This window comes from Parabacteroides sp. AF18-52, from assembly GCF_003479145.1.
In the GTDB taxonomy this organism is placed as follows: Bacteria; Bacteroidota; Bacteroidia; order Bacteroidales; family Tannerellaceae; genus Parabacteroides; species Parabacteroides faecis.
The window spans coordinates 1-57,671 of sequence record NZ_QUGR01000016.1 but is presented as its reverse complement, the minus strand read 5'-3'; the positions used below and the strand labels follow the sequence as shown (position 1 = coordinate 57,671).

Below are 57,671 nucleotides of genomic sequence, written 5' to 3'. Positions count from 1 at the left end.
GGCAGCAGAAGTTCGCCCTGTAAAGGACTTCTTTATCTCCTGTGAAGGATACCATACGACGGCCAATCTCTATGTCGTTGGCACCTATAGCTAATAACTCACCGGCCAGTATTTCTTCTAACCCGTACAGGGTTTTGGCCACCATTTCAAATGTCTCGTTATTCATTTGTGTGCGTTGTAAGAAAAGATATTATTTAGTTACTTTATTTTGTGTTATAACATCGCCGGGAGGAATATCGCCGGTGATCCATACGTTACCGCAGACCGTAGCTCCCTTGCCGATCCGTATCCTGCCCAGCAAAGTGGCATTGGAATAGACGGTTACGTCGTCTTCCAGAATCGGATGACGGGCTACGCCGCGGATAGCATTCCCGTTTTCGTCGGGGGGCAGTTTCTCTCCGGCAAGGCTGACGCCCTGGAAAATACGTACGCGGTTCCCGATGATACTGGTTTCGCCTATCACGGTTCCTGTTCCGTGGTCGATAGAGAAATAGTGTCCGATCTCAGCTCCCGGATGGATGTCGATACCTGTCTCGGAATGAGCCATTTCGGTGATCATACGGGGGATGAAAGGGACACGTAGCTTATAGAGCTGGTGTGCGATGCGGTAGTTACAGATTGCCCGGAATCCGGGATAGCAGAATATGACTTCGCTGATGTTCTGTGCTGCAGGGTCGCCGTTGTAGGCGGCTTCGGCATCGGTCGCGAGCAGGCTTCGCATTTCCGGCAGGGTAGAGATAAATGCTTCGGTAAGTTCCTCCGCATGGGCTTGTATTTTCTCTTCCGGACAGGATGTACAACTTGTGTCGGCCAGGCAAAGTCCTGCATAGATCTGCTGGCAGAGTAGGGTGTGCAGGGTTTCTACGTTCACTCCGGTATGGAAACGGAGGGTTTGCTTGCTGATCCGTGCATTCCCGTAGTAACCCGGAAACAGGATTGCGCGGCACAGGTCTATGATGTCCTTCAGTACTTCTCCCGAAGGTAATGCCTCTTCGTCACGGTATGCATGAAACAGTTGTTTGTATGAGCTCTCGTCCGAAAGCTTCTCTACTGTTTCATTCAGTACCTTGCTATGCTTTTGCAATCCCATTATTTTGAAAGTCTTATTTTGGGCAAAAGTACATTAAATATCTGATATATGCGTACTTTTAATAGGTAATAACTGCTTTGAAATGTGTTTCCGGCGGCCGTTGATCAGTAAAGAAATCGGAGAATGTCACCTTAAAGATGATGAATCCGTCTTTTGTATATTCGGCAGCATAAGTTTCTGTCCAGATATTATTATCTTTATCTATTCGATTAACAGGATTAGGTAATGCGGTTTGTGCTTCTTTACTTGTATTATAATCCAGATACATATAGCAAGTAATCAGACCTTCGTCATAAGCATCCTGATACAGATCGAAATCTTCATCTGAAATCCTGTACTGGAACATATAAAAAGGTTCACCCCCATTATCAACTAATTCCCAGTCACCTGACTCGACAGGTATATCCTTGTCAAATATCCAATAGGTTTTGCTACCATCATCTCCGTCTTTTCCCGGAGGTCCCATTGGTCCTTCGCATGAAGCGAACAGGAGTGCCATTAAAAATATTGCTAACAAATTCTTCATAAATTCATTCTCTTAAATGTTTAGTATTTCTTGTGTGGTGCCCCGAACTCTTTGCATGTTACTTCATCGAGGTCTACCAGCCATATTTTTACATTCTTTACTGCCGGATCGGAATAACGAAATTCTTTGTCCGAATACTGCTTCATAATAATATTCAACGCCTCTGTTTTCTTGTCGAAATCCTCTTCAAACCGCACTTCTCCCCAGCCTATGACGCTTTTGGAACGCATGCGGTAACTACAAGCCACTTCGGGATGCTGGAATACCAGGTCGTGGTCGGTACTGAAGGTGACACACACCTTCGGGTTCCGTTCCAGGATAGAGATACTTCTGCCTTCCTGCGCTGAATGTAAATAAATAACACCATTCTGATAACCAAAGTTCATGGGAATGACGTAAGGTGTGTCATCTGTATCTGCCAGCCCGACAAAGCAGACGTCGCAGCTACGGATAATCTCCTCGATATGTTCTTTCTCTGTGTGTACCAGTGTTTTCATTACTTTTTTAATTATGCTTTTGCAAACATAGCTAAAAAAGTTCAATTCTCCTGAATTAGAGGGGCACTAAATAATTTTTAGAGGAAGGATAGGGGTATTATTCTATTGGAGGTGTTGCGGTGATTTGTCAAAAAGAAAGTCATGTTCAAAATGAAATGTCAGGATGTTGTGCTTCTATTTGGATGACAAAATGATAATTTATCTTTGTCTGGGTAGCTTCTGTAAGGAGAGTATAGGGACTTGTGTATTTTATGGGCTTGTGCAGGGATGGATGGTTGATGTTTTGCTATGTAAAAAGGAATTATTACGATATTGTGATTTTTATGTAGTCGTTTTTGGTGGCGTGGTCTTTTTAAATGACTGCGATGTGTGCTCTTTTTGATATTTCTTGTCTGGTCGTGTTATTAGCTATTCTGGCATGTCGAATATGCCGGATAACATGTTTTTGTTCTGTTATAGGAGCTTATCCGGATGGTTTATTAACAAAAATTCACCTGAAGAGAAGCCTCATTTCGTTTTAAATAAAATGTCAGTTCGTTTTAAACGAATTTTTAATCCGTTTAAAACGAGATGGGGAAGATGGTTTAGTATTCTTTGGTGTTAATATATGTTTATTTGGCTCTTCTGGAAGTGATAGATATGAATTTGCATGTGTTAGCAAATATGATCTTTTCTAATCATATAGAAAGTGAATATCCTATTTGCTGATCATTTGTTATTATTCTATATGACAGCTAGAGTAGGTTTCTCCAACAAATATTGTATTAAGCCGTTTCGCAATTAGGAAGATATGAACTATTCAGCAATAAACCATCAGTCATCAATAGGGCTGGTATAGTTACAGGTCCATTTGCCGTCGGTTTTAACCGACGGATAAGTAAATGCTCTATCTCTTTGGACTTTAGTCCCATTTAAAGAGTCTCTCTATGTAAAGAGAAATGTGGCTGAAGCCAATAAAGAGAAGCAACTTGTAAACCGTCAGTTAAAACTGACGGCAAATAAACCTGTAATGGCTAAGTCACTTTGATAAAGGGATAGCTCATTATTGATAAAATGTGAGTCTATATGAATTTGCTGAGAGGTTATTTTATATATTTGTACCTAGTAACTCGTTAACATACTGACTTATGAATAAAGCTGCCCTTCTTGTTGTGTTTTGTATGACCTTGTTCGTCCCTGTTTGTGCGCAGGGGATACACTTTGATTCTTATCCTTCTCATCCCCGTTTGCTGGTTAAGCAGGGAGAAGAACAGAAGATAAAATCCGGTCTGGCACATAATCCGGAGATACTCCGGTTGCATGAATATCTTCTTCGGCAATGCGATGCTTTCGCGATGAAGCCGATGCTGACCTATAAAAAAGAAGGGAAGCGCCTGCTTGCCGTATCACGGGAAGCTTTGCGGCGCATTTTCTATCTCTCTTATGCTTATCGCATGACAGGGGAGGAGAAATACCTCCTGCGTGCCGAGCAGGAAATGATTGCCGTTTGTTCGTTCAATGACTGGAATCCCTCGCATTTCCTGGATACAGGTGAAATGACCATGGCGGTTGCTCTCGGTTATGACTGGTTGTTCGATAAACTATCTCCGGATACGCGGAAACTGGTGAAAGAGGCTATTCTGAATAAAGGTTTTGCCCCGTCTCGCGATAAGCGGTATAACTGGTTCCTGAGTGCATCCAACAACTGGAACCAGGTCTGTAATGCCGGGTTGGTTTACGGTGCATTGGCTGTTCTGGAGGATCATCCGGAGGAGGCACGCGAGATCATTGAGCGGGCTTTGTCTACAGTCGGTTTGACATTGAAAGGGTATGCTCCCGATGGTGCCTATCCCGAAGGATATAATTATTGGGGATATGGAACTACCTTCCAGGTACTTATGAATGCGGCACTCGAATCGGCTCTGGGGTCTGATGGCGGACTTTCTGAGGCAGAAGGTTTTCTGGCTTCCGCGCGTTTTATGCAATTTATGACCGGGACGACCGGCAAATGTTTTAATTTCAGCGATTCGCGTGAGTCGGTCTTTGCCTTGCCCGCTATGTATTGGTTTGCCGATAAATTGCAGGACCCTTCTTTGTTATGGAATGAAAAGGATATTTTAAGCCGGGCCGAGTTGTCGTTCTCCGATGAGGAAAACCGCTTTTTGCCATTGATCCCTATCTATGGATCGCAATATAAAATGAAAGAACTGATGCCTCCTGCAACTAAGTTGTGGGTTGGAAACGGACAAACGCCTGTCGTATTGATTCGTACGGGATGGCAGGACGGTGAAGGTTTTTATCTGGGAATAAAAGGAGGAACAGCTTCGACCAGTCATGCCCATATGGATGCCGGATCGTTTGTTTTTGATGCTTTGGGTGTCCGCTGGGTGCAGGATTTGGGCATGCAGGAATACTATTCGCTGGAAAAAGAAAATGTAGATTTGTGGAACTCTTCACAGGAAGGGCAACGCTGGGATGTATTCCGTTATAATAACCTGGCTCATAGTACGCTGACTGTAAATGGCAAATATCACCGTGTAAAAGGCTTCGTGCCTGTGACAAATATATACTCGGATGATCATAAGCTCGGTGCTTCTCTGGAAATGACAGGATTGTTCGGGGGAGATTTGAAAAGTGCCGTCCGCGAAGTCGCGCTAATCAATGAAAAATATCTTTCGGTGACCGACCGGGTACAGGCAGACGGCCAGCCTGCTTCCGTCAGGTGGACAATCGTGACCGGAGCCGTTCCCCGTGTATTGGACAGCCATATGGTGGAACTGAAAAAAGATGGTAAATGCATGCAACTGATCGTGGATAGTCCGTCCGCCACAGCCGTATCTATCCTGGATAATGTATCGAAGAATAGTTATGATGCTCCCAATGAAGGAACGTACCGGGTCGTTCTCGATGTGAACCTGGAAAGCGGACAGAGCGAAGAAATCAAGGTACGGCTCGTCCCTGCTACCGACCGATAACTACCAGAACAGGGCCGTCACTGTGGCACCGATCGTAAAATAGTGCATCTTATGTTTGCTTAAATGGGATTCGCTGTAAGTCGGTTTATCGCTGCTGAGGCTGGTCAATAGCTGGTAAGGGGCTTTCAGAAAGGTATAATCGTAATCCACGAACATACGTATCCCCAAATTGCGATTGACTATTCCGGTTGCTGAAATACCTGTGCGCAGGATGTAATTACTGCTGCCTTCCCCTTTCATGAAAGCGATATTGTTCACGGTTGTGTAAGGCACTTGTTTTTCCTGCAGGTCCATTTCGACATCATTTTTAACCAGGTGGGAATATCCTGCCTGGAACTTTGTTCCCAGGAGCAGTTTACCGGCTACCGGCAAGGAGAAATAAGGCCCTGCCGTAAAGGTAAAAATACCGGTAGGATCTGCATGGACACGGGTAATGTTATATTTGGTCGAAGGGGTTGTCCCGGTGTATAGCGACATATCGAAAGCCATCGGACTGGCGAGCGCCGTCACTTCACCTCCGATACCGAAATAAGGGTTGAAGAAATAACCGCCTTTTACGCTTACGTTGGTTGCTCCCGGAGAACTGAGCCGTATGTTCTTGCCGATCTCGACGCTCCCGTTGATGATGCTGTATCCGACTGAAAATTCAAGGAAAGACGGCCTTCCGCCTTTAGGGGCAGATTCCCTGAGCTTATCAGGCAGATTCAGTCCTTTGTCTTTGAAAATAAGGTCGGCGAGGAAATAACCCAGTTCGGCGGATAAGATACCGATACCGGCACCTGCCAGTACGTCGCTCAGCCAGTGCCGGTTGTTTAGTTGGCGGCTGAAAGCGGTGGCGGTCGCTACCGTATATCCCCCTATGCTGTATAACGGGCTGCGTGTCAGGCCATACTCCCGGTGCATGATGGTGGCCGCCATAAAAGCAGTTGCCGTATGCCCCGAAGGAAACGAATTGTTTTTTGAACCGTCCGGCCGTTCCCGTTTGATGGTGTATTTCATGCTGTTGACGGCTGTCGCCATGATACCGGCGGCAAACAGGTCCGATACGAGCAGGCGGGGCCACGAACTGCGGCTTTCCACACCTCCCAGTTTCATTCCGATCACGGCTGCCAGCGGGGCATATTGCAGGAAATCGTCATACCTGTAATGGAAATCAGGTACGTGGGTATTGCGTAATGTCCGGAATTTATCTCCCTGCCCGTAGGTGATGGCCGATATGACAAAAAGAGGCACGGGAACGCGCAGCATCTGGTATACCTTATTCTCTGATATTTTATTGTAAGTGGTTTCAAACTCATTTCTTGAATTCCTGAATATCAAGCTGTCTTTCCGCTGGGCATCGACAGTTGATGTGATAAGCATTATAAATAAGATGCTTAGTGCTTTACGTTGTAACATGCAATCCTCTAATTATTTTGCGAAGATATGAAAAAGCAGGTGCGTGCCTGTTACATTTTAGTTAAATTCTGTCTTGATCAAATATTGCGTTTTACTGCTCCCGAAATGTATGGGTTTGATTGGCGAAATATTTCTTTAATCGTTTGCGTGATACGTGTATTTAGCATACCTTTGCCTGACAATTGGGTACATTGATATGAATCTTTAAAAACAATTAAATAACTTAAATTATTATCTTATGTGGTTACTTAATTCTTCTATCGGGAAAAAGCTCATTATGAGTATTACAGGGCTTTTTCTTGTTTTGTTCTTATTGTTCCACTTGTCAATGAATGTGGCGGCTGCTTTCTCGGGAGAAGCCTATAACATGATTTGTTCATTGCTGGGAGCTAATTGGTATGCCGTTGCAGCAACACTGGTGCTGGCTGCAGGCGTTGTGATTCACTTTGTGTATGCTTTGATGTTGACACTTCAGAACCGTAAGGCTCGCGGTAACGACCGTTATGCAATCAACGCTCGTCCGAAAGGGGTGGAATGGGCATCTCAGAACATGCTGGTACTGGGCATTATCATTGTCCTGTTCATGGTGTTGCACTTCAGCCAGTTCTGGTATAAGATGATGTTCGCCGAACTTCTGGGCAATCACACAGTAACTCTTTGCGACGGAACGACTACCGTATCTCCTCAGGACGGTGCAGCGTTTATCAACTACTATTTCCAGGGTAATATCCTGAACACAGTTCTTTACCTGGTATGGTACGTGGCTTTGTGGTTCCACCTGACTCACGGATTCTGGAGCGCTATCCAGACAATCGGTTGGAACAATACGATCTGGATGAACCGTTGGATCTGCATTTCAAAGATCGTAGCAACTGCTATCTGCGTGATCTTTGCTATTATTACTATCGTATTCTACCTGAATGGTGTAGGCGGTGATTATGTAGCTGTTTGTGCAGGACATTAATTTAAGGTGTAACAATTGAAAATAAATCATTATGACTCAGATAGATTCTAAAATCCCTCAGGGCCCGTTGGCTGAGAAGTGGACTAATTATAAAGATCATCAGAAACTGGTGAATCCCGCAAACAAACGTCGCCTGGACGTAATTGTAGTTGGTACTGGTCTGGCCGGTGCTTCTGCTGCTGCCTCTCTGGCTGAAATGGGATTCAATGTATTGAATTTCTGTATCCAGGATTCTCCCCGCCGTGCACACTCTATCGCTGCACAGGGTGGTATCAATGCTGCAAAGAATTATCAGAATGATGGTGACTCTGTTTACCGTCTGTTCTACGATACAATTAAAGGTGGTGACTACCGTGCCCGCGAAGCAAACGTTTATCGTCTGGCTGAAGTGTCAAACTCTATTATCGACCAGTGCGTGGCACAGGGTGTACCTTTCGCTCGCGAATACGGTGGTCTGCTGGATAACCGTTCATTCGGTGGTGCTCAGGTATCCCGTACGTTCTATGCCCGCGGTCAGACCGGACAGCAGTTGTTGCTGGGTGCTTACTCTGCTTTGAGCCGTATGATCGGTTTGAACAAAGTAAAGATGTACACTCGCCACGAAATGCTGGATGTTGTTAAGGTAGATGGCCGTGCTCGCGGTATCATTGCACGTAACCTGATCACCGGTAAGATCGAACGTTTCTCTGCTCACGCCGTAGTGGTTGCAACAGGTGGTTATGTAAATACATTCTTTCTGTCTACCAACGCAATGGCTTCCAACGGTTCTGCTGCATGGCAGTGCTACAAGAAAGGTGCTTACTTTGCTAACCCTTGTATGGTGCAGATCCACCCGACTTGTGTTCCTGTACACGGCGACTACCAGTCAAAACTGACGTTGATGTCTGAATCACTGCGTAACGACGGTCGTATCTGGGTTCCGAAGAAACTGGAAGATGCAAAAGCATTGCAGGCCGGAACTAAGAAAGGTAAAGATATTCCTGAAGCAGACCGCGACTACTATCTGGAACGCCGTTATCCGGCATTCGGTAACCTGGTTCCGCGTGACGTGGCTTCACGTGCTGCTAAAGAACGTTGCGACGCCGGTTTCGGTGTAAACAACACAGGTTTGGCCGTATTCCTTGATTTCTCCGACGCTATCAACCGTCTGGGTAAGGATGTTGTGAAAGCAAAATATGGTAACTTGTTCGACATGTACGAAGAAATTACCAACGACGATCCATATGAAACTCCGATGATGATCTATCCGGCACTGCACTACTCGATGGGTGGTCTGTGGGTAGACTATGAATTGCAGACTTCTATCCCGGGTCTGTTCGCTATCGGTGAAGCCAACTTCTCTGACCACGGTGCTAACCGTCTGGGTGCATCTGCTTTGATGCAAGGTTTGGCTGACGGTTACTTCGTATTGCCTTATACTATCCAGAACTATCTGTCCGACCAGATTCAGGTTCCGCGTTTCAGCACCGACCTGCCTGAGTTCGCAGAATCTGAAAAGGCTATCAAGGACCGTATCAAGAAATTGATGAGCATCAAGGGTAAAGAATCTGTTGATTCTATCCATAAGAAACTGGGTCACATCATGTGGGAATACATCGGTATGGCTCGTGATGCCGAAGGTTTGAAAGAAGCTATCCAGAAATTGAAAGACCTGAAGAAGGAATTCTGGACAAATGTACATATCCCGGGTGAAGCTGATGACCTGAACGTTGAGTTGGAAAAGGCTTTGCGTCTGGCAGACTTTATTGAGATCGGTGCGCTGATGGCTCATGATGCCCTGGATCGTGCTGAATCTTGTGGTGGACACTTCCGTACTGAACATCAGACTGAAGAAGGTGAAGCTCTTCGTCACGATGATAAATTTATGTATGTATCTTGCTGGGAATATCAGGGTGAAGACAAAGATCCTGTTATGCTGAAGGAAGATCTGAATTATGAATTCGTAGTACCTCAGACACGTAACTACAAGAAGTAACAATTTTCAAAAATTAGAATCATGGATAAAGATATAAATATCACACTCAAAGTCTGGCGTCAGAAAGGTCCTAACGTAAAAGGGCAGTTCGAAACTTACCAGCTGAAAAACATTAACCAGGGTACTTCTTTCCTGGAAATGCTTGATATCCTGAACGAACAGCTGATTAACGAAGGTAAAGATCCTATCGTTTTCGACCATGACTGTCGTGAAGGTATCTGCGGTATGTGTTCATTGTATGTAAACGGACATCCGCACGGACCGGCAACAGGTGCTACTACCTGCCAGCTGTACATGCGTCGTTTCAACGATGGTGAAACAATCACGATCGAACCGTGGCGTTCTGCCGGTTTCCCGGTAATCCGCGACTTGATGGTAGACCGTTATGCTTATGATAAGATCATCCAGGCTGGTGGTTTCACCTCTGTTAATACAGGAGGTGTGCCTGATGCAAACGCAATTCCTATCCCTCGTGCAGATGCTGAAATGGCTATGGATGCTGCTGCATGTATCGGTTGTGGTGCTTGTGCTGCTGCTTGTAAGAACGGTTCGGCTATGCTGTTCGTTTCTGCAAAGGTTAGCCAGCTGGCTCTGTTGCCTCAGGGTAAGGTTGAAGCGACTCGCCGTGCAAAAGCAATGGTTGCCAAGATGGACGAACTGGGCTTCGGTAACTGTACCAACACTCGCGCTTGCGAAATGGAATGTCCGAAGAATATCTCTGTCAGCAACATCGCTCGCCTGAACCGCGAATTCATCGTTGCTAAATTACAAGACTAATATACATTATAATATATGTATTGCTTGGGAGGCGTTGCTTTATGCAGCGCCTCTTTTTTTATGCCCAGCTTTTTTAATTATTTTATCGTATTGACCGATGCTAACTTTTCCCCTCTGGAGAGGGGGCAGGGGGTGTGTCATTTCACGAACGAACGCCTCATTTTAACATTTCGAAATCTAATAATAAATATCTTGAACCTTGTTAGCCTTTCTTATATGCTATACAACACTAATTAGCATTTTAACTATTGACAAGTTGGAGAATACCTGTATCTTTGTACTGTGGTTTTTTCATAATAGTATTAGATTTAAGGTTAACAAAGTTGGTTAGGGCTTGTCGTGAGACAGGCTTTAATTGTTTATAGGGGTTTGCATCCGGCATATCCCTTTTTTTAGCTCTCCCTGTATTCCTGAGGGGTCATTCCCACGTGTTGTCTGAAGTATTTATTGAAGAACGACAGGTTGTCGAAACCCAGAGCGAATGCAATCTTCTTAACCGGCATATCGGTCGATTTAAGCTGTGCTTTCGCATCCATGATAATGATATTGCTCAGGATATCCAGCGCGGTTCGTCCGCTGACTTTCTTTATTACGTAGCAGAAATGTTGCAAGGTGATATTAAGCCGCTTGGCATAATAGGAGACGCTATGCTCTTTCGTATAGTTCTCCATCGCCAGCTGTACGAACTCGCGGCATATCTCCATATTGCGTGTCATCGGAGCATTGCTATATGGCGTATGGTTTTTATACAGCTCGATCACTCCCTGCATGAAGATGGTGAAGATAGCCTTTATGATCTCTTTGTTCTCGATGGTCTTAGGCAAAGAATACGCCTTGATCAGCAAGGAAAAAGCCTCCTGGTATAACTGGGAGACCGGTACGGGCAGAGGCATCACCGGGCTGTCGAAGATAACGGGCAGATAGTTCGTGATAGTTTTGATATAGTTGATATGACTCACAAACGTAGAAGAGAATCCGGCAAAACACAGTTTGACATCGTCGGATACTTCGTGTATCTGGATAAAACATCCCGGAGGAAGCGTAATGAAATCATTGGGTTTGATAATAAATTTTGTCAGATTGACGGTGGCCTGTACACTGCCCTGTACACAAAGCACAAAAACACCGGCTTTGATCTTGCAGGGGAAGCGGCCGTATTGATTTAATATTTCACCTGTAATGCTGTCTCCGACGATAAAATCCAGAGGAATGTCGAATTTAGGAATGTTGTCTTCCATGTTGTTATCTCCACTATTTTAAATGTACAAATATAAGACTATTTAGATTTTCTGACCGATATTCTTAAATATAGAACATCGAATCCCACAAATGGAGATTGTTTTATGATATATAATAGGTGAAATTTGCGAATGTTTTCAAGTCTGGCTGATAGATTTATGGGTATGGTATATATTTGTCTGTCTGCTTAATAAGATATGGGAGCTAATACTAATAGAGAAATCTAATCATAATAACAATGGGTACAAAACGAACAAAGAGCTCTTTCAGAACAATGAGCACAAACAGAAAATTAGAATCTGTTTTCCTGTTTGTCACAGGGCGGTGTAATGCCAAATGTAAAATGTGTTTCTATGCGGAAGACATGGATAAAAAAGAAAAAGACCTGACTTTTGAAGAAATAAAGAAGATCTCCGAAACAGCCGGACAGTTCAATCGTTTGTGGGTATCCGGCGGTGAGCCGACACTGCGTGAGGAATTACCTGAAATTATAGAGATGTTCTATAAGAATAACGAGATAAAAGACGTGAACATTCCTACCAACGGATTGAAGCCCGACCGGATCATTGCCTGGGTAAAACAAATCCGTCGGAATTGTCCGGAACTGAATATCAACCTCAGTCTTTCATTGGACGGTTTCGGTGATACACACGATATACAGCGCGGTGTCCCCGGTAACTTCTACAAAGCGATGGGGACGTTGAAGATGATTGAAAAAAACTTTGCTGACGACGGCAGGGTGCTGAAAAACCTTGCCACCGTAATTACAAAATATAACCTGGAGGAGGTACAGGATTTGATGCTTTGGATTTTAGGCCGTTTCCATCTGTCCAACCATATTATCGAGGCTGCACGCGGAATGACGCGCGACGACGGGGTGAAGGTGCTTACCGAACCTACTTTACGTGCTTTGCAGGACGAGGTTGTGCCTATCTATAATGTCTATGGGGAACGTATGGCGGAAGAGACCGGTGGCTTCAGAAAACCGATTGCCCGTTTCTTCTATCTGGGCTTCATCCGTACATTATATAATGTACGTGCGACCAATATCGATCATCCGACTCCCTGGGGAATGGATTGTACGGCGGGAGAGACCACCTTGGTGATCGACTATGACGGCCGTTTCCGTGCCTGCGAGCTTCGCGAGCCGATCGGTAATGTAAAGGATTACGATTGTAATATCGCTAAGATCATGCAGAGTGATGCCATGAAGCAGGAGATCGCTGCTATCGGTCATGGGGATAAGGCGAATTGCTGGTGTACGCATGGATGCTGGATCACTTCATCGCTGGTCTTCAATCCGCGTAAGATGATCACCCATGTATATAAAGGATACCGCGAAATGAAGAAACTGAACCGTCCGCTGGATATCAGTGAAGACTTGTTGCAGAGCATCGAACGGAAGTATGCTTTGGACGAACAGAAACTGGTAGAACTGGGAATACGTAATTAAAAATAATTCGTTGTCAATAAGGCCGGTTAACGGGGAAATAAGCCTCTGTTAACCGGTTTTATTGTGTCTTAGGGAATAATTGTCAAGTTATCCGGCAGAATTGCCATTTCCCATAGGGTAAAAATGTCAGATCTTTGCATCATAAGTTAAACTGATAAACAAAGAAAGACATGACTACTAAACTAAAGGATTTATTTGACACATTTCTGAACATGGCAGCTTCCTCACAGAAACTGGGTATTAACCTGATCCGTGTTGCTATTCTGATCATATTCGTATGGATCGGCGGACTGAAATTCTGGAATTATGAAGCGGAAGGGATCGTTCCCTTTGTGGCAAACAGCCCGTTTATGAGCTTCTTCTATACCAAGAGCGCACCTGAATACAAAGAATATAAGTTGAAAGAGGGTGAATTCAATGAAGCCAAACATCAGTGGCATGTAGAAAACAATACATATGGTTTCTCACATGGGCTGGGTATCCTGATCATGGCGATCGGTATACTGACCTTTCTGGGGATCTTTTCTCCGAAGATTGGTCTGGTAGGCTCCCTACTGGCTATCATAATGACGATAGGCACCTTGTCGTTCCTCGTCACTACGCCGGAGGTATGGGTTCCGGATCTGGGTAGCGGAGAGCATGGCTTCCCGTTGCTTACGGGAGCAGGTCGTCTGGTGATAAAAGACACGGCGATTATTGCCGGGGCGATCGTTGTCCTGTCTGATTGCGCTCAGCGGATATTGAAGAAGAAATAGGAACAAAAAGTGTTTATTTTAACACTTCGGAAGCAAAAAATAAACATATTGAAACTTGTTAGCTTTTCTTATACGACACGAAACATGATTTAGCATAAAACCCCTTGACAAATTTGGATTAAGCCGTATATTTGTATCGTGGTTTTTTCATAATAGTATTAGATTTAAGGTTAACAAAGTTGGTTAGGGCTTGTCGTGAGACAGGCTTTAATTGTTTATAGGGGTTTGCATTCAGGACAGATGCAGGCCTTTTTGTTTTTCTGCACTGAATATTTCCTTTTTTTGTCGGTTATTTTCGGCGATTCACCGATCTTTGACTGTAATAGGACGTTTCTCTCTTGTCCGGGAGGTGGCTGATACCTACTTTTGTTTCAAACATTTAAACAATACAGATTATGAATCTTAGAAAAAACATCTTTTGGGCAATCCCGTTTATCGTAGTCGGGATTGTATGGTTGCTGAAGAACATGGGTATGATTGCTACCGATATCTTTGATATTATAGTATCCTGGCAGATGCTGGTGATGTATGTGGGAGTTTCTACCTTTTTTTCCCGCCAGTATGTCGGAGGATTGATCACCTTTTTATTCGGACTATACTTTCTGATGCCTGAGTTGGACTGGATGGATGGCAGTGGAATGACTATCTGGCCGCTGCTCCTGGTGTTGGCCGGTATCGTGATACTCTTTTCGCCACGGAAGAAAAACAATACTCATTGGAGAAATAGAGGGGGAACGACAGGTAACGAGGCAGACACTGGTACAAAAAGTGAATTTATCAATATAGACGGTTATGTGGAATCGGATAATACGTTTAGTTCCGTGGAGCAGATCATTCTGGATCCGGTTTTCAAAGGAGCACGGATCAAGGTTTTGTTCGGGGGAACCATTCTGGATTTGCGAAGAACAAAGCTGGAAGGTCCGCGGACCTATATTGACATCGATTGTACGTTTGCCGGGGTGGAAATATATGTACCCAATGACTGGCGGCTTCATTTTAATGTCCGTACCCTGATGGGGGGCTCTGAAGATAAACGTTTCAATGCTTCTGTAAACATGGATAATGAGCATGTATTAGTGGTACGCGGAAATGCGACTTTTGGCGGAATCGAATTCAAAAGTTGATTATGCAGACGCATCCGTTTATAAACTCTGTCTTTTATAGGATTGCCGGTATCATGCTGGCATCGATCGCTTGTTGCACAGGGGCCTTGTTGTTGTATTACTACGAACATACGGGGTGGCTGCTTGCATGGCTTGACAGTCTGGTTTCGGTAGGGTTATTCTCTGTTTCCGGTTTTCTGCTCTGGTATGTTACCGGAGTATTGCGTCCGATACAGGCCCAGATCGCATTAACCATCGGTGTCCTGGCGATTTCTACTATAGGAGGGTATATGGTGGGGACATTGATTTGTCCCGGTCGGATGGAATGGTTTGCTTCGACTGTCCCTTTCCGTTTTCTGTTTGGTCTGCTGGGATGGATTATTCTGGCTCAATGGTATTTTATTCGCTGGAAGGAGATTCGGAAAGAGGAACCGTCTGAGGATTCTCTTGTTTCTGTTGAGACTGAAACATCACAGCCACCTGAAGAAGCGTTACTGGATCGTATCTCTGTGAAAGACGGCACCCGTATCCATCTGATCCGGTTGGACGAACTGCTCTATATCCAGGCAAGCGGCGATTATGTGACGTTGTTCACCTCGACAGGCCAATATGTCAAGGAACAGACGATGAAATATTTTGAAACGCATCTGCCGGAGAATGCTTTTATCCGTATTCACCGGTCTTGTATCGTGAATAGCGGGGAGATCATCCGTGTGGAATTGTTCGGGAAAGACAGTTACCAGGTTCGTTTGAAAACAGGTGTCTGTTTGCGTGCCAGTCTGACCGGCTATCGGTTGCTTAAAGAACGCCTTTCCCTGTAAAATAGCTCACTTTAATTGTTAAAATTAGCAGTTTTTGTCTGTATTGTATAAAGTTTTGTCTTCAGAAACATTTTTTAGCCGGAATGCGTGAAGAGCTTAACATATATTGTCTGTAAAAGGCTTGACAAACACTTGTCGTGAGTGTATCTTTGCATTGTGGTTTTTTCATAATAGTATTAGATTTAAGGTTAACAAAGTTGGTTAGGGGTTGTCGTGAGACAGCCTTTAATGTTTTATAGAGGTTTGCATTTTCGGATGCGAGCCTTTTTTGTTTTTTGCCCTGTAACAAATGCGTCAAAAAATGACGTAAATGTTGCAATCCTGTTAATTCTCTATGAATTAAATGCATAAATACAAATTATTGGCGAATCCGTGCTTTCCGTACTTCTCTTTATTGGCTTAGTTTGCACCATCAACCTTGAATAAGTAAAATAAAACTGATAGACATGAAAGCACTATTGTTAACTGTAGCCCTTTTATTGGGGTGTATGAATGTTTCTTCCCAGGAGAAAGAAGCGGACATCATATCCGTCTCTACAAATGACTTGAGCATGATCTTTTCTATCTCTTCGGATAAAAAAGTAGTATATAACTATTTTGGAGATAAATTCCGTCATGTTTCCCCTTTCCTTAATAAGAAGTATAAAGAACAACCGGATAACGGTATCGGTTATGCTCCGGCAATCTATCCTGCTTACGGAGGACGCCTTTTCCTGAATCCGGCATTGAAGCTGACGCATAATGACGGTGTTCAGACTACAGAATTGATATATGCGGACCATACCGTAAAGAATATCGATAATAATAGAATAGAAACCGTAATACAGTTGAAAGATCCTTTGTACCCGGTTTTCGTCAATCTCAATTTTGTAGCTTACCAAAAGGAAAATGTGATCTGTCAGTCTGTTTCCATCTCTCATCAGGAAAAGACCCGGCTGGCTGTCGAAAATATATCTTCCGCTTATCTTCCCTTACATGCAGACTCTTACTATCTGACTCATTTTCATGGCGCATGGGCTTCTGAAATGCAATTGGTGGAAGAACAACTGACTCCCGGTGTCAAACGAGTGGAATCCAAGAAAGGCATACGGACCACGCAGTCTGAAAACTCTTCTTTCCTGTTGTCTCTGAACGGACCGGCTTATGAAGATATGGGTGAAGTCTATGCCGGTTCACTGGCTTGGTCGGGCAACTATCTGACCTCTTTTGAAGTGGATGAATGCGGCATGCTGCATGTGTTGACCGGTATGAATAATTTTGCCTCTACTTATAATCTGGAACCGGGTAAAATATTGCAAACCCCGGAAATGGTATGGACATATAGTTCTACCGGTAAAGGACAGGTTTCCAGAAATCTGCACGACTGGTCGCGTAACTATGCATTGGCTCATGGCGATCAGGAATTACCGATCGTCCTGAACAGTTGGGAAGGTGCTTATTTTAACTTTACCGAGAAGACAATCACGGATATGATCGATGATGCTGCTGCTTTCGGTGTTGAAATGTTCGTACTCGACGACGGATGGTTTGCCAACAAATATCCGCGTAACTCGGATAAGGTCGGTTTGGGTGACTGGCAGGTAAATAAGAAAAAATTACCGCGCGGGATCGATTATCTGGCGAAGTATGCAGTAAATAAAGGACTGAAATTCGGCATCTGGATCGAACCGGAAATGGTAAGTCCAAAGAGTGAACTGGCAGAAAAGCATCCGGAATGGATTGTAAAGAGCGGTAAGCGTGATATTATCCCGATGCGTAACCAATGGTTGCTCGATCTGAGCAATCCGGCTGTACAGGATTTTGTGGTGAAGACTTTTGACGATGTAATCGCTTTGTCTCCTCATATTTCCTATATTAAATGGGATGCGAACCGCCACGTTGACAATTTCGGTTCCGATTACCTTTCTAAAGAGGATCAGACCCATTTCTGGATCGAGTATATAAAAGGACTGTATAGTGCTTACGAACGGATCCGTGCAAAGCATCCGGATGTTATGATCCAGTTGTGTTCGGCCGGTGGCGGCCGCCTGGACTTCGGAGCCTTGAAATATCACGATGAGTTCTGGGCAAGCGATAACACCAACTCGCTCGACCGTATATTCATCCAGTACAGCACCAATCTTTTCTTCCCGGCAAAAGCCACTGCTTCCCATGTTTCGACCACTCCGAACCATCAAACGGGTATGATGGCACCGCTGAAATTCCGTTTCGATGTTGCCATGACGGGGCGTCTGGGTATGGAATTGCAACCGAAAGATTTGACAGGTGATGAACTGCCTTTTGCAGAACAGGCCATAAAGAACTATAAACGTATCCGCCCGATCGTACAGCTGGGCGATCTTTATCGTCTCAAATCGCCTTACGACGGAACCGGATGGGCTTCGCATATGTATATATCCAAAGATAAAAAGGAATCTGTATTTTTTGCTTACAGCCTGAAATATCACGGACGTACAACATTCTTTGAGACCAAACTGAAAGGACTGGATCCGGCTAAAATATATAAGATCACTGAATTGAATAAAGCCGGAAACAGTTCCTTCTACGGCGACGGGCAGGTATTCCCCGGTGATTATCTGATGAATGCCGGTATCAGCCTGACAATCGGGAATACGTATGAAAGTACGGTCCTGCTGATTACAGAACAGTAATATTTAATTATCAATACATGAAACTCATCAATTTAAATCTGCTGCTATTGCTCGCCCTTGTTGTATCCTGTAGCGAACCTTTCGTCTCTTCGGGGAAATGGACGGTCAGCTACGATCAGGAGCAGAAAGGCCACCGTATCGAAAAAGAGAGCCAGCTTCTTTCCGATGGGGTCTACGCTTCGTATAAGTTAGGCGACAAATTGGTCACAACCCGTGACTACAGGAGTAGTCGCTCGAAAGCAACCGCTATCAGCGATGCATTCGGCGAAGGATCGTTATTACAGGTTACCTATACCGATAGCAACCTGCCTACACTGGTGCAATCTTTCTACATCTATCCGGAGAAAGATTATTTGTTGACGGAATTTACCCTTCAGGGAGGGAATGCCGATGTCGAATCGAATTATATGGCTCCGGTCAACATCGATCGTATGCCTGCTTTACTCGCCGAAGGGGATAACCGTGCGTTGTTCCAGCCTTTCGATAACGATTGCTGGATTCGTTATCAGTCTCATCCGCTGACTTTCGATCAGTTGCGTAGTTATGAAGTGGCTACCGTATTCAATAATAAGGATCGTAAAGGTCTTGTCATCGGTTCGGTAGAGCATTCCGACTGGAAGACAGGTATCGATATGGTCAAAGGCGACCGCAGCAATATCGGTTCGCTGGTTTGTTTCGGGGGTGTTGCCGATACGCTGACACGTGATTCGAAAGCACATGGTAGCCTGAAAGGGAAAACAGTGAAGTCGCCGAAGGTCTTTGTCGGTTTCTTTAATGACTGGCGTGCCGGACTGGAAGAATACGGAAAAGCGAATGCTGTAGTAGCTCCCGTGAAGAAATGGCCGGGTGCCGTTACGTTCGGTTGGAACAGTTGGGGTGCACTTCAGTTCAAGCTGACTTACCAGAAGGCGCTGGAGGTGTCCGATTTCTTCAGGGATAATTTGCAGAACAACCATTTTGTGAATCCCGACGGCAATGTGACGATCGGCCTCGACTCCGGCTGGAATAGCTTTAAGGATGAAGAACTGAAAGATTTCGTAGATCATTGTACGGCTAACGGACAGATTGCTGGCGTATACTGGACGCCGTTTACCGATTGGGGCAGACGTCCGGATCGGACCATCAAGGATGCTCCTGATTATAAGTATAAAGATGTTTATCTGTATGCGAATGGCCAGCCGCAGGAACTGGACGGTGCCTATGCGATCGACCCGACTCATCCGGCTATTGAGGAAATGATGAAGAAAACGTCCGAACTGTTCCACCGTTGCGGTTTCAAATACGTGAAGATGGACTTTATGACACACGGGGCGATGGAAGCCGACAAATGGTACAATCCGGAGATCCGGACAGGTATCCAGGCCTACAACTACGGCATGCAGCTGTTGAACAAATACTTCGGCGACATGTACATCAATCTGTCTATCTCTCCTGTATTCCCGGCTCATTACGCTAATTCACGCCGTATTGCCTGTGATGCCTGGAATAAGATCAAAGATACCGAATACACGCTGAATGCCCTTTCTTACGGCTGGTGGCAGGATGAGGTGTACCAGTATAACGATGCCGACCACCTGGTGCTGCGCGAAGCGACCGAAGGCGAGAACCGGGCCCGTATGACTTCCGGTGCTATTACCGGCTTGTATATCGTTGGTGACGATTTCAGTAAGGGCGGCAAACAGATCGACAAAGACCGCGCTCTGAAATTCATGACCAACCAAAGAGTGAATGATGTCGCCAGAGGTATTTCATTCGCTCCGGTGGAAGGAAATGGAGAACGTTCTGAAAATCAATTTATTCGCCATGATGCAGACGGATCATCTTATTTCGCTATCTTTAATTATTCGGAAGATGAGATGAATGCCACAGTTTTGCTTGAACGCCTCGGATTGGAGCCGACGGTTACTTACAGGGCAAGAGAACTCTGGAGTGGATATGAACAGCCTGTCAAGGAAAAACTCACAGTGACGGTCCCCGCCAGGGATGCGTTGCTTTACAAGATAGAAAACAACTAAATGTTCTTAAATTTATCAATTATGAAACAGATCAAGGTTTTTAGTATTTTGATGATGCTTGTAGTATGCTGCGGTACCGTTTTCGCACAAGGCATAACAATTACAGGTACGATCACCGACGCAAAAACGTCGGAGTCGCTCCCGGGAGCGAGCGTTGTTCTCAAGGGAACAACGCAAGGGACTATATCGGATATGGATGGAAAATATTCTTTGACAGCCTCACCGGGCGCCACCCTGGTGATCAGCTATATCGGATATGACACCAAGGAAGTAAAAGTCGGTAACCAGAACGTGATCAACGTATCACTTTCAGAAGACTCACAATCTATCGACGAAGTAGTGATCGTAGGTGCTTCCATGAAGAAAAGCGACCTGACAGGTGCTATTGCGCATGTCGACGCGAAAGTGTTGGAAGAACGCCCGGTAACGACCGTCAATGAAGCCCTTCAGGGACGTGTAGCCGGTGTTTTGATCACTAAAGGAACTCGTCCGGGTGACGATTCAAGTATCAAGATTCGTGGTGTGAATACGATCAATTCCGGTTCAGATCCGATCTACGTTGTCGATGGTTTGGTTATGGGCAACGGTTACGGCGGTTTTAACGCCATCAATGTGAACGATGTGGCTTCCGTACAGGTGTTGAAAGATGCCTCGGCTACAGCCCTTTACGGATCACGTGGTGCCAACGGTGTCGTTCTTATCACGACCAAAAAAGGTAAAATAGGCGAAGGACGTGTTACTTACGACGGTTGGGTAGGTTTCTCAAAAATTACCCAGCGTCCGAAGACAATGGATGCTTCCCAGTTGTTCGACCTGCGTATAGATGCTTTTGCCAATGGGTACATGCAGGACAATCCTACGGCAAACCGTCAGGATTACATCAATAACACATTGATGAAAACGAATACCGCTTTCTCCGATGAGGAGTTCGCCACTCACAATGCAGGTCAGAGCTATAACTGGTTGGACGAGGTGGCAAGCACCGGTTTCCAGCAGAACCACTCCGTAAGCTTCTCCAACGCAACGGAAAAGAACAATATTTACATCAGCTTCGATTATGCCAATATCGACGGTCTGATCGGTGATTCGAAAGAAAAGAAATATTCCGGACGTATCAATGCGGAATCGATGATCAAACCGTGGTTGAAGGTCGGTACGAACTCTTCTTTCTCCCGTACGGAAAATAACCTGCCGACAGACGATGTGTATGACAAGGCGCTGAATGCGAACCCATTGCTGAACCCGGCACCTTACAAAGATCCGGCAACCCGTTACACCTGGGATTATCTGACATTGTACTACCGTGTGCACAACGAAGGAAACAATAATGATTACAACCCGTTCAACTCGCAGGAAGTAGCCCGCGAACGTGCCCGTAACCGTTTCCTTTCTTCCAATTATATCAACATCAATCCGATCGAAGGGCTGAATATCCGTTCTACGTTCGCATTGGATGTTTCTTCACAGACCTGGTTCGAATATACACCGAGCTATATCCAGGAAGCTATCCGTCACTATAACGGTGATGCGAGAGCAAAACACGAAAGATGGTCACAGTTGAACTGGCAGTGGGATAATACGATCACTTACGACAAGACGATCAACAAACACCGCATGAACTTCCTGTTCGGTACAAGTACGACCAAGAACTCGGAAAACTATACTAAAGCACAGGGCGACCGTTATGCCAGCGACGATTTGCTGTGGTACGACCTGAAAGGTGCTGCCGCTAACGATAAGAAAGAACTCGATTCAGATTTCAAAGGCAATACCCTCGTATCTGTCCTGGGTAGAGTGAACTACAACTATGATATGCGTTACTACTTGACGGCAACGGCCCGTTACGACGGTTCTTCCAAGTTTGCCAAAGGCCACCGTTGGGGTATCCTGCCTTCTTTCTCTGCCGCATGGGATATAACGAATGAAGCGTTCATGGAAGACCAGACTATTTTCGACCGGATGAAGTTCCGTGTAGGTTATGGTGTGGTTGGTAACCAGGATATCGAAAACTATGCATATCGTACATTGTATTTCTCTTCTGTCAGCAACGGCGAAGCTTCCTACGCAACCAGCGGTTTGAGAGGTACGCCTGCCATTACCTGGGAAAAACAGAAACAAACCAATATCGGTGTCGATATGGCATTCCTCAATGACCGTTTGAATGTTTCTCTGGACGGATTCTTTATCAAAAATGATAATCTGTTGATGAAACACTCTCTGCCGTTGACTTCCGGCTACAGTGAAACATGGGAAAATATCGGCTCTGTAAAGAATAAAGGTTTTGAAGCGACGATCAACGCTACTCCGATACAGACAAAAGACTTTACATGGAATGTGAATGCCAATATCTCTTTCGATAAGAATGAGGTGTCTAAGTTGTATGGCCAGGTGACGGAGATCCTGAACGGTTCAGATCGTGAAAAGAATATCTTCCTGGGCGAATCATTGAATAACATTTATACTTATAAGACTGGCGGTATCGCGAACGAATCGAATCGCAGCGAATGGGAAAATCTGGATTTCAATGGAAAACATGTAAGCCTGGGTGATTTGTTCCCGCAAGATATTTCCGGCCCTGACGGTGTGCCTGACGGCGTAATCGACCAGCTTGACCGCACAGTGGTAGGAAAGAAGGATCCGAAGTTCTACGGCGGGTTTGCCACCGATTTCAGCTATAAGGGAATTACCTTGAATGCTGTATTCAACTATTCTTACGGTGCAAAGAAAATCAGTTCATATTACGAAGGTTTGATCAACAGTACAGGTACGGGCATGTCATCTATCGACCTGCTGGACCGTTGGACTCCGGAAAATACCGGCGCTTCCGTTCCGCGTGTGATTGCCAATACGACCAGCGGTTATAACCGCTATAATCCGTCTGATATGGATTATACGATCCAGAATGCCTCTTATCTGCGTTTGTCTACACTGACATTGGCTTATTCATTTCCGAAACCTTTGTTGAGCCAGCTCAAAGTGGAAAACCTGCGTGTTTACTTCACGGCATCTAACCTGTTCTGCGCAACCAAATATAAAGGCTTCGATCCTGAAACAGGCGATTACGGATATCCTCCGACAAAAATGTATGTATTTGGTTTGAACTTTAGTTTTTAATGATTTAAAAGGATTACAATTATGAAAAAGAGATATAATTTGATCGGATTGCTGGCTTTGGCGCTTACTGCCGGAATCACCACATCTTGTTCCGATTTCCTGACACAGGAAAACAAGAAAGCATTGACAGAAGAGCAGATCTATTCAGATGTAGAGTTTATCGAACTGAATCTGAAGGGTATCTATAATACCTGGCGTGACAATACCCGCCAGGATGAACGTGCCTGGTTCCTGATGACCGGTACCGATGAAATACAGCGCGGTGCATTGCAGAATAAAGGGGGTGGCGAAGGAGCGGCTATGGACCGTTACGATGCCAATATGAACTCCCTGCATAGCAAGGTGAAAGATCAGTGGAACAAACGTTTCCCGATAGTTACCGCTGCTGCCAAGATCGTCCGTGCGTTGGATACGCCTGATCTGGCAGAAGGAACCAAACAAGCTGAACTGTTGGGTGAGGCCTGTTTCGTGCGTGGTTTCGTCGATTATGAACTGGCGTTATACTGGGGTGAAATACCTATCATCGACCTGGATAAGCTGGAAGAAACCGGCTACGGCCGTCAGTCTTTGACCGATGTCTGGCAGTTTATTATCAATGACCTGGAAAAAGCGGCTAAATATGCTCCTAAGACAAATACGGCTGGACGGGCAACTTCCGGTGCCGGTTATACGATGTTGGGTAAGGCTTATATGTCTGCTCCGGTAGAAACCGGTCTGCGCGACTTTAACAAGGCGAAAGAATGTTTCGAGAAAGTAATGGGGATGGGCTATTCATTGGTAAACTATGCCGACCTGTGGAATTACGAGAAACCGAATACGGCGGAATCTATTTATGAATTTCAGTTCAATAATAATCCGAACCGTAACCAGATCCAGTTCCAGATCGGTTCACGTGTGGCGCAGAACTGGTGGAAAGACGGTTGTTACTTTGCCGGTTACGACCATGTCGTTGTTACTGAATATGGATATGAAACGGTGGAAAACGGTGGTATCTGGGAAGACGGTGATGTCCGTAAAGAGGAAAGTATCCGTTACGACTTTACGTATCATGGTGAAGTTCCTAACTACGAATGTGTTGCCTGGGAAGATCTGGGTGAAGACCATGACGAATTGAAACCGCACGTAAAGAAATATGAAGATTATCGTACCGACCAGTATTCAGGCTTGGGTATCAACAATATGTGGAACTCAGGGAAGAATATCCCGGCTCTCCGTTATGCGGATGTCCTTCTTAGCTATGCCGAATGTCTGAATGAATTAGGACAAACCGGACAGGCGGTAGAAAAGGTGAATGAAGTGCGTAATCGTGCATGGGGCTTTAATATCCCGGCTGATAAGAAATGGGATGCAGGTATGTCTCAGGATAACTTCCGTGTGAAGATCATGGATGAACGTATGCGTGAGTTTCTGGGTGAGAACTGGCGTCGTGCCGATCTGATCCGTACAGGCAAATTCGTTGAGTATATCAAAGCACGCAACAAATGGGCGAAACGTTCAGGTACGATCCAGGATTATAACGTTCGCTATCCGATCCCTAACGAAGAGATCGAACAGAATCCGGACATGACTCAGGATGATCAGAACCCCGGATACAGATAACTATAAAGTTACTTCAGTTTCCTAGGGAAGAAACTCCGGTTTCCTCCTTAGGAAACTAGAGTTTCCCAGGCAGGAAATTACAGTTCCCTCCGCAGGGAACTACAGTTTCCAAATAGCGAAACTACGAGGAAACTGTAATTGATTGAAGTTTAATGAACTAAAGGCAAAAGGATTGTAAAAGGAGAAAGCACCGGGAAGGCATGTCTTTGCCCGGTGTTTTGTTTAATAAAAAACCGAATCAAACTAATATAATAATAGGTCATGAAAAATAATTTAACAGGAACATCCCTGCTTTTTGGTCTTGTATGTCTCTTGTTGGGGGCAAAGGCTTTTGCAGGTGAACAGCAAGTGATCGCTTCCGGTAGTTGGAAGATCGTTTATAATGAAGGAACAAAGACATGCAACTTTATCCATAAGGAAAAGACCATACTGGCGGGTGTTTTTGTTCAGGCGAAAGAGAAGGAAACATGGTTGCGAAGCACGGAGTACGGACAGCCTGCTTTTTCGGAAGAAACTGTCGATGATGTCTTCGGTGCCGGACATAAATACACATTTACCTATGCAGCACACGATGGAAAACCGGCTCTGCAACAGTCGTTCTATTTCTATCCGGATAAAAGTTACTTTCTGACAGAAGCCTATATCGTTTCGGAGACTGCAACCTCAAGTAATTATATTGCTCCGGTTGTCACAGAAACGACCAGCTCTTTCCTGAATGCAAATGCCTCCAACCGGGTTTTATCCGTACCGTTCGACAATGATGCCTGGATCGGTTATTCCTCATTGGCATTGTCGGTAGACTCTGTTTCTTTCGAGGTCACTTCCATCTATTCTGGTGATACACGTGAAGGACTGGTGCTCGGTTCCGTTGAACATGATACATGGAAGACCGGCGTACGCTATTCTACCTCCGGCAACCAGCAGTTGAACCGTCTGGAATGTTTTGGCGGGATCAGCCATCGCCTTACCCACGATATCGATGCCGAAGGTTCAAAACCTCACGGCAGCATCTCCGGTACGAAACTGAAATCTCCGAAACTCCTGGTCGGCATGTTCGATGACTGGCGCAAAGGGCTTGAAGCATATGGCGAAGCAAATGCGTTGGTTGCTCCTCCCCGTAAATGGGCGAAAGGAAATATCTTCGGATGGAACAGTTGGGGCGCAATGGCCGAGAAGCTGAATTTTACCGGTGCTCTCGATGTTTCCGATTATATCAGTACGAACCTGCAACCGAATCATTTCAATAATGACGGTACGGCTTATGTGATCCTCGATTCTTACTGGGATAACCTGAACGATTACCAGTTGAAGACATTTGCCAAGCAATGTGTCGATAACGGACAGGTTCCGGGCATCTATTGGTCTCCTTTCTCTGATTGGGGAGAAGACGGTAGCCGTTCTATGGAAGGTAGCAGCTACAGATACGGAGACGCTTACCTTTATGTGAACGGAAAACCGAAGAAGATCGCTTCTCGTGCGTTAGACCCGACCCATCCCGGTACCCGTGAACGGATGAGCTATTTCATCAACCGTTTTAAAGAGTTGGGATATAAATACATCAAATTCGACTTCCTGAACAATGCAATTCTAGAAGCGGACTCTTATTACGATAAGAACGTTACGACCGGTGTGCAGGCTTATAACAGTGGTATGAAGTATCTGACGGAATTGTGCGGGGATGACATGTTCATGGCTTTATCCATTGCTCCTGCTTTTCCTGCGCAATACGGGAACTCCCGCCGTATCAGTTGCGATGCCTGGGGAGCTAAGGAAGATACGGAATATGTAATGAACGGACTTTCTTTTGGCTGGTGGCTCGACAAGGTCTATAACTTCAATGATGCCGACCATCTGGTTCTTCATAAAGATGCTTATAATGAAGATGAAAACCGTATGCGTATTACATCGGGAGTGATCACGGGAACTTATATTCTCGGTGATAATTTCAGCCAGAAAGGAACTTGTATAGGGGATCTCGCTGCCCGCCAGAAAGCGGAAAAGTTTGCGACGAATGCCGACGTGAACGAAATTGCTCGCATCGGTAAATCTTTTTACCCGGTGGAAGGTGCCACGGCTTCAGGTAAAAACAGTTGGGGAAGGAACCGTGGCGAGAGTCTTTTTATGTTGGATACGGATGATTATATGTATGTCGCTGCATTTAATTATAAAGCAGAATCAGTCTCGGAAGATATCAAGTTGTCACGACTGGGAATCGCTTCTTCCGATGTGAAAGGTATTAAAGAGCTCTGGACTGGTCAGGACGTGTCGCTGAAAGGTGAAGAAATTCCTTTCTCTTTACCTGATTTTGGCGTGAAGTTATACAGAATAGATAAGAAAGGCACGGGAACGGGTGTGTCTGATCTTACTACGCCGGACAGAAAGATAACCGGCTGGGTAAAGGACGATCATTTGTTCATACAGACGGAAAAAGATCTGAAAGATATTCTTATCTACTCGACACAGGGAGCGTTACTGAAAAAGTTGCCAGCTTTATCTTCGCAAACTTACTATGACATCAATATTGCTGATCTGCCCAAAGGTATATTCCTGGTTCAGGCAGTCACTTCCCTACAGGATTCCGAATGTTTGAAGTTCATAAAATAAAATCCATGTCGATACAATCAAATCTACTGAAATTAGGGCTCTGAGCTGTTAATTTTAGTAGAATTTGATTGTAATCTATATAGTTTTGTGTTCGATAACAAAATTTGACTGGAATAAGTGTTTTGCTTAACTTTTATTAGTCAGAAAAGACTTGACAAAAGCCCTTTACACCTGTATCTTTGTACTGTGGTTTTTTCATAATAGTATTAGATTTAAGGTTAACAAAGTTTGGTTAGGGCTTGTCGTGAGACAGGCTTTAATTGTTTATAAGGGTTTGCTTTATGAGGCAGCCTTTTTTATATCAAACTTATAAATAATAAAAAGGGGGCATCAAATATTTGATGTCCCCTTTTCTATTCATTCTAAATTCGCTTTAGGATATTTTATAATCTTCTGTATCGCTGGTTCCTGCAACTTCAGAGGTTCTTTCTATTACCTCTATCTCAAAAATTAATGTAGAGTATGCAGGGATATTATCCTTTTCATTGGAACCATATCCTAGTTTCTGAGGAATCCAAACTTCCCATTTGTCGCCAACTACCATATTTTGCAAAGCAATGGTCCATCCTGTTATAGGAGAGGGAACTCCACCATAAGTATAACTATAATTAGAAGATGCGGAACTTACAGCGAATTTAGCTGGTGCTGCATAGGGAACACACTGATCGAAATACTCGCCTTCTTTGCTATCGATCAACCATCCTTTGTAATAAACAGTCACACGGCTGTTGTAATAGATTACAGGGCCGTCTCCTTGTTTTATCCTTTTAGCATAAACAAAATCATCTCCGGATCCTTGTATACTTACTTTAAAGAAATCGGGGTCATTAGCCTTTGCCGCGAAAGCCTGTTCATTTTTCAGTTTGTATGCTTCAACGGCTGCATCATCACTGTCATCGTCATCTTTACAGGAGGTAAAGACTACGGACATACAAAAAATCATCAACGCGAATTGCAGGTACTTCTTCATTTAATTTATTCAGTTATCTTTTTTAATAATGACTTCATACTAACCTTTTCAGAAATAATCTCGTGCAGCTTGTCGATGCTTACACGTTCCTGTTCCATGGTATCACGGAAACGGATTGTTACACAATTATCCTTCAAAGTATCGTGGTCAACTGTAATACAGTACGGAGTTCCAATGGCATCCTGACGGCGGTAACGTTTACCGATAGAGTCTTTTTCATCATACTGGCAACGGAAATCGAATTTCAGCATGTTGACAATCTCTTCCGCTTTTTCAGGAAGCCCGTCTTTCTTAACCAGCGGCAATACGGCTAACTTGATAGGAGCCAGAGCTGCAGGCAATTTCAATACTACGCGTGTTTCACCGTTTTCGAGGGTCTCTTCGCAATAAGATCCGGCCATAACGCTCAGGAATACACGGTCGACACCGATAGATGTTTCAATAACGTACGGAGTATAGCTTTTATTTAATTCAGGATCGAAATACTGTATCTTCTTACCTGAGAATTTCTCATGCTGGCTCAGGTCGAAGTCTGTACGGCTGTGGATACCTTCCACTTCTTTGAAACCGAACGGCATTTCATATTCGATGTCTGTAGCTGCATTGGCATAATGAGCCAATTTTTCGTGATCGTGGTAACGATATTTCTGATCACCCAGTCCCATTGCTTTGTGCCATTTCAGACGAGTCGATTTCCATTGTTTGAACCATTCCATTTCTTCTCCCGGACGAACGAAGAACTGCATTTCCATCTGTTCGAACTCACGCATACGGAAGATGAACTGACGGGCAACGATCTCGTTACGGAATGCTTTACCGATCTGAGCGATACCGAAAGGTACTTTCATACGGCCTGTCTTCTGCACGTTCAGGAAGTTTACGAAAATACCCTGTGCAGTTTCCGGACGCAGGTAGATTTTGGAAGCGCCGTCGGCAGTAGATCCCATTTCTGTGGAGAACATCAGGTTGAACTGGCGTACTTCCGTCCAGTTGCGTGTTCCGGAGATCGGACAAGCGATTTCGCAGTCGATAATGATCTGGCGGAGATCTTCAAAGTTGGAGTCGTTCAGTGCTTTCGCAAAACGGGTGTGTATCTCGTCGCGTTTAGCCTGATGTTCCAATACGCGGCCGTTGGTAGCACGGAATTGGGTTTCATCGAATGCTTCACCGAACTTTTTCGCAGCTTTGTCGACTTCTTTCTGTATCTTTTCGTCGATCTTAGCCAGATAATCTTCGATCAGTACGTCGGCACGATACCGTTTCTTGGAATCCTTATTGTCGATCAAAGGGTCATTGAATGCGTCCACATGGCCGGATGCCTTCCAGATAGTCGGGTGCATAAAAATGGCAGAGTCGAGGCCTACTACATTTTCGTGAAGCAGGGTCATGCTGTCCCACCAGTATTTCTTTATATTATTTTTCAGCTCTACGCCATACTGTCCGTAATCATACACTGCTCCTAAACCATCATATATTTCTGAAGAGGGAAATACAAATCCGTATTCTTTACAGTGTGAAACTAATTTCTTGAAAACATCTTCTTGTGCCATAAGTATATGTAATTATTATCAACCTGCAAAGTAAATGATTTTTTCTGTAAGTTACAGCATTTTCAGCGGCTTATTAGTTAATACATATAAAGAAAGGTGACCATCCCGGCCACCTTTCACCATCAAAAATTATATTGAAAATTTAGTTCTGGGTTTATTCTTTATCCCACCATATACGACCAAATTCGCTGTCCAGACGACCGAAGTTCGATTCTTTCTGCATGTCCTCGAGGCGTTTTACCTGATTTGCATAGTTGGCAGAACCATCGGCTGGCATGGTGAATTTTTTACGGCGCGGTACTTGCTGCAATTCACCGTATACATTGATCGGTTCCCAGGTAACCAATGTAGATGTAGTGCTCGGATAGTTGGTACGTTTGTACATAGCCCATGATTCACTGTTATTCTTGAAATGTTCTACCCAAGTCTGGCAGTAGATCTGTTCTTTAGCCATAGCGCTGTTCCATGCGATACCATCCTGTTTCAGGAATGCTTCGATTTCACTTTCTGTAACCGCTTCGTAGTCATTGATTTTGCAGTAGTCGGCAATTTTACTCCATTGTCTCAGAGAGGCTTTTACGCCTTCTTCATACCATTGCTGAGCTGTTTTGCTGTTGGCAACGCCTTCCAGCGTAAATTCGGAAGCCATGAAACAGAAGTCTGCATATGTTACCAAAGGAATCCAGCCACCGGCACTACCATTGTCTTGCGCACCTTTCCACAAACGAGTCTGAGGTCTGTTCATCGGACGCATGTCGATATCGTCCAGATAACGAGATGTGCGACAGGAGTCGGTTGCCCATTTGTCGTAACTTACGCTACCGCCGGTCCAGCGACCTAAATGAGTCGGAATAACCTGTGCAGGAGTTGTTGTTTCTTTGGCATTGAATGCGGCTATGTTTTCCGGAGTTAAATTGTTGATCTGGAAAAACAGACGTTTTCTCGGGTCGTTATACTTCAGTAAGTAAGCCATAAAAGCAGCAGAAGCGCGATCCATGTCGATGACGGAATGCCAGTCGCCTTGGGTTGTCCAGTAGTTATCGAAATAAAGGATAAAACTATCGTCGATACTGCTGAAAATGTTGCCGGAAGATAATACCTCTTGTGCAATGGCTTTAGCTTCTGCCGGTTTCTGTTTTAACAATCTCAAAGCGATCCGCATACGTACGGCATTGGCAGCCTTCACCCATTTACTCATGTCGCCACTGTAAGCCAGGTCATAATTCTTGAAAGTCACCTGGTTGCTGGATGTCGCCAGCTTATTGGCAGCTTCTTTCAGTTCCTGGTTCCAGGTCGTCAACAACTCTTCCTGAGTTTGGAAAGCGGGTTCAAGAATTTCCACGTTACCGTTGCGGGTTCCCCAACCGTCGGTGTACACCAAAGAACCGTATACGTCGGATGCTTGAATACCTTTTGTAATCAAGAGGATACGGGCTACTTCGGTTAAGTCGCTGTAAGCAGCTTCCTGTTCCGGCATATTGGTCTTGACATAATAGGGTATGTGACGGGCGTATTTACCGGCGTTTACATAGTTGCTGTATAATGATCCCGCAAAACCGGCGCATTCGGTGAAGTTGACTGTGCTATATCCCCAGATTCCGGCACAATACTGCATCCATCTCATGCGGCAGGCATATGAGTCTGACCATGTTTCTCCGGCATTACACATTACATTTTCAATCTGATAGAGGAACACTTCCGGATCAACTTCGTATACCGTATCAGGGTTCTTGTTGATTTTGGTGAAGTCGGCATCGCAGGAGCTTAATGCAGCCATGGAAGCTAACGCTCCGAGAATATAATATTTAATTTTTTTCATTTTACTTAATTATAAAGGTGATTAGAATGAAACGTTAACACTGAAGCCAATGTTGCGTGAGAATACGGCACCACCGCTTTCCATATATTCAGAGCTGTAAGATGTATTCAGGCCTTCCGGGTGAATATTGTCCGGCAGACTGTTATACAGGAATCCTAAGTTACGGGCCATTAAGCCGATACTTGCATTTTGAATGTAGGCTTTGTTCACCCATTTTTTAGGCAATTGCCAATGTACGGAAACTTCACGTAAGGCAACCCATGAACATTTGTGGATACCTTCTTCGCGGATACCACTGGACCAACTGTACACGTTGTCATAATATTTGTAAGCTGATAACGGGTCGACCAATCCTTGATCATAAGCATACTGATAGCTTCTACCGGAAACGTCTACTCCTTTGATTTCCGTACCCGGCATAAATACGCCTTCCGGAATTACACCGTCATTGACCACTCTTCCGTCGCTCAATGTACGAGGTAAACCGCCGTATTGTGTGTCACGACCGGTCAATGAAGATTTAACGTTCCCTGAATTCATACCATAATAATAACTTGCCGAGAAGACGTCTCCGCCGAAACGGGCATCGATTACAGCATTCAGCGTAATGCCTTTCCAGCTTACGGAAGTGGTGGCTCCCCACAAGAATTTAGGCTGTAAAGAACCGATTTTCTCACTTTTATTTGAACGAGGATAAGAACCGTCTGCGTTCAACAGTTTTTCGCCATTTTCGTTGCGTGTGTAAGCATAAGAAGTGTAGATATCACCATAAGCGCCGCCTACGGTAGCCCATGCCTGTGTATCCGTACCACCTCCTACTAACTGGTATTTCTCAACGCCTTCAAACAAAGAGACGATCTTGTTTCTGTTGCGCGTCAGGTTGAAAGACAAATCCCAGCGCCAGTCTTTCGTTTCGATCGGAGTACCGGTAATCAATAATTCGATACCTTTGTTCTGGATGTCTCCGGCATTGATCCAACGTTTTGAAACACCGGATTCGGATGCGATCGGCAATGCCAGGATCTGGTTCTTTGTATTGGTCTTATACCATGCAAAGTCGAAACCGAGACGGTTTTTGAAGAAACGCATATCCAAACCGATTTCGATGGAGTGTTGTTTCTCCGGTTTCAAATTCAAGTTCGGTAATTCGTCCTTGTCGAATTTGTAATAAGGATAAGTTCCGCCGTTAAGCTGGTTGTCGAATGTGTTGTCGAAAGCATAATAACCGGTACCGGTTGTCAGATAAGGAGCACAGTCGTTACCTACGATAGCATAAGAAGCTCTCAACTTACCGAAAGAGATAAATTCAGGTATCGCATCGCGCAAACCTTCGGCAAACAACCAGGAAGCACCAACCGACGGGTAGAAGTAAGAAGTGTGTCCTGTTCCGTTTTCATAGATCAATGCAGACGACCAGTCGTTACGTCCTGTTATATCCAGGAAATAAACGCCTTTATAATCCATATTGGCAAAAGCATAGATGGAGTTGATACGTTTTCTGTCAGTATTATATCTGACTTCGGTTGTCGCTTTATTAACGGAGTTTGTCATATCGAACAAACCAGGAACGCGCAAGCCATTCTCCGAGTTGGTTTTGTGGTATCCTCTTTTGGTATCCCACTGTTCTACTGCTACGCTACCGCTGATATTGAAATCATCGAAAGAATGGTTAGCAGTCAACATACCGGTAATTTTGTACTGGTCTTTCTTATTTTCATGGATTTTATAAGCCGCACCGTCGTACTTGCTGGCACCTGTAGCCATTACTTTTGATTCGTTAGTGGTATATAGCTTGTAAATATCACCTTTCACTTTCAATGACAACCAATCTAATATTTTAAGATCCAGATTCAAGAAAGCACGTACACTCATTTCGTCCTGTGTATAGATGTTTTCCAGGTAGTCGTAGATCGTTTTGGAATAACCATACGGATCCAATGAGTTGTAACCGTCACCGGCCGGACTGATATAGTTTTTGTTATTCAACCAGTAATCAGTATCATATTCACGAGCGATGCTGTACATGAAGTCATAGATCGGAGATCCCGAGCCTCCCTGTCTTGTCGGATTCTGGGCAGTCGATTCGATATATGAGAATCCGCCTTCAGCTTTCAAGCGTGAACTGATATCGTGGGATGCGTTTAAACTGAATGAATTACGCTTGAATTCATTGTTAAAAGTTAAACCCTCCGACTGCAGGTTTGAATAAGAGAAACGGAATGCACTTTTTTCAGAACCACCTTGTAAAGCAACGTTGGTGTTCATGTAGTGCCCGGTCTGATAAAGATTTTTCAAGTTGTTGTCTTTGGCGGAATAGATCATTTCCTGGCCATCCACATAGAACGGTTTACCGTCGAAACGAGGACCGAAGCTACGACCTGCAGATGTGTATCGGTTTTCGCTACCGTCGCTATTCAGAGCCCATGCCGGAGAAGAACCGGAACCGAATTCGTTTTGCAGATCCGGTGTCGCATAGATGTTTTCCCATTGCTGCGTATGTGAAACGGAAACACCTATACCTTCACCTTTACGGCCTTTTTTGGTTGTGATCAGGATCACACCGTTGGAAGCACGCGAACCGTACAAAGCGGTTGCGGCAGCACCTTTCAATACAGACATCGATTCGAAGTCATCGGCATTCAGGTTCTTCAGGTCATTACCCCAGTCTTGTCCTGCCCCTGTTTTTGTTACTTCATTGTCGATGATAATACCGTCGATAACGAAAATCGGCTGGTTGTTACCTCCCAAAGAAGTATTACCACGGATGATAATACGTTGTGAAGACTGCGGTCCGGAGTTACCCATGTTGATCTGTACACCGGCAACTTTACCTTGTAGTCCATTGATCGGGTTTGGAGAGTTTACTTTGGCGATTTCATCTCCCTTTAGTTCTGTCATGGCGTAACCGAGTGATTTCTTATCACGGGACATACCCAAAGCTGTTACAACAACTTCTTCCAGAGCTTGTGAATCTTCTTCCAGATAGATTTTCAGTGTTGCCTGGCCGTTGTAGACGACTTCTTTTGTTTTATAACCAACAAAAGAGACCTGTAAAGTTTGACCTTTTTTGACATCGTTTAGCGTGAATTTACCATCGAGGTCCGTCATAATCCCACTTGTGGTTCCCTTAATAATAACAGATGCTCCAATAACCGGACCCATTGAATCCTCTACAACTCCGGTGACTTGTCCACTCTGTTGTGAAATGTTTACACTTTGCTTGTCGGGTACTACATCTGCATAGGCTCCTAATGGAGAGACCAATGCACCGGCAAGCAAAATCAAGCTTGGAAATGTTAATTTTTTAGACATAAGCGTTTGATTTATAGGTAAAAAAATAGATGTGTGTATGTTTGTTTCAGCATATTTAAATTGTTATAGTTCTAGTAGAACTATGGAATGCTGTCAAAATGGAAGTATCATTATTTGGCTAAAATAGGCTAAATATGTTTTAAATTCGTCAACGGAGCGGTTTTGTATCTTAAAAGAGTTAATTTTGTAACAAATTAGTTGTAATTAGTTTACGATATCAGGAGATCGAGAATTAAGTGTTAACTGAAAATCTGATTTTAATAGAATTTATGAATAAGTTCTACTAGAACAATATCACTTGGAAAACTATCAAATAGTAACTATATATTTGTAAACCATATAATTAATTTAAATTTTAATCGGAACTGCATAGGAAATGGATAATGTTTTTATATGTTAAAATTAGACAGCTTTCATTTCTCCCTCGTTCCGGAATAACTCTTTTTTCAGATCGATTGTAATTCCGATGATCGTTCGATCATAATTTATTTTATTTGTTGTAATTTCATAGATTTCTTTATTTTTGTAAAAACATAATTAGAATGCGACTTTACATTATTAAAAAAGTAATATTATGAATGACGGTTCAAAAAAAGTAGTAATTCTTCTGGCTCATCCTAACCTGAAGGAATCACAGGCAAACAAAGCTCTAGCCGATGCGGTAAAGGATATTGACGGTGTCATGGTATATGATCTGTATGAATATCAGGATCAATCTTTCGATGTAAATCTGTGGAGTACGATCATCTCTGATGCTTCGATGATTATTTTTCAATTTCCTTTTTACTGGATGTCGGCTCCTTCGCTTTTAAAGCGATGGCTGGATGAAGTTTTTACTTCGCTGGCGAAAACACCTGCAGTAGCCGGTAAACCGTTGCAGATCGTTACGACGACCGGGTCGGAGTATGCTGCTTATCGCAGTGGAGGGCGGAATGGTTTTACTATGGATGAACTTCTACGTCCTTACCAGGGTTGTGCGATACATGCCGGAATGACCTGGCACACGCCATTGGTTGTCTATGGAATTGGTAGCGCGGATGCTTCCAGAAACATTGTGGCCGGGGCTGAAGCTTATAAACAGAGGGTAGAAGCTGCATTGACAGACCATACGATGCAGAATATTTGGTAATTACTATATGATGAGGATCGGATTAATTTGAGAACTTTCTTCCTCAAATTCTTTTAAATCAATAAAAAATATCTATTTTTGCGAAGTTGATGTTTTTAATGTTTGCGCAAACAATAATTAATTATCTAATAAAGAATACCATGAAATCAGAAGACATCTCACGTCGCTCGTTCCTGAAACGGGCATTGGCTTTATCGGCTGCAACTGCAATTCCTTCGTTTTGGATCCCTTCGAAAGCGGGTGCAATGCCGGGTGTACCGTTCGTTAGTGCGAACGAGAAAGTGAATATTGCATTTATTGGCATTGGAAACCGTGGTGGTGAAATAGCCAAAGAATTGTATAAGACCGGATTGTGTAATGTAGTGGCCCTGTGTGATGTGGATATGGGTGCAGCGCATACACAAGAGTTGATATCTATGTTCCCGAAAGTTCCCCGTTATCAGGATTTCCGTAAGATGTTCGATCAGATGGCCGGAAAGATCGATGCGGTGACGGTAGGTGTTCCCGACCATGCCCATTTCCCGATCACGATTGAAGCGATGGCACATGGAAAACATGTATATGTAGAGAAACCGATGGCCCGTACTTTCCAGGAGATAGAGCTGATGATGCGGGGCGAAAAGAAATATGGTGTTGTTACACAGATGGGTAACCAGGGTCACTCGGAAGCGAATTATTTCCAGTTCAAGGCATGGAAAGAAGCCGGATTGATCAAGGATGTGACAGCCATCACCGCACACATGAACTCTCCGCGCCGCTGGCACGGATGGAATCCGAATATCAAACATATGCCGATGGGAGAACCTGTTCCTGAAACAATGGATTGGGATACCTGGCTGGGTGTAGTGCAACATCACGATTATAACCATGATTATCATATGGGACAGTGGCGTTGCTGGTATGATTTCGGTATGGGCGCGCTGGGCGACTGGGGAGCACATATCCTTGATACGGCTCATGAATTTCTAGATATGGGATTACCTTCCGAAGTGAATCCGATCTATCTGAAAGATCATAACAATTTCTTCTTCCCGATGTCTTCTACGATCTTGTTTAAATTTCCGGAAAGAGGAAACATGCCGGCTGTTGATGTAACCTGGTATGATGGTTTGGATAATATTCCTCCTGTACCTGAAAACTTTGGTTCTTCAGATGTCGATCCGAACATACCGACTGTAGCCGGTGGAAAACTTCAGTTGATGAAACTGAATCCCGGAAAGGAAATATACTCAAAGACATTGACATTTAAGGGCGGTTCTCATGGTAGCACCTTGTCTGTTATCCCGGATAAAATCGCCAAAGAAATGAATCCGACTCTTCCTGAATACCAGAAAAGCCCGTCAAACCATTATGCAAACTTCCTGTTGGCTTGTCAGGGAAAAGAAAAGACACGTTCACCGTTCTCGATAGCAGGTCCGTTAAGCCAGGTATTCTGTCTTGGCGTATTGGCACAACATCTGAACCGCAAATTGGTATTCGACCGCGATACCAAGGAGATCGTAAATGATGACTTCGCCAACCAGATGCTGTCCGGTCGGCCTCCGCGTAAAGGATGGGAACAATATTATAATGTATAATATAAAAAGCAGAAGCCCAAAGTGTATTAATCAAAATATATTTTGGGCTTTTATTTTTTCAATCTTCAAACATTACAAGTTATAAAAATATCCGGGAAAACAAAGTGGCTAAAGCTGGTAAATATAGGATCCGGCTTCGACTATTAATTACACCTGCAAAATCTGTTTGCTCCACAGGTGCATGTGGGACCACCATCGCCATTTTGTATTTCGTCAGTGTAAAAATCATACATTTTTGTTTTGATCTGATTACATATCCGACGAAATTCACTTTCTATAAATTCGGGTGTTCCTTTGGCTTTGGATGGATCGTAAAAACCGATATGCACACGATGTCTGACTTTTCCTTTGAAAACCGGACAGTTGTCATTGGCTTCACCGCAAACTGTAATGACATAATCCCAGGGTTCGTTCAGATATTCATTTATCGATTTAGGTATATGGTGACTTATATCGATACCGGAATTGCTCATCGTTTTGATAGCTAGCGGATTCACTTCTTTTTCCGGCTCTGTTCCTGCCGAACAAACGATCAGATTCTTGTCGAAAGACTGTAACCAACCTTGCGCCATTTGGCTGCGGCAACTGTTGCCGGTACATAATATTAATATTTTCACGTTTGGGAATATATATGTTTTTCAAAAAAACAAAGATATGTATTTGTTCCCTTATTTCTTCTCGAGATCCTCTATCCTTTTCAAAAGAACTTCGATAAGACGCGAATTTGACTTAACCAATTCGCGGAGATCATCATTGTTGTCGACATTTACTATGCTACTGTCACGTGTGATCCATACCCGACCATGGTCTTTGGGATAGTTATTATAGGTATCACCCTCTATTCGTGTGAAAAGTTCAACAGCCGACATATTGAGTACTTCTGCTATTTTGTTCAGACGGGTAAGAGTCAGATCTGTTTCTCCATATTCAATTTTACAATAGGCACTGGTAGAAAGATTGAGCTTTTCACTCATTTGTTCCTGAGTGAGATTTTTCTCTAAGCGAAGTAATTGAAGGCGTTGCCCCACTAATTTTTTTAAATCTGTAGCCATAGTAGTAAAAAATTGAATAATATTCTTCTTTTATCGGTCAAAAGTAACAAATTAGGTGGATATAATATAATCTCTTTTCAGTTTAACTTTGTAAAGTAAAAATATTTTATAATTCTTAATTCAATAAAAGAAGAAAATGCAGACTGATGCTAAGGTCTTTATATCTAATGTTCATCTTGTTAAAAAAGGAAGGCAAGCAAAATGACTATAATTGTAAATCAATAAACTTATAGGAGGAGAGAATATGTAAAAAAGAAAACCAGGAAGATCAAAGTTTGCGACCTTTCTTCCCGGTTTTTGACATCAAAAGGATCCCACATTAATAATGCTATTAAAATAAAGTTTCACTTTTAATAAAACAAAGATATGAAATTAACTTTTCTAATACTATCAGATTATAATAAAAATAAAATCAGTCTGTTAGTTTTAACTGTTTTACTGTTTTCCTGCCTGGCCGGGAATGCAAAGGAACAAAAAGCTTCCTATCAAGATGATCAAATAATTATTACAAAAAGTAACTCAGCAGATAAAATTATCCGGATTACCGGGAAAGTTACAGATACAAATGGAGAGCCTATTATTGGAGCAAATGTTTCGACTAAAGGTACAACTTTGGGTACTATTACAGATATTAATGGTAGCTTTTTGCTGGATGTACCTTCGGAAACAGTTATTTCCATTTCTTATATAGGATATTTAACTCAGGAGGTTAAAGTAAAGCAACAAACGAGTTTGAATATAGTACTCAAAGAAGATACTCAAGCTTTAGAGGAAGTTGTTGTTGTTGGTTACGGTACTGTGAAAAGAGCAAATCTAGGTGGTGCTGTTGCTACAGCGGATGCCAAAGCATTTGAAGCTCGTCCTGTTCAAAACGCAGTGACAGCTTTGCAGGGTGAAGTTCCGGGTTTGACGATTACTCGTTCCGGAGGTGGTGCCCCGGGGGCGGAAACAACGATGAAGATTCGTGATGTGTCTTCTATTAATGGTGGTACTCCACTTGTCCTGATTGATGGTGCGGAAGGTGATATTAATTTGATTAATCCTTCTGATATCGAAAATGTATCTGTATTGAAAGATGGTACAGCTGCTATTTATGGAGCGCGTGCATCCGATGGTGTTGTTTTAATCACAACAAAAAGTGGTAAGCGCAATCAGAAAACTACAGTTAGTTTTGATGCTTATTATTCAGTGAAGACTCCTGCTCTGCTAAAGAAGACAGCCAGTTTGCTGCAACATGCAGAAATGGCATTGGAAATAACGGATGGTTCTTTCCCTATTGAATATACAAAAGAAGATTTGGAATTGATCAGGCAAAATAGTGATCAGATATTGACTGGAGTAGAATGGGGGCGTTGGGGTAATATTTATCCTAAGTTTTTTAAAAACCAGGATTGGAACGATATAGTTATCGGGAATGGTAATATGCAGAATTATAATGTAAATATTTCCGGTGGTGGTGAAAGATATTCTTATTTGGTTTCTTTAGGACATCAACGTGAAGAGGGATTACCTAAATTCGGGAAAGACCTCAACAAGCGCTATTTTGTTCGTGCAAAATCCAGTATTGAAATCTTTAAGAATTTGACTTATGACCTTAATCTTGCTTATGAAGCAAGTAATCGGGATTATTCTTCAGGCTTAACGGAGGGACAGAATATATGGGAGTTGATTTATAAAACTCGTTCATGGGCGCCATTACGTAATCCGGCTGGAAATTTTTATACATTTGAAGGATTTGATAACCCGGCCCAGGTTTTGGAAGAAGGTGGTATGGCTAGTAAAACGACAGGGAATGTCACTGTGAATAATCAGCTTCGTTGGAATGTTATTGATGGTTTGGATCTGGTAGGACAAGCTGTTATCCGTAAATATGACTTTGATGAGAATGTGACAAATAAAATTATTTATAGCCGTAATTGGGAAGATGTAAATCATAGAACTGCCCGTACACCGAATAATGCAGAACGCCGTTATTCGAAAACATTGTCGAAGAATTTCACATTATATGCTGATTATAAAAAGAATTTCAACGATTTACATGACCTGAGCGTAATGGTGGGAACTTCTCATGAATCTCAGAATTATGATAAGTTCACTGCTAAACGTATTAATTTTGATCAGCAGGAGAACATGTCTTTACAATTGGGTGGTTCTGAAAATCAATCGGCGTGGAGTGAAGGCAATGCATGGACGATCAATTCTTTCTTCTCGAGAGTAAATTATACGTTTAAGAACAGATATATTATTGAAGGAACACTTCGTGCAGATGGTAGCTCCAGATTTGATCCGGATCATCGCTGGGGATATTTTCCGGGAGTGAATGCTGCCTGGAGGCTTGGTGAAGAAGGTTTTATGAAAAATTTGAATCTGTTTGATGACTTGAAGGTGAGAGCTTCTTATGGTGAGATGGGTAATCAGTCCGGTATTGGCTTATATGATTATATCCAGTTGATTTCTTTGAGTAGCGATTATTATCCATTTGGTGGCGGAACAAAAGGGCAGATGGCAAAGTCCGGTAATATTGTTTCGACATCCCGTACATGGGAAACTATCCAGACGACAAATATAGGTTTGGATTTTGCAACATTGAAAAACCGTCTGTATGGATCGTTTGATTATTTCTGGAAAGAAAATAAGAATATGTTGATACCGAAAACGTATCCTTCCATGTTAGGAGCTGATGCGCCGAGTACGAACAGCGGACATTTGAGTATTAGAGGTTGGGAGGTTGCACTGGGTTGGAGAGATCAAATAAATGACTTCAGTTATTCTGTCCGTTTTAATTTGAGTGATGCTCGTAACCAGGTGGTAGAAAGAGTCGGCAGTAATTTGATCAAGTTAGGACTGAATGAAACTCCGACCGACTATCCGCTAAATTCTTTTTTCGGATATGAGTTTGATGGCATTATCCAGAATGAGCAGGAGTTGAAAGATTATATTGCCCGTTTCCCGAATGGTGGTATTCCCGGAGATTTAAGTGTTGGTGATGCTAAATATAAAGATCTGGATGGCGATGGAAAACTTTCTGTTTTGGGCGATGGTAAAGAAGGGAGCGGTGACGTGAAGTATTTGGGTGATAAGAATCCACGATACAATTTCGGTATGAATCTGAGCGCAGCATATAAAGGGTTTGATTTCAGTGCATTTATCCAGGGAGTTGGTCGTAGAACTATGTTCCTGGAAGGTGAGGCAAGCAAGCCAATGGCAGAAGCATGGTTCCAGTCGGCAGCCTATTGGTATGGGAAAACATGGACGGCAGAAAGGACGGATGCACAGTATCCTGCGATTACGTCGACAAGTAAGCGAGGTTATAATTATTATTATTCTACGAACACAAAACATAATGTAGGATATGCTCGTTTGAAGAATTTGCAGTTAGGATATACTATTCCTTCATCTGTTACTGCCAAGATCGGATTACAAAAGCTTCGTGTTTATTTTTCCGGTGAGGATTTGTTTGAAATTCATAATACACCAGGAGGTTGGGATCCGGAAGAAGATGGTAAAATTACATCTTATCCTTTTGCCCGTAATTACTCTTTTGGGGTCAATGTTGTATTTTAAAAAATAAAAATCAAAAGATCATGAAGAAATATAAAATATTATTGGGAGGCTTAATCTCTGCGACTTTATTATTTTCCGGCTGCCAGGATATAGATTTGTTACCTAAAGACAATTTGCCTGACGAGCTTTATTGGAAAACTCCGGAGGATTTTATGAAAGAAGCAAATTGGCTATATTCCCGTACGGAATCATTCGATACCAAGGATACGGATAGTGATATTGGTTATGAGATGAGTGAGAATACAACAAGTAACGGGACATTGATAGCACCGAATAGTGATACAGACTGGTCTGATCGTTTTGAAGATTTGCGCCATTGTAATATAATTATTGAAAAGGCAGCGCTATATGAAGGGGATCAGGCTGAGATAGAACGCTATGTGGCTGAGGCACGTTTTTTTAGAGCTTACACGCATTGGCGTTTGATGAAAAAATTCAATGATGTACCTATTTTGACGAAAGTGCTGGATGTCGAGTCTTCGGAGTTATATGGTAGTCGTAACACTCAGGAAGAAGTCGAGAACTTTATTTTGTCGGAGTTAGATGCTGTCTGGCAGTCGTTACCATTGCAGAGTGAATTAACATCCGAAGAAAAAGGGCGTGTCACGCAGGGGGCAGCTCTGGCTTTGAAAGCAAGAGTGGCATTGTTCGCCGGAACCTGGGCAAAATATCAGCAACATCGTTCAGACTATCAGCAATTATTACAGCAGGCGATTGATGCAGCGCAAAAAGTCGTTGACAGTAAAGAGTATGCGTTATATGAAGGTTCCGGGGATGAAAGTTATCGTTATTTGTTTATCGATGCTGGCGATGATTCTCCGGAAGGTATTTTGGATAGCCGCTATTATGAAGATATTCGCTATCATGGGACAGCCCATTCTGTTTATTGGGGTTGGAGAGGTACGCCGACGAAGAAATTGGCAGATATGTACCGATGCAAAAGTACCGGTTTACCGATTGAGAATGCTGATTCCGAATTTAAAGGTTATGCGACAATTGAAAGTGAATATGAAAATCGGGATCCGCGTATGAAACAAACATTTCTTATGCCTAAAACCATTTATTGGAGTCCGCAGATCGGAACAGATTCTTGTACAGCTTCATTTACAGTGCGTCCTGAAACTCGTACAGGATATAAATTATACAAATTTATGGCGGAAACCTCAAATCCATCGGACAAGGATGCTTTCGACTATCATATTATCAGATACCCGGAAGTACTGTTGATTTTGGCAGAGGCTACTTTTGAAAAGGAGGGAGCGATTAGTGATGAGTTATTGAATAAGACGATCAATGTTATCAGGTCTCGTAAAGGAGTGGAGATGCCTCCGTTAACAAATGCTTTTGTCACAAGTAATGGTTTAGATATGCAGACAGAGATTCGTTGTGAACGTACTATAGAGTTGGCATTCGAAGGTTTCAGGCGGGATGATTTGAGACGTTGGAAAACTGCCGAAAAAGAATTAACTGAAGCTCTTCGTGGTATTAAGCTGAAAGGTTCTGAATATGAAAATCTAAATGTACTGAACGATGGTAATCCGGGTTTGACGGATAAGGATGGTTTTTTAATTGTAGAACCAGCCGAAAATCGTCACTTTGAAACTCCGAAGCATTACTATTATTCATTGCCTTTGGATGAACTATTCTTAAATCCGAATTTGGCACCGAATAATCCTGGTTGGTAATTTGATTTGTTTTAGTTTTGTAGAATGAAAAATATAACAACTAAAAACTTGTTAAAAGGCTGTTTGGTCGCATTGGTTGGGATATGTCTGTCGACTTTTGTTGTTGAGGTGAAGGCTGAGACACCCGTGGTATCGGAAATATCTGTAAAACCAATGCAACTGAATGGGAGTCGGTTTGTGACATTATGTTTCATGATCCGAACTACACCTTGGGAAGTATCTAGAGATGTCAAGCTGCATCCGCGTGATGAGGTGGACTGGCATACACTTGAATCGATTCGTGATTTGCGTGAATCATTTGCTAAAAATAATCCGGATGGTCGTTTGACATGGGGATTTACATTGAATGCATTGGAAGACCAGCGCAAAAATTATTGTGAAATTCGTGAATATGTGGTGGAATGTCAAAAGAGGTATGGTGATGAAATCTCTTATTTTCCAGGTTATTTTCCTGCCATGTATTTACCCCGCGAACGTATCAACCGTGAAATGTCGGAAGCCATTCAGATTATTTCGAATATGGTTGGTCATGGTTATCGTCCTAAATGTATTATGGGGGGATTCCTTTCTGCAGATAATTTGAAGTATTTGGCTGAAAAAGAAAATATCCATGTAGCCCATGCCGTTATTTGGAGCCAGCATAGTATTGATGGTGGTGGGGCTGATGGCTCACCTTCTTATCCGTTTTATCCATCTACTGAACATTTCTGTAAACCGGCTCAGGGGAAGAATGATTTTATCGATTGTGTCAATCTGGATGGTTGGACAATGGATTTTATCTGTGCCCGTCGTGCAGGACAGAGCGGACATGAAATTACAGGCTATAATAGTCGTCGTGGTGTCGGACCGATCGAAACGTATAAAGGTTGGGGGTTGGATTTAGGACATCGTGAAGTAATGCATACGCAATCTATTCATTTTGACAAGGGAATGGAGCTGAATGGTTTTGGATGGGTTACTAATATCTGGGAAACACAGATGTATTATGAGTTCGGTAAAGATTTGATTTGCGGAGCTTTAGAAAAATGGGTCGGTGATACAAAAAGACGTTGGCCGGATGTTCATTTTGTAACTTATGGTGAATTTGGTGAATTATGGAGAGCCGAATATAAGTCGAATGACGATTGGAATTATAAATTCATTGAAAGAGGTTCCGGTCTAGGCGATTCTTATAATAATCTGGAAATCCGTTGGTTTATGAACAAGGAATTTCGTTTGGCATTGTTGCGTGACTGGCATAACAAGAAATCTCCTACTTTGGTGATTGATTTTACTCGTTATGATTTACCTGCTGAAGAACCGAAAGATCCCTCGCCTGAACATCCGGTTCGGGACTGGAGTTTGATAAACAGAATCAACCAAAAGAATCTTCGCCCGCAGGATGAACCTAAAGAGTTGAATGCTTTGGATTCAGAGGATCAGGCATTGATTAAAAAGTATTATCCGGAATTATTTTAATAACATATGAAAAACATAAAAACTATACTTTTCTGTTGCTTATTCGCATCATTTGTGTCGAATAATATATGTGCGGAAGGAACTTCTTATAGTTCAGTGGATGCTGATCAATCTAAACTTACTTTAAAAGAGAATCGTTTTCTAACATTTAATACGATTATCCGAGTCAATCAGATTGAAGTGACCAGAGATAAAAGTGTTGGAGAGGATGAACGGGCATGGCATACACCTGAAAGAGTAATACAGTTCCGTGATGCGATTGAAAAAGGTTTTCCCGGTTCTAAGATAACATGGGCATTTAGCTGGTTGGCTTTGCATGACACGACTGCCAATTATCAGAAAATTCGTCAGTTGGTGGTGGATTATCATCATAAATATGGTGATGAGATTACTTTTATTCCGGGTGCTTATTTTGCAAATGCGTATAATTCAACGGAACAGGTTAATAAGGATTTGCATGAAGGCTTACAACGTGTATCGGAAATTGTAGGCGATTCGTACAGGCCCAATAGTATTGTTGCCGGTTTTTTGTCTGCCAAGAATCAGCAATATTTAGCTGAAAAAGAGGGTGTTCATGTTTGTCAGGGGAATATTTGGAGTCAATATGCAATCGACAACCAGGATGGTGACGGGGCGGTTAGTTATCCGTTTTATCCTTCTATAGAACATTTCTGTAAACCGGCTCAGGGAAAAGAGGATTTTGTCGATTGTGTGAATCTGGATGGTTGGACAATGGATTTTTTAGCTGCCCGTCGTGAAGGTTTTGCAGATGGATTTAACAGTCGTATGGGAGTCGGTCCGATCGAGACATTGCGAGCTCACGGGTATGATAAAGGTTTACAAGAGATGATGCACTCAACTGCAATTCACTTTGATGATGGTTTCAAGAGAAATGGTTTTGCATGGGTGACAAATTGTTGGGAACTCTCTTTGGATATCGATACAAAAGGACTGACAAAATGGTTGCAGGAAATTCGGAATCGTTGGCCGGAAGTTAAATTTATTACTCAGGGTGAATTTGGATTGTTGTGGAGATCTGAATATAAAGAGAATAACTTTGATTATCGGTTTTATGAAAAAGGTTCTGGAATTGGCGGTTCTGACGCTGATAAAGAGATTTATTGGTATATGAATAAAAGTTTCAGATTGGCTATTTTAAAGGATTTGAATACGCAAAAAGAACAGATTATCGATTTTACTCGTTATGATGTAAAGGCGCAGGAACCAAAATCCGGATCTACTCGTAACTGGACTTTGTTTGGTGATATTAATCAAAAGCAAACTCGTAAACAGGATGCTCCAATTTCTAAGAATCAACTATCTGAGGAACAGAAGGCGCTGATCCTTAAAGAAGGTATTAATCTTGGTTTTTAAAAAGAAAAACAATAGCATCTACTAAAATAATCAGGCAGGATCGATTGATCCTGCCTGATTATTTTACCCCGGAATGATTTTATACCCTGCTGCCGTCAACGTGTACTGTATCTGGTCGATATGTTCCTGGTTGCGGGTTTCCATTTCCAGACGGAGATAACAACCGTTGATGTCGGCTGTATGGCTGACCCGTTCATGGTGAACGGATACTACATTCGCTCCTGTACGGGCAATGATCTCGGAGACATGTTGCAACTGTCCGGGTTTATCTACCAGTTCGATAGTCATGGTATAGGAACGGCCGGATTTCTGTAAACCACGTCCGATAACGCGTGACAGGATCGTAACGTCGATGTTACCGCCCGAAACCAGGCAGATCGCCTTTTTCCCTTTGATGGGAACTTTATTGAACATCGCAGCGGCTACAGCTACCGCACCGGCACCTTCTGCAATTAGTTTATGCTGTTCGATCAATGCCAGGATCGCTGTCGATATCTCGTCGTCATTGACCGTAACGATTTCATCCACATACTTACGGCAATACTCGAAGGTATGCTCGCCCGGTTCCTTCACGGCAATGCCGTCGGCTATGGTACGGACGAACCCCATACGCTCAATTTTGTTATGTTCGATCGAGTTCAGCATACTTGGGGCACCACTGGCCTGTACACCGTATATTTTTACGTTCGGATTCAAATGCTTGATTGCAAAAGCCACCCCGGAGATCAGTCCGCCACCACCGATCGGTACGATCACAGCATCCAGTTCCGGTAGCTGTTCCAGTAATTCCAGTCCGATTGTACCTTGTCCGGCAATAACGTCTTCATCGTCGAAAGGATGGACGAAGGTGTATCCCTTTTCATCTCTTAATTTCAACGCCTTCTGGTAAGCATCGTCATATACGCCTTCCACCAGGCAGACATCTGCTCCATACCATTTGGTGGCTTCTATTTTAGAGATCGGAGCATTATCCGGCAAACAGATAAGGGATTTGATACCGTGAGTGGTCGCAGCCAATGCAACTCCCTGGGCGTGGTTGCCGGCAGAGCAGGCTACAACACCTTTTGCCTTCTCTTCTTCTGTAAGTTGTGAAATTTTGAAGCAGGCGCCACGGACTTTAAATGATCCTGTGATCTGTAAGTTCTCCGGTTTCAGATAAATATGTGACTCCGGATTGATATTTGGTGCACTGATCAAGTCTGTGCGACGGATAACCGTTTTCAGGGCAAAAGATGCCTGATATATCTTATCGAGTGTGAGCATGAATGTAATTTTGAGGGAGCAAATATAGCCAGAAATCAGATATCTCACTGAAACTGGAATGCTTTTTTATTATCTCGCCAATATTTCGTATATTTACACGCTGGAAATTGTTTTCCGGTTAGAGGCTGAAAAAGAAGAAAGAGCACCATATAAGTATATGAAACCAGAGGATATTGAAGAATTCACAGAGGAAAACGAAAACGAGGAAATAGAGCAAACAAATACAGATTCTCAGGAAAACGGGCAATCTGATGCTGCTACACATTCGGAATATAAAATACCCGGGAAGGGCGAAGGCCGTGTGTCCTATCATCTGTCAGGGATGTATCAGGATTGGTTTTTGGATTACGCTTCGTACGTAATCCTTGAACGTGCCGTGCCGCATATTAATGACGGACTGAAACCGGTACAGCGTCGTATCCTTCACTCGATGAGGCGATTGGATGACGGCCGGTATAATAAAGTCGCTAATATCGTGGGGCATACCATGCAGTTCCATCCTCACGGAGACCAGTCTATCGGCGATGCGCTGGTACAACTAGGGCAAAAAGACCTGTTGATCGACTGTCAGGGGAACTGGGGTAATATTCTGACCGGTGACGGTGCTGCCGCTCCCCGTTATATCGAAGCGCGTCTTTCTAAATTTGCTCTTGAAACGGTATTCAACCCAAAGACAACCCTTTGGCAACTCTCCTATGACGGACGTAACAAGGAACCGGTCACTTTGCCGGTGAAATTCCCGTTGTTGCTGGCCCAGGGTGTGGAAGGGATTGCTGTCGGTCTTTCTTCTAAAATACTTCCGCACAATTTTAATGAATTGCTGGATGCCTCAATCGCTTATCTGAAAGGGGAGGAATTTGCTTTATATCCGGACTTCCAGACAGGTGGCTATATCGATGTCTCTAAATATAATGACGGCGAACGGGGTGGCTCGGTAAAAGTACGTTCCAAAATTACGAAGCTGGATAACAAAACTTTGGTTATCAGTGAAATTCCTTACGGAAGAACAACCTCTTCCCTGATCGAGTCGATCCTGAAAGCAAACGACAAGGGTAAGATCAAGATCAGGAAGGTAGACGATAATACGGCAAAGGATGTAGAGATTCTTGTGCACCTGGCTCCGGGCGTTTCCTCGGATAAAACGATCGATGCGCTGTATGCCTTTACCGATTGCGAGATCAGTATTTCGCCCAACTGCTGTGTGATCATGGACAACAAGCCTCACTTTCTGAAGGTTAGTGATGTGTTGCGCCATTCGGCAGACGATACGCTGCATCTGCTGCGTACGGAACTTCAGATCCAGAAGGCCGAGCAGGAAGAAACCTTGTTCTTCGCCTCTCTTGAAAAAATCTTCATTGAAGAGCGTATCTATAAAGATGCCGAGTTTGAAAACTCCAAAGATATGGATGAGGCGGTTGCTCATATCGACTTGCGCCTGACTCCGTTCAAGCCTGATTTTATCCGGGAAGTGACTCGCGATGATATCCTCAAACTGATGGAGATCAAGATGGGACGTATCCTGAAATTCAACTCGGAAAAGAGTAATGCCCTGATCGCTCAGATTCGCGAAGAAATAGAGCGTATCAATCACCATCTGGATAACATTGTCGAGTATACGATCAACTGGTTTACCATGTTGAAAGAAAAATACGGCAAGAACTATCCGCGTATGACCGAAGTGCGCAACTTCGATACAATCGAAGCAACGAAGGTGGTGGAAGCGAACGAAAAGTTATATATTAACCGTGCGGAAGGTTTCATGGGTATGAGCCTTAAAAAGGACGAATATGTTTGTAATTGTTCGGACATAGACGATATCATCCTGTTCTACCGGAACGGAACTTATAAGATCGTAAAGGTCAGCGACAAGATGTTTGTCGGGAAAGACGTTTTGTATGTGAATGTCTTCAAACGGAACGATACCCGAACCATCTATAATGTTATTTACCGCGACGGAAAAGTCGGATTTAATTACATCAAACGTTTTGCCGTGACCGGAGTGACCCGTGATAAGGAATATGACGTAACTAAAGGAACGGAAGGTTCACGTGTACTGTATTTCAGTGCGAATCCGAATGGAGAGGCCGAAACAGTTAAAGTGATTCTGAAGCCGAAGCCACGCCAGAAGTTGCTTGTCTTTGAAAAGGATTTCAGTGAGATTGCCATTAAAGGACGTGGTTCGATGGGTAATATCCTGACGAAAGCGGATGTTCACAAGATCAGCCTGAAACAAAAAGGTAGCTCTACACTTGGAGGACGTCAGGTTTGGTTCGACTGGGATGTGCTGCGTCTGAACTATGACGGCCGTGGTGATGAACTGGGTGAATTCCAGAGTGACGACTTGATCCTGGTGATCTTGCGTAATGGTGATTTCTATACGACGAACTTCGATTTGAGTAACCATTACGACGACAATATACAGATTATAGAGAAATTCAATTCCAATAAAGTCTGGACGGCGGCTTTGTATGATGCTGACCAGAAATATCCTTATCTGAAACGTTTTGTGCTGGAAGCCGGAAGTAAGAAACAGAACTTCCTGGGTGAGAATCCGAAAAGCCGTTTATTGCTGCTTACGGATGAGACGTATCCGCGTATTGAAGTGGTATTCGGCGGGCATGACGATTTCCGTGAACCGATGGTATTGGATGCCGAAGAGTTTATCGGCGTGAAAGGTTTCAAGGCGAAAGGAAAACGTATCTCTACATTTGATGTGGAGACGGTCAACGAACTGGAGCCAACCCGCTTTGCCCCGGCGGAACAACCGGGCGGAGATAACGGAGAAACTCCTGATAATAATGATGCCGGACAGAATGAAAGTGATTCGGATATTATAGACGAGATAACCGGGCAGATGAAACTCTTTGACGAATAGCCTATGAAGACGGTTGCCTCTCTGATGATTTTGTTCTCTTGTCTGGTGTTTCCCTTAGCGGCCCAGACGGACGAAAGTGAGGAGGATGATATTCCGCGGTCAGTGAATGAGGCAACGATGATCGGAGTGGGTGGGTATAATGTAATGGATACGTATCTGACTCCCGGAATAGAAACTAAATATACGGGGTGGGGACTGAGGATATTGAACGAACGGATGAAGGTTGTCCGCCTGGCGAATTACAATGTCTCGCGGCAACAATTCCTTAATGTCGAGTTTGCCTCCACCCGGAATGCAGCCGATGTTGCGACTGATTATATCGGCTTCGTGGATTACTCGCTTGGATATCATTATCGTTTTACGAATATAGTACCGAACCTGAAAGTGCTTGCCGGTGCTTCGGCGCGCTTGTCGGGTGGTTTTATCTACAATACCCGTAACAGTAATAACCCGGCTTCGGGAAAGGCCGATCTGGATCTGAACTTTTCTGCTATGGGTATTTATGGTTTTAAAATCAGGAATTATCCCATAACTTTCCGTTACCAGATGGAGATACCTTTTATCGGTGCTTTGTTCGCTATCCATAAAGGGCAACCTTATTATTATCTTAGTCAGGGAGACCGTGGTGGCGTGATCAAATTCAGTTCGCTCCATAATAAATTCGCGATGAGGAATTACTTTACTTTCGATTTCCCAGTAGCGAATTTTACTGTCCGGGCGGGTTATCTGAACAGTATGTACCGGACAGATGTAAACGGGGTTAAAACGCATGTACTATCCAATTCATTTATGATCGGGCTGGTGAAAGAGTTTGTTTCTTTTGGAGGAAAGCGCCTGAAAAAGACGCATGAGTACAGCAGTGCCTACTATTAAGAACGGAAGATGAAGTTACGCATCATATATTATTTGTTGTTGGTCGGTATTCTTTTTTCGGCTTGCGAAAAGGCGGATAAATATAACCCTTCTCCCCGCGATAACTTCGAGGCTCTCTGGCAGATCCTGGATGAGAACTATTGTTTTTTTGAATTTAAGGATATCGATTGGGATGAGGTGCACGACCGTTACAGCGTGCAGATCAATGAGACGATGAGCCAGTATGACCTGTTTGAAGTCTTGGGTAAGATGTTGGCAGAATTGAAAGACGGGCATACCAATCTGTTCTCTTCCTTTGATGTGGCGCGTTATTGGGCCTGGTATGAAGATTATCCGGCGAATTTCAATGCAGAGATACAAAAGAATTATCTGGGGACAGATTATAAAATTGCCGGAGGATTGAAATACAAGCGTCTGTCCAACGATCAGGTTGGCTATGTATATTATGGTAATTTCTCCAGTGGAGTCGGCGAGAGTAATCTGGATAACATGTTCATTCATTTTAAAGATTGTAGGGGTCTGATTCTGGACGTACGTAATAATGGAGGAGGAGCCATGTCTAATTCCGACCGTATCACCCAACGTTTTCTGGAGGAAAAGATACTGACCGGTTATGTCACTTATAAAACGGGTAACGGCCATACGGATTTCTCCTCTCCCTATCCTCTGTATCTTTCGCCTTCCGACAGGCTTCGTTGGACTAAGCCGGTGATTGTTCTAACGAATCGCCAGTGTTACAGCGCTACGAATAATTTAGTGAGTATCATGCGTTTATTACCTCATGTAACAGTTATGGGAGATTGTACCGGAGGTGGTAGCGGCTTCCCGTTCAGCTCGGAGCTGCCTATTGGGTGGAGTATCCGTTTTTCTGCCTGTCCCATACTGGATGCAGACAAAAAGCATACAGAGTTTGGCATTGAACCGGATGAAAAAGTATCCATGACCGAAGAGGATATGAAAAAGGGGAAAGATACTATTATTGAGGCTGCTATCGAGCATATTTTATCTACAGCCGATTAACCGGAACCTAACAAAAATAAAATCTCCACTGAAATACTTGCAAATTAATAAAAAAGACTTACCTTTGCACCGCAAACCAAATGCGGCTGTGGTGTAATTGGTAGCCACGCCAGACTTAGGATCTGGTGCTTCACGGCGTGGGGGTTCGAGTCCCTTCAGCCGCACAAAATGCAAAATCCTTCTGAATTCGTTCGGAGGGATTTTTTTGTTATATACTGTTTATTAAGTGATTACAGCATCTTCTTCCTTCTATCTGAAATAGATAAATCAGGTCGAAATAATACTTTTCAGGTGCTAAATCGGGGATTAGGTACTAATAAATAGGAAGGCAAAAAAGTGATTTGTGAGTAATCCTATTTGATTTTTCCATTTGAACACGTATTTTTGTATCAAATGATTAAGAAGATATGAAATCAACGGCTGAATATGTAAACATCTTGCGTGATTATATGGCGAAGAACGCTTCTAAATATAGCATTATTCGTATGGGGATATTTGGCTCTGTCGCCAGAGGAGAGCAAACAGAGGATAGTGATGTTGATGTTTATCTGGAGACTTCAAAACCAAATATGTTTGCTTTAGTTCATATAAAAGAAGATTTACAAAACCTGTTCGGTTGTAATGTTGATATTGTCCGATTGCGTGACCAAATGGATTCCTTTTTGAAAAATCGAATTGAAAAGGAGGGTATTTATGTGTGACAGAGTTAATCCGTTCTTCTTTAACGAAAATACAGACAGCTTTAGACAGAATATTAAAGAGGTCGGAAACGATACTTACTCCAGATGATTTCTTAACAACACCTAGTGGAGTTGAGAGATTGATACACAAATAAGATTGAAATAAATATTTTCATCAATAGATGCTACATTAACAAAAATAATTTACCACTGTCGTCAATGCTTCGGTGGCTCATCTTTGTTAATCTATTCGTTGTTTTTAATTTCTAAATGATTAATAATGAGATTGATATTGAGGATTTACGAACTTCCGAAAACAAGCAAAGGGATACTTTACTCCCATTTGAGAGCAAGTTCCCCCTTGCTTATGATTTCCTTTAATTATCAAATGGTAGTAATAATTGGCGATAAACAGTTTCGTTAATATCGTCGATTTAAGGTAAGTGTCGATTTATATGAATTAAGTGCTTCTAATACCATTTTATCTTTACTAAATTCTAAAATAGTACGTTTACTAAAAAGAGGTCCGTCCTCTATATTCATGATTTTACCTTCAATGGAATAGTTAAACTCATAGACCTCGGTTCCGAATCCGTCTTCCCGAAGAATATATTGACCATTCTGTGTATCAAAGAATTGCATCTCAATATTTATTGTCCTTAGAATTTTATCTCCATCGGTTACGAGATTAACTCCCTCCCATGTCGTCTGTTTCAATGATTCAGAGTCAAATCTAAAATCATTATTATTACTGCAAGAAGTAGATGCGATTGCCAAAAATAGTATTACAAATGTTCTGAATAAATTTTTCATGTAACTATATTTTAATTGATAATAATTCAAGGAATAATACTACCTGCAAAATTAGAGAACATGAATAAAAAAAGCTTGAAATACTTCAAGACTTTCATTTTTGCCGTAGTTTTCTCCGTATATGGCTGACGGTTTCAGGTGTCACACTAAGAAACGAGGCTATCTCTTTTAAAGTAATATGCTGAGGGAGGTTTGTACAGCGTTTTAGTAGCGCAACATAACGCTGCTCTGCTGTCTCACAATAAAAGCCAAGTAGCCGTTGATACATTTCTACAAATATTTCTTCTGCAACCAATCTACCAAAACGTTGAGTATTTATGTTTGTTTCCCAAAAATCATTCAGTTCTTTCATAGATAACACACATACAGAACAATCTGTAACAGCTTGAATATTAGTTAATGATCCCATATGCTTAATCAGTGATGGGTAATCACACACAAACTCTTCGGTAAAACTATAACCGACAATAGATTCGTTACCGACAGTATTAATACGAGTATATCTAAAAAGACCACTTTCGACAAATCCCACATACTTACATGGTTCATTTTGTCTAACAAAATAATCCTTCTTTTTAATCTCAATAGACTTTCCCTTTTCCAAAAAGTACTTTTCAAATTCTGAGAAGTCAATCTCATTTATGTATTCATTGAAGTTCACCATATTGTAATCCGTTTATATTTACAAAGATATGATTTTTCAATAGTGGAGGCTTCGGCAAGTATATCTAAAACCACATTTTGAAAAAGATGTATTGAATATTTACTATGACTATGTAGAGGAACAGGCTTTAATAACTCATTCTGTTGCTTATGATTGTGTAGTCCGTATGTTGAAACAGATAAGAGCATTTGAAGGAGGTGATGTTGTTGTCAATCTATTTGTTAGCCCAATCTTTATCGAGCATGGCATAAATAATATCGTCTACCCATTCGCCACGAAGGAAATAACTCTCTTTGAAATGAGCTTCTTTCCTGAATCCCAATTGTTCGATAAGTCGGATAGAGGCGGTGTTTCTTGGATCAATAGATGCTACAATACGATGTTTCTTTAGCGTTATGAAAAAATAATTTACCATTGCCGTTAATGCTTCGGTGGCATATCCTTTGCCTTGAAAAGTTTTATTCAACGTACAACCGACCTCTACCTGCATTCTTTCATGTCCCGTGAAGATTATTCCCATATCCCCGATCAGACGGTTTTCATTCTTGGTTAGAATGGCAAATTGAAAACATATGTCGGCTATATCTATAATCTCCGGCATATTGGTTATATAGCTACGAACTTCCTCCTCAGATTCGGGGAACCAGCCCTGATATTGGTTTTCAATAGTATCAGAGCGGTAAGCGTATATTTCTTCCGCATCATCTGGGTTTGCTAACCGTATAATCAATCTGTCGGTCAGAATCTTGCCGATAGTAGTATCTGCTTTATCGACGTTTTTGGATTCAATCATATGTATTCTCTCTTCATTTGTTCTAAACTATTCCCTGGCAATAAAGTTACTACTTTATTCTCCTGTTGCTTATTTAATATTCAGGAAATTTTGCTCATGGGTCATTTCGATGATAAGATGGCAACACGGACTTTTGAAGTAAAATTGTGGGATTTGACAAAATGAAATAATATTACTTCTCTTTTCAATAGAAAGATTTTATTATAGACTTTTTTGTGACTTGTATGTTGTGCTAAATTGGTATTATAGAAGAGTGCTGAGTACAATATTTAACAATATTCTTTAGATATATGACTTTTGTAATTCGTTTAAAAGGATTTTACATCTCGTTTAAAACGAGTTTTTTTTCATTTTAAACGAGATGGAGATTTATTTAAAGGAAAATTATTTGTTAATGAATGTTGATTTTGGCCTTTTTAGAAGTAATTTTGTAGTATAAAAGCATGTTGAATAACATTTTTTTGTTCTATAACATGGTGAATGAGTGTTGTAAGTAAATTGACAATATGTGGTATGTACGATAAATATTTGATCGATTGTTTTGTTTTATTTGATATAGGTGGCATAATGCTGTTTTGTTTGATTAGAGCAAGGTGGTTATGTTATTTCTTAAGTTGCTGACAGTGGCATAAAAGGCAACAGGTGTTGATTCTCTCCCGTACAGCTTTTTCATAGGTGGGTTGAATTGACAGTTTGATATTTGTGAGTCCTTCATAATAATATAACTCAAGTACGGATTACACAGATTTCATTGTTCTGATCAATAAACAATTTGTCAAATCCGTATAATCCGTGCCTGTAAAAAAGTATAAAGAGGCTTTTGGGGTAGTCCTTTATTGTTTAGGGCTATGCAATTAATTATAAAACATCAGGCAAATATCACAGGGTAAATGGCTGATTGCTTCCGCTTTTATATAACAACTGGGTGCTGTCCATCTATTTTTTACATAGTCATAGCTCTGGGTTATCTCCAGATAAGAAATGAATTTTGTTACATATTCATTCTTATCAGGGAATAAATATACGGACTGGCATTTACCTTCATCGCTAAAAAGACAGGTTATCGTAAACTCTTCCTGGTCAAATCGTATCTCAATCGATTTTTCTTCCACATCTTTTTCGAAATAGTCAATTAAGCAATATGGATAGTTTCTATATTTCTGTCTGATTTCTGGTAATGACAGATCTAATAAAGAAGTAATTTGTTGCAGTAGATAGTAATAGCTTTTTATACCAATTATATTATTATTGTCCATATGAATACGTTCCTTTTTATACCTGATCCGGAAGAATCAAGCTTCTATTAATACTATGATATTTTAATTACCTGTATTATATAGGCTTATTTGTTTTCTACTGGTGGACAAAACAAATAACAACAGGAACGTAATGCAAATATATGATTTAGAATCAAAAAGATTAAGTCAATCCGGCTTTTTTTATACATTTGTGTGTTTAATGTTGTACATAATCAAGCATAATGAAAGACTCGATAGCTTATCTGCCGAAAGATAAACAGGACGATTTGGGATTTCTGGTTAAAGAGATACTGAAAAGATTACCTCAGGCGGAGTATATTATTCTGTATGGTAGTTATGCTAGAGGTAATTATGTGCGTCGTAGCGTACGAATTGAAGACGGTGGTATTCCTACAGTCAAGATATC

40 protein-coding genes, 1 tRNA gene and 1 pseudogene (1 of these 42 running past the window's edge) are annotated in these 57,671 nt (G+C 42.7%); 25 read left to right on the top strand and 17 right to left on the bottom strand.

Annotated features, from left to right (window positions below; translation table 11 throughout):
• The 4 genes in view from DWX23_RS20110 to DWX23_RS20095 are tightly spaced (at most 58 nt apart) and all read right to left on the bottom strand, a layout consistent with a single transcriptional unit that may run on beyond the window.
• On the bottom strand, positions 1–166 hold the beginning of the coding sequence (locus tag DWX23_RS20110) for a class I SAM-dependent RNA methyltransferase (protein WP_370450109.1). It extends 1,445 nt beyond the left edge of the window; only the first 166 of its 1,611 coding nucleotides appear in the window; its start codon is at positions 164–166; the stop codon falls past the left edge of the window.
• A 24-nt stretch (positions 167–190) separates the two neighbouring features.
• Complete coding sequence (locus DWX23_RS20105) at positions 191–1,090, bottom strand: serine O-acetyltransferase (RefSeq protein ID WP_122375773.1); 900 nt, start codon at positions 1,088–1,090, stop codon at positions 191–193.
• A 58-nt stretch (positions 1,091–1,148) separates the two neighbouring features.
• Positions 1,149–1,616: a hypothetical protein gene (locus DWX23_RS20100; protein ID WP_122375772.1), complete on the bottom strand. Its 468-nt coding sequence runs from the start codon at positions 1,614–1,616 to the stop codon at positions 1,149–1,151.
• Positions 1,617–1,636: 20 nt separating this feature from the next.
• Positions 1,637–2,113 carry a pyridoxamine 5'-phosphate oxidase family protein gene (locus tag DWX23_RS20095; protein ID WP_122375771.1) on the bottom strand — a complete coding sequence of 159 codons (477 nt, stop codon included), beginning with the start codon at positions 2,111–2,113 and terminating at the stop codon, positions 1,637–1,639.
• A gap of 1,127 nt (positions 2,114–3,240) precedes the next feature.
• On the opposite strand from DWX23_RS20095, the gene DWX23_RS20090 reads away from it, so the two are divergent.
• Positions 3,241–5,067, top strand: a complete 1,827-nt coding sequence (locus DWX23_RS20090) for a heparinase II/III family protein (protein ID WP_122375770.1) — start codon at positions 3,241–3,243, stop codon at positions 5,065–5,067.
• On the opposite strand, the gene DWX23_RS20085 is transcribed toward DWX23_RS20090, so the two are convergent.
• Positions 5,068–6,465, bottom strand: a complete 1,398-nt coding sequence (locus tag DWX23_RS20085; RefSeq protein ID WP_122375769.1) for a phosphatase PAP2 family protein — start codon at positions 6,463–6,465, stop codon at positions 5,068–5,070.
• 238 nt (positions 6,466–6,703) lie between these two features.
• Between DWX23_RS20085 and DWX23_RS20080 the strand changes: the two genes are divergently transcribed.
• The 3 genes from DWX23_RS20080 to DWX23_RS20070 are packed head-to-tail and all read left to right on the top strand — an operon-like array spanning position 6,704 to position 10,181.
• Complete coding sequence (locus tag DWX23_RS20080; protein ID WP_122375768.1) at positions 6,704–7,429, top strand: succinate dehydrogenase/fumarate reductase cytochrome b subunit; 726 nt, start codon at positions 6,704–6,706, stop codon at positions 7,427–7,429.
• Positions 7,430–7,460: 31 nt separating this feature from the next.
• Positions 7,461–9,404 carry a fumarate reductase/succinate dehydrogenase flavoprotein subunit gene (locus tag DWX23_RS20075; RefSeq protein ID WP_122375767.1) on the top strand — a complete coding sequence of 648 codons (1,944 nt, stop codon included), beginning with the start codon at positions 7,461–7,463 and terminating at the stop codon, positions 9,402–9,404.
• Between the two features lie 21 nt (positions 9,405–9,425).
• Positions 9,426–10,181, top strand: a complete 756-nt coding sequence (locus DWX23_RS20070) for a succinate dehydrogenase/fumarate reductase iron-sulfur subunit (RefSeq protein WP_122353229.1) — start codon at positions 9,426–9,428, stop codon at positions 10,179–10,181.
• A 392-nt stretch (positions 10,182–10,573) separates the two neighbouring features.
• Here DWX23_RS20070 and DWX23_RS20065 read toward each other — a convergent pair whose 3' ends face one another.
• Positions 10,574–11,419 (bottom strand): AraC family transcriptional regulator, encoded by an 846-nt coding sequence (locus DWX23_RS20065; protein ID WP_122353228.1) that lies wholly within the window; start codon positions 11,417–11,419, stop codon positions 10,574–10,576.
• Between the two features lie 239 nt (positions 11,420–11,658).
• On the opposite strand from DWX23_RS20065, the gene DWX23_RS20060 reads away from it, so the two are divergent.
• The 9 genes from DWX23_RS20060 (at position 11,659) to DWX23_RS20015 (ending at position 27,535) form a co-directional block, all read left to right on the top strand.
• A complete protein-coding gene (locus tag DWX23_RS20060) occupies positions 11,659–12,873 on the top strand; it encodes a radical SAM protein (RefSeq protein WP_122353227.1) in 1,215 nt (404 codons plus the stop codon).
• A 170-nt stretch (positions 12,874–13,043) separates the two neighbouring features.
• On the top strand, positions 13,044–13,628 hold the full coding sequence (locus DWX23_RS20055) for a DUF417 family protein (RefSeq protein WP_122353226.1): 585 nt from the start codon (positions 13,044–13,046) through the stop codon (positions 13,626–13,628).
• Positions 13,629–14,023: 395 nt separating this feature from the next.
• Positions 14,024–14,752: a LiaI-LiaF-like domain-containing protein gene (locus DWX23_RS20050; RefSeq protein ID WP_122375766.1), complete on the top strand. Its 729-nt coding sequence runs from the start codon at positions 14,024–14,026 to the stop codon at positions 14,750–14,752.
• 2 nt (positions 14,753–14,754) lie between these two features.
• Complete coding sequence (locus DWX23_RS20045; protein WP_122375765.1) at positions 14,755–15,552, top strand: LytTR family DNA-binding domain-containing protein; 798 nt, start codon at positions 14,755–14,757, stop codon at positions 15,550–15,552.
• 446 nt (positions 15,553–15,998) lie between these two features.
• Positions 15,999–18,203 (top strand): alpha-galactosidase, encoded by a 2,205-nt coding sequence (locus tag DWX23_RS20035; protein WP_122375764.1) that lies wholly within the window; start codon positions 15,999–16,001, stop codon positions 18,201–18,203.
• A 17-nt stretch (positions 18,204–18,220) separates the two neighbouring features.
• Positions 18,221–20,218 carry an alpha-galactosidase gene (locus tag DWX23_RS20030; protein WP_122375763.1) on the top strand — a complete coding sequence of 666 codons (1,998 nt, stop codon included), beginning with the start codon at positions 18,221–18,223 and terminating at the stop codon, positions 20,216–20,218.
• A gap of 21 nt (positions 20,219–20,239) precedes the next feature.
• Positions 20,240–23,332, top strand: a complete 3,093-nt coding sequence (locus tag DWX23_RS20025) for a TonB-dependent receptor (protein ID WP_122353278.1) — start codon at positions 20,240–20,242, stop codon at positions 23,330–23,332.
• 21 nt (positions 23,333–23,353) lie between these two features.
• Positions 23,354–24,931: a RagB/SusD family nutrient uptake outer membrane protein gene (locus DWX23_RS20020; RefSeq protein ID WP_122353221.1), complete on the top strand. Its 1,578-nt coding sequence runs from the start codon at positions 23,354–23,356 to the stop codon at positions 24,929–24,931.
• A 261-nt stretch (positions 24,932–25,192) separates the two neighbouring features.
• Positions 25,193–27,535: a hypothetical protein gene (locus DWX23_RS20015; protein ID WP_122375762.1), complete on the top strand. Its 2,343-nt coding sequence runs from the start codon at positions 25,193–25,195 to the stop codon at positions 27,533–27,535.
• A gap of 373 nt (positions 27,536–27,908) precedes the next feature.
• Here DWX23_RS20015 and DWX23_RS20010 read toward each other — a convergent pair whose 3' ends face one another.
• The 4 genes from DWX23_RS20010 to DWX23_RS19995 form a co-directional block, all read right to left on the bottom strand.
• Positions 27,909–28,505 carry an FKBP-type peptidyl-prolyl cis-trans isomerase gene (locus DWX23_RS20010; protein ID WP_122375761.1) on the bottom strand — a complete coding sequence of 199 codons (597 nt, stop codon included), beginning with the start codon at positions 28,503–28,505 and terminating at the stop codon, positions 27,909–27,911.
• Positions 28,506–28,510: 5 nt separating this feature from the next.
• Entirely contained in the window at positions 28,511–30,055 is a 1,545-nt protein-coding gene (locus tag DWX23_RS20005; protein WP_122353218.1) for a glycine--tRNA ligase, read from the bottom strand.
• A 154-nt stretch (positions 30,056–30,209) separates the two neighbouring features.
• Complete coding sequence (locus tag DWX23_RS20000; protein WP_122375760.1) at positions 30,210–31,874, bottom strand: SusD/RagB family nutrient-binding outer membrane lipoprotein; 1,665 nt, start codon at positions 31,872–31,874, stop codon at positions 30,210–30,212.
• A 21-nt stretch (positions 31,875–31,895) separates the two neighbouring features.
• Positions 31,896–35,186, bottom strand: a complete 3,291-nt coding sequence (locus tag DWX23_RS19995) for a SusC/RagA family TonB-linked outer membrane protein (RefSeq protein WP_122375759.1) — start codon at positions 35,184–35,186, stop codon at positions 31,896–31,898.
• Positions 35,187–35,760: 574 nt separating this feature from the next.
• On the opposite strand from DWX23_RS19995, the gene DWX23_RS19990 reads away from it, so the two are divergent.
• On the top strand, positions 35,761–36,315 hold the full coding sequence (locus tag DWX23_RS19990; protein ID WP_122353215.1) for an NAD(P)H-dependent oxidoreductase: 555 nt from the start codon (positions 35,761–35,763) through the stop codon (positions 36,313–36,315).
• Between the two features lie 140 nt (positions 36,316–36,455).
• A complete protein-coding gene (locus DWX23_RS19985; protein WP_122375758.1) occupies positions 36,456–37,892 on the top strand; it encodes a Gfo/Idh/MocA family oxidoreductase in 1,437 nt (478 codons plus the stop codon).
• Positions 37,893–38,035: 143 nt separating this feature from the next.
• Here DWX23_RS19985 and DWX23_RS19980 read toward each other — a convergent pair whose 3' ends face one another.
• On the bottom strand, positions 38,036–38,509 hold the full coding sequence (locus DWX23_RS19980; RefSeq protein WP_122353213.1) for an arsenate reductase ArsC: 474 nt from the start codon (positions 38,507–38,509) through the stop codon (positions 38,036–38,038).
• A 51-nt stretch (positions 38,510–38,560) separates the two neighbouring features.
• Positions 38,561–38,944, bottom strand: coding sequence for a helix-turn-helix domain-containing protein (locus tag DWX23_RS19975; protein WP_122353212.1), 384 nt, complete (start codon positions 38,942–38,944; stop codon positions 38,561–38,563).
• A gap of 366 nt (positions 38,945–39,310) precedes the next feature.
• On the opposite strand from DWX23_RS19975, the gene DWX23_RS19970 reads away from it, so the two are divergent.
• The 4 genes from DWX23_RS19970 to DWX23_RS19955 are packed head-to-tail and all read left to right on the top strand — an operon-like array spanning position 39,311 to position 47,025.
• Positions 39,311–42,508, top strand: coding sequence for a TonB-dependent receptor (locus DWX23_RS19970; RefSeq protein WP_233587697.1), 3,198 nt, complete (start codon positions 39,311–39,313; stop codon positions 42,506–42,508).
• A 20-nt stretch (positions 42,509–42,528) separates the two neighbouring features.
• On the top strand, positions 42,529–44,193 hold the full coding sequence (locus DWX23_RS19965) for a RagB/SusD family nutrient uptake outer membrane protein (RefSeq protein ID WP_122375757.1): 1,665 nt from the start codon (positions 42,529–42,531) through the stop codon (positions 44,191–44,193).
• 24 nt (positions 44,194–44,217) lie between these two features.
• Positions 44,218–45,651: a DUF3863 domain-containing protein gene (locus DWX23_RS19960; RefSeq protein ID WP_122375756.1), complete on the top strand. Its 1,434-nt coding sequence runs from the start codon at positions 44,218–44,220 to the stop codon at positions 45,649–45,651.
• A gap of 6 nt (positions 45,652–45,657) precedes the next feature.
• On the top strand, positions 45,658–47,025 hold the full coding sequence (locus DWX23_RS19955; protein WP_122375755.1) for a DUF3863 domain-containing protein: 1,368 nt from the start codon (positions 45,658–45,660) through the stop codon (positions 47,023–47,025).
• 63 nt (positions 47,026–47,088) lie between these two features.
• Here the strand turns inward: DWX23_RS19955 and ilvA are convergent, their stop codons facing one another.
• Positions 47,089–48,288, bottom strand: coding sequence for a threonine ammonia-lyase (ilvA, locus tag DWX23_RS19950; protein WP_122353208.1), 1,200 nt, complete (start codon positions 48,286–48,288; stop codon positions 47,089–47,091).
• 277 nt (positions 48,289–48,565) lie between these two features.
• On the opposite strand from ilvA, the gene DWX23_RS19945 reads away from it, so the two are divergent.
• From DWX23_RS19945 to DWX23_RS19925, 5 genes are all read left to right on the top strand, one after another.
• Positions 48,566–51,163: a DNA gyrase/topoisomerase IV subunit A gene (locus DWX23_RS19945; protein WP_370449256.1), complete on the top strand. Its 2,598-nt coding sequence runs from the start codon at positions 48,566–48,568 to the stop codon at positions 51,161–51,163.
• Positions 51,164–51,166: 3 nt separating this feature from the next.
• Entirely contained in the window at positions 51,167–52,036 is an 870-nt protein-coding gene (locus tag DWX23_RS19940) for a DUF3316 domain-containing protein (protein ID WP_122353207.1), read from the top strand.
• Positions 52,037–52,045: 9 nt separating this feature from the next.
• Positions 52,046–53,056 (top strand): S41 family peptidase, encoded by a 1,011-nt coding sequence (locus DWX23_RS19935; RefSeq protein ID WP_122375754.1) that lies wholly within the window; start codon positions 52,046–52,048, stop codon positions 53,054–53,056.
• An 82-nt stretch (positions 53,057–53,138) separates the two neighbouring features.
• Positions 53,139–53,220 (top strand) — tRNA-Leu (locus tag DWX23_RS19930).
• Positions 53,221–53,463: 243 nt separating this feature from the next.
• Positions 53,464–53,757: a nucleotidyltransferase family protein gene (locus DWX23_RS19925; protein WP_122353205.1), complete on the top strand. Its 294-nt coding sequence runs from the start codon at positions 53,464–53,466 to the stop codon at positions 53,755–53,757.
• Positions 53,758–54,156: 399 nt separating this feature from the next.
• Here the strand turns inward: DWX23_RS19925 and DWX23_RS19915 are convergent, their stop codons facing one another.
• From DWX23_RS19915 to DWX23_RS19900, 4 genes are all read right to left on the bottom strand, one after another.
• Positions 54,157–54,549, bottom strand: a complete 393-nt coding sequence (locus tag DWX23_RS19915) for a hypothetical protein (protein ID WP_122353204.1) — start codon at positions 54,547–54,549, stop codon at positions 54,157–54,159.
• Between the two features lie 94 nt (positions 54,550–54,643).
• Positions 54,644–55,213, bottom strand: coding sequence for a Crp/Fnr family transcriptional regulator (locus tag DWX23_RS19910; RefSeq protein WP_122375753.1), 570 nt, complete (start codon positions 55,211–55,213; stop codon positions 54,644–54,646).
• 214 nt (positions 55,214–55,427) lie between these two features.
• Positions 55,428–56,006, bottom strand: coding sequence for a GNAT family N-acetyltransferase (locus DWX23_RS19905; protein ID WP_122375752.1), 579 nt, complete (start codon positions 56,004–56,006; stop codon positions 55,428–55,430).
• 854 nt (positions 56,007–56,860) lie between these two features.
• Positions 56,861–57,262 (bottom strand): hypothetical protein, encoded by a 402-nt coding sequence (locus tag DWX23_RS19900; RefSeq protein WP_122375751.1) that lies wholly within the window; start codon positions 57,260–57,262, stop codon positions 56,861–56,863.
• Between the two features lie 224 nt (positions 57,263–57,486).
• On the opposite strand from DWX23_RS19900, the pseudogene DWX23_RS19895 reads away from it, so the two are divergent.
• A pseudogene (locus tag DWX23_RS19895) lies at positions 57,487–57,671 on the top strand (DNA-binding protein); the annotation flags it as partial.

Excerpts from the sequence above, each read along its gene's own strand:
- DWX23_RS20105 (WP_122375773.1), bottom strand. The coding sequence starts at position 1,090 with ATGGGATTGCAAAAGCATAGCAAGGTACTGAATGAAACAGTAGAGAAG.
- DWX23_RS20100 (WP_122375772.1), bottom strand. The coding sequence starts at position 1,616 with ATGAAGAATTTGTTAGCAATATTTTTAATGGCACTCCTGTTCGCTTCA.
- DWX23_RS20095 (WP_122375771.1), bottom strand. The coding sequence starts at position 2,113 with ATGAAAACACTGGTACACACAGAGAAAGAACATATCGAGGAGATTATC.
- DWX23_RS20090 (WP_122375770.1), top strand. The coding sequence starts at position 3,241 with ATGAATAAAGCTGCCCTTCTTGTTGTGTTTTGTATGACCTTGTTCGTC.
- DWX23_RS20085 (WP_122375769.1), bottom strand. The coding sequence starts at position 6,465 with ATGTTACAACGTAAAGCACTAAGCATCTTATTTATAATGCTTATCACA.
- DWX23_RS20080 (WP_122375768.1), top strand. The coding sequence starts at position 6,704 with ATGTGGTTACTTAATTCTTCTATCGGGAAAAAGCTCATTATGAGTATT.
- DWX23_RS20075 (WP_122375767.1), top strand. The coding sequence starts at position 7,461 with ATGACTCAGATAGATTCTAAAATCCCTCAGGGCCCGTTGGCTGAGAAG.
- DWX23_RS20070 (WP_122353229.1), top strand. The coding sequence starts at position 9,426 with ATGGATAAAGATATAAATATCACACTCAAAGTCTGGCGTCAGAAAGGT.
- DWX23_RS20065 (WP_122353228.1), bottom strand. The coding sequence starts at position 11,419 with ATGGAAGACAACATTCCTAAATTCGACATTCCTCTGGATTTTATCGTC.
- DWX23_RS20060 (WP_122353227.1), top strand. The coding sequence starts at position 11,659 with ATGGGTACAAAACGAACAAAGAGCTCTTTCAGAACAATGAGCACAAAC.
- DWX23_RS20055 (WP_122353226.1), top strand. The coding sequence starts at position 13,044 with ATGACTACTAAACTAAAGGATTTATTTGACACATTTCTGAACATGGCA.
- DWX23_RS20050 (WP_122375766.1), top strand. The coding sequence starts at position 14,024 with ATGAATCTTAGAAAAAACATCTTTTGGGCAATCCCGTTTATCGTAGTC.
- DWX23_RS20045 (WP_122375765.1), top strand. The coding sequence starts at position 14,755 with ATGCAGACGCATCCGTTTATAAACTCTGTCTTTTATAGGATTGCCGGT.
- DWX23_RS20035 (WP_122375764.1), top strand. The coding sequence starts at position 15,999 with ATGAAAGCACTATTGTTAACTGTAGCCCTTTTATTGGGGTGTATGAAT.
- DWX23_RS20030 (WP_122375763.1), top strand. The coding sequence starts at position 18,221 with ATGAAACTCATCAATTTAAATCTGCTGCTATTGCTCGCCCTTGTTGTA.
- DWX23_RS20025 (WP_122353278.1), top strand. The coding sequence starts at position 20,240 with ATGAAACAGATCAAGGTTTTTAGTATTTTGATGATGCTTGTAGTATGC.
- DWX23_RS20020 (WP_122353221.1), top strand. The coding sequence starts at position 23,354 with ATGAAAAAGAGATATAATTTGATCGGATTGCTGGCTTTGGCGCTTACT.
- DWX23_RS20015 (WP_122375762.1), top strand. The coding sequence starts at position 25,193 with ATGAAAAATAATTTAACAGGAACATCCCTGCTTTTTGGTCTTGTATGT.
- DWX23_RS20010 (WP_122375761.1), bottom strand. The coding sequence starts at position 28,505 with ATGAAGAAGTACCTGCAATTCGCGTTGATGATTTTTTGTATGTCCGTA.
- DWX23_RS20005 (WP_122353218.1), bottom strand. The coding sequence starts at position 30,055 with ATGGCACAAGAAGATGTTTTCAAGAAATTAGTTTCACACTGTAAAGAA.
- DWX23_RS20000 (WP_122375760.1), bottom strand. The coding sequence starts at position 31,874 with ATGAAAAAAATTAAATATTATATTCTCGGAGCGTTAGCTTCCATGGCT.
- DWX23_RS19995 (WP_122375759.1), bottom strand. The coding sequence starts at position 35,186 with ATGTCTAAAAAATTAACATTTCCAAGCTTGATTTTGCTTGCCGGTGCA.
- DWX23_RS19990 (WP_122353215.1), top strand. The coding sequence starts at position 35,761 with ATGAATGACGGTTCAAAAAAAGTAGTAATTCTTCTGGCTCATCCTAAC.
- DWX23_RS19985 (WP_122375758.1), top strand. The coding sequence starts at position 36,456 with ATGAAATCAGAAGACATCTCACGTCGCTCGTTCCTGAAACGGGCATTG.
- DWX23_RS19975 (WP_122353212.1), bottom strand. The coding sequence starts at position 38,944 with ATGGCTACAGATTTAAAAAAATTAGTGGGGCAACGCCTTCAATTACTT.
- DWX23_RS19970 (WP_233587697.1), top strand. The coding sequence starts at position 39,311 with ATGAAATTAACTTTTCTAATACTATCAGATTATAATAAAAATAAAATC.
- DWX23_RS19965 (WP_122375757.1), top strand. The coding sequence starts at position 42,529 with ATGAAGAAATATAAAATATTATTGGGAGGCTTAATCTCTGCGACTTTA.
- DWX23_RS19960 (WP_122375756.1), top strand. The coding sequence starts at position 44,218 with ATGAAAAATATAACAACTAAAAACTTGTTAAAAGGCTGTTTGGTCGCA.
- DWX23_RS19955 (WP_122375755.1), top strand. The coding sequence starts at position 45,658 with ATGAAAAACATAAAAACTATACTTTTCTGTTGCTTATTCGCATCATTT.
- ilvA (WP_122353208.1), bottom strand. The coding sequence starts at position 48,288 with ATGCTCACACTCGATAAGATATATCAGGCATCTTTTGCCCTGAAAACG.
- DWX23_RS19940 (WP_122353207.1), top strand. The coding sequence starts at position 51,167 with ATGAAGACGGTTGCCTCTCTGATGATTTTGTTCTCTTGTCTGGTGTTT.
- DWX23_RS19935 (WP_122375754.1), top strand. The coding sequence starts at position 52,046 with ATGAAGTTACGCATCATATATTATTTGTTGTTGGTCGGTATTCTTTTT.
- DWX23_RS19925 (WP_122353205.1), top strand. The coding sequence starts at position 53,464 with ATGAAATCAACGGCTGAATATGTAAACATCTTGCGTGATTATATGGCG.
- DWX23_RS19915 (WP_122353204.1), bottom strand. The coding sequence starts at position 54,549 with ATGAAAAATTTATTCAGAACATTTGTAATACTATTTTTGGCAATCGCA.
- DWX23_RS19910 (WP_122375753.1), bottom strand. The coding sequence starts at position 55,213 with ATGGTGAACTTCAATGAATACATAAATGAGATTGACTTCTCAGAATTT.
- DWX23_RS19905 (WP_122375752.1), bottom strand. The coding sequence starts at position 56,006 with ATGATTGAATCCAAAAACGTCGATAAAGCAGATACTACTATCGGCAAG.
- DWX23_RS19900 (WP_122375751.1), bottom strand. The coding sequence starts at position 57,262 with ATGGACAATAATAATATAATTGGTATAAAAAGCTATTACTATCTACTG.